Below are 55,084 nucleotides of genomic sequence, written 5' to 3' on the forward strand. Positions count from 1 at the left end.
ACGGCATTGAACCTTACGACGAAATTGGCGGACTCGATGCGGCATTAATCGGCCCGCTGGTGGCTTTACTCGACGCACTCGGCGATGCCCATCAGGCGCTGTCCCAACCCGCGGCTCCCCACGAGTGGGGCGAACGTCTGCAACGCCTGATACAACTGTTTTTCCTGCCCAGCAGTGAGCACGACGATTACCTGCTGGGTCAGCTTGAGCAACTAAGGGAAACCTGGCTGGTAACCTGCGAGTCAGTAGGCCTACAGGATGAGTTACCGCTCACCGTAGTCCGTGAAGCATGGCTCGCCGGCCTGGACCAAGGTCGTCTATCCCAGCGATTCCTCGCCGGGGCTGTCAATTTTTGCACCTTGATGCCTATGCGCGCGATTCCGTTCAAGCTGGTTTGCCTGCTTGGTATGAACGACGGCGACTACCCGCGAGCCCAACCACCCTTGGATTTCGACCTGATGGGCAGCGACTATCGCCCAGGCGACCGTTCGCGCCGCGAAGACGACCGTTACCTACTACTTGAAGCGCTGCTATCGGCCCGAGACCAGCTTTACATCAGTTGGGTCGGCCGAAGCATCCGCGATAACAGCGAGCGTCCTGCGTCTGTTTTGATCGGCCAACTGCGCGACCATATCGCCAGCGGCTGGCATAACGCAGAAGCAGAAAAGCCACTGCTGGACGCGATGACTCAGGAACACCCACTCCAACCCTTCAGCGCCCGCTACTTCCACGAAGGCGATCCGCTGTTCAGCTACGCCCGCGAATGGCAGTTGCTGCACGAAGCGCAGGTAGCCGCACCTGAGCAAGATGATCTGGCACAACACCATCAGGAAGAACCCCTGAGCCTCGGCCAGTTGCAAGATTTCCTACGCAACCCGGTCAAACACTTCTTCAGTCAGCGTCTGAAAGTGTTCTTCGAGGCCGCCGAAGTGCCGCTGGCCGATGAGGAACCCTTCGTTCTCGATGCGCTGCAACGTTACAGCCTGAGCGATAGCCTGTTGAATGCGGCGCTGTCCCAACCCGATCACCTGGACCAAGCCCTCAACGCCCAGGCCCTGCGTTTGCAAGGAAGTGGCTTACTGCCCATGGTCGGTTTTGGCGAGTGCCTGCGCAACGAATTGATCGAGCCTCTGCCGGGTTTGCTGCAACGCTACCAACAATTACTGGCGCTCTGGCCCACTCCACACATCGGTGCCGAACCGATCAGTTTTGAGCATCAAGGCATTGCATTGGAAGGCTGGATCAGCGGCCTGCACCGACGCAGTGATGGCGGATTGCTTAGCGTCACCACCATCCCCAATAGCATTGGATCGATCAAGGCACGCAAGTGGCATCGACTGATCCGCCCTTGGGTCAACCATGTGGTGGCGTGCGCCTGTGGCCTACCGTTGAGCACGGGTCTGGTGGCCAGTGACGATACGTTGCTACTGGCCCCGCTGGATAAGTCCGCCGCCCAGGAACTCCTCTGCAACCTACTGCTGGCCTGGCACAGTGGAATGAGAAAACCGCTGCCGGTAGCCGTAAAAACGGCCTTCGCCTGGCTTAGCCAAACCGACCCGGCCAAAGCGCAGGCGGCAGCGAGCAAAGCCTATGAAGGTGACGGCCTGACCACCGACGGCGAACGCCGCGAAACTCCGGCGCTTACCCGGCAGTTCCCCGATTACGCAGCCTTGATTGCCAGCGAAGAATTCGAAGGCTGGTGCGAAACCTTGTATCGACCGCTGATCAATGCCCCATGGCGATCACTCACAGGCGAAGAGGCCGGCGCATGAGCAGCAAACCCTTGGCCCTGGCCTTCCCGCTGAGCGGCAGCCAACTGATCGAAGCCAGCGCCGGTACCGGCAAGACCTTCACTATTTCTGCCTTGTATCTGCGTCTGGTGCTGGGTCATGGTGGTGATGAAGCCGGATTCGGTCGCGAGTTGCTGCCACCGCAAATCCTCGTCGTCACCTTTACCGATGCCGCCACCAAAGAACTGCGCGAGCGTATCCGCATTCGTCTGGCCGAAGCCGCTCGTTTCTTCCGCGATGAGATCGAACAACCCGACGCGCTGATCGCTGACCTGCGCGCGCAATACCTCCCGGAGCAATGGCCCGCCTGCGCCAACCGCCTGGACATCGCCGCGCAATGGATGGATGAAGCAGCGGTTTCCACGATTCACAGCTGGTGCCAGCGCATGCTGCGCGAGCACGCGTTTGACAGCGGTAGCTTGTTCACCCAAACCCTTGAAACCGACCACAGCGACCTGCTCGGCGAAGTGCTGCGCGACTACTGGCGGCTGTTTTGCTACCCAATGCGTGACGACGCGCTCAACTGGGTGCGCAACAACTGGGGCGGTCCTGCCGCATTGATGCCTCGGGTGCGCGCGCTGTTCGGCAGCGATAGGCCCACCGATGAAACCCGCGAACCCGCGGAGCTGATCAATGCCTGCTTGCGGGAGCGCCGAGAAGCCCTGATAGAACTCAAGGCGCCCTGGCAGCAATGGGCCGCAGAGCTGCGTGACATCTGCCTGCAAGCCGTGGCCGCGAAATCCGTTGACGGGCGCAAGATGCAAGCGCGTTACTTCGAGCCCTGGTTCGAAAAAATCAGCGCCTGGGCCGCTGATGAAACCTTGGAACAACTGGACATCGGCACCGGCTTCACCCGCCTCACCCCCGACGGCATGGCCGAAGCATGGAAGGGCGACCCGCCGCAGCACCCCGGCATCGACGCCATGGCCGGCCTCAAAGCCGCTCTCGACGCCTTACCAACCCCTGACGCCGCCGTGTTGCAACACGCTGCCGGTTGGGTGGGTAAACGCTTCGAAGAAGAAAAGCGCCGTCGCGCAGAAATGGGCTTCGACGACATGCTGATCCGCCTCAATTCCGCTCTGCAGGCAGAGGGTGGCGAACGCTTGGCCAGCGTGATCCGCGAGCAATTCCCGGTGGCGCTGATCGACGAGTTCCAAGACACCGACCCGGTGCAGTACAGCATCTTCGACAGCATTTACCGCATCGAAGAGAACCACCTCGACAGTGGCCTCTTCCTGATCGGCGACCCGAAGCAAGCGATCTACGCGTTCCGTGGCGCCGACATCTACACCTACCTGCGCGCCCGCCAATCCACCACCGGCCGCCACCACACCTTGGGTACCAACTTCCGTTCCAGCCATGCGATGGTCGAGGCGGTGAACCATGTGTTCCAGCGCGCAGAAACGGGCCGGGGCGCGTTCCTGTTCCGCGAGCCGAATGGCGATAACCCGGTGCCGTTCCAGCCGGTGTTATCCCAAGGCCGCAAGGAAAAACTGCAGGTCGACGGCCAAACGCTACCGGCCATGCACCTTTGGCACCTGCCCACCGACCAGCCGGTGTCCAACGCGGTGTACCGCCAACAACTGGCCGCCGCCTGTGCTACGCAGATTGTCGAGTTGCTCAACGGCGGCCAGCAAGGCACGGCCGGTTTTCTACGGCCGGATGACAGCTTCAAAGGCGTACTGCCGTCAGACATCGCCATCCTCGTGCGCGACGGCAAGGAAGCCCAAGCGGTGCGCGCCGAGTTGGCCGCCCGTGGTGTGCGCAGCGTATACCTGTCCGACAAGGATTCGGTGTTCGCCGCCCAGGAAGCTCACGACTTGCTGGCCTGGCTCAAGGCCTGTGCCGAGCCGGACGTCGAGCGGCCGCTACGGGCTGCCCTGGCTTGCGTCACCTTGAACCTATCACTGCCCGAACTGGAGCGTCTGAACCAGGACGAACTGGCGTGGGAACGCCGCGTGATGCAGTTCCGTGGCTACCGCGTGATCTGGCGCACCCAAGGCGTGCTGCCGATGCTGCGTCGTCTGCTGCACGACTTCAAACTGCCGCAAACCCTGATTGCCCGCAGCGACGGCGAACGTGTGCTGACCAACCTGTTGCACCTCAGCGAGTTGTTGCAACAAGCCGCGTCGGAACTTGACGGTGAACAGGCGTTGATCCGCCACCTGGCCGAACACCTCGCGTTGTCCGGTCAAGCCGGGGAAGAGCAAATCCTGCGCCTGGAAAGTGATGAGCAACTGGTCAAGGTCGTGACCATTCACAAATCCAAGGGCCTGGAATACGACCTGGTCTTCCTGCCCTTCATCTGTTCGGCCAAGCCGGTCGACGGCAGTCGCCTGCCGCTGCATTACCACGATGAACACGGCAAGTCCCAAGTCAGCCTGCGTCCTACGCCTGAGTTAATCGCCCAGGCCGATGACGAGCGCCTGGCCGAAGACCTGCGCTTGCTCTACGTGGCCCTGACCCGCGCCAAACATGCCTGCTGGCTTGGCGTTGCCGACCTCAAGCGCGGCAACAGCAGCAGCTCGGTATTGCACCTGTCGGCGCTGGGCTACTTGCTCGGCGCTGGAGCTTCGTTGGGCGAGTCTGCGGGACTGGCGCGCTGGCTGCTGGATCTGCAGGAAGGCTGCCCGGCCATCCACTATGTCCACGTGCCCGATGCCCAAGAGATCATGTTTCACCCGCCGCGCAACCAAGCGACTTTGCTCCCACCGTTGCTGCCTAAGCGCAAAGCTGCCGAAAACTGGTGGATCGCGTCCTACAGCGCCTTGCGAATGGGTGAAAGCATGAGCGTCGCCAACCTCGAAGCGCCAGAAAGCCCACAAGCGCAAAAGCTGTTTGATGACGAACGCCTCGATCCCGACGCACCGCGTGAAGTAGCGGCTTCCGGCGGCGATATTCACCGTTTCCCACGCGGTCCTAACCCAGGCACCTTCCTTCACGGCCTCCTGGAGTGGGCCGGCGAAGAAGGTTTCAACGCGACGTCGCAAGCCATCGAGAACGCTGTAGGTGCGCGCTGCAATCGCCGCAACTGGGAAGGCTGGATCATCACCCTCAGCGATTGGCTGGGCCACTTACTGCACACGCCGTTGCCTGTGGATAACGACCACGTCACCTTGAGCAGCCTGCAGCAGTATCAGATCGAAATGGAGTTCTGGTTCGCCAGCCACAAAGTCGACGTGCTTGCCCTCGACAAGCTGGTCTGCCAGTACACCCATAACGGTGTCTCCCGTGTCGCTGCCGAGCCGGTGCTGCTCAACGGCATGTTCAAAGGTTTTATCGACCTGACCTTCGAACACGATGGCCGCTACTACGTGGCTGACTACAAATCCAACTGGCTCGGCCCTGACGACTTGTCCTACACCCAAGCGGCCATGGAGCAGTCGATCCTTGAGCATCGATATGACCTGCAATACGTCCTTTACCTGCTGGCGCTGCATCGACAGCTCAAGGCGCGTCTGCCGGACTACGACTATGACCGCCACGTCGGTGGCGCGCTGTATGTGTTCTTGCGGGGCACCCAAGCCGTCAGCCGAGGAGCGTTTTTCACCCGGCCGCCGCGTGAGCTGATCGAAGGCCTGGACCTGCTGTTCCAGGGCAAGCCCATCCCGCCCAAGGTTGAGCCCGCCTGGGAACAAGGAGTGTTGTTATGAGCCTGTTGCCATCACCGCTTGAGGCGCTGGAACCCCTGAGCCGCGCCGCCGACCTGGTGCAGTTGCTGGAGCGTTGGGTTGACCGCGGTTGGCTGCGCGCATTGGACAAAGCCTTCGTCGGTTTCCTGCACGAGCTCGACCCACACGCCGACCCTTTGGTGTTACTGGCCGCGGCGCTGACCAGCCATCAACTGGGCCACGGCCATGTGTGCCTGGATCTGTTCGAAACCCTCAAAGCGCCAGACTTTGCATTGTCCTTGCCGCCCGAAGGCGACCTGCAAACCGGCGCCATGCTGCTGCCGTCGCAGTTGCTCGACGGCCTCGACGGCGCCCACTGGTGTCACGCATTGGCCGCCAGCCCGTTGGTCGCCCTGGCGGTGGACGGCAGCGAGTCGGCACACAGTCGTCCCCTGGTACTGTCGGGCACACGCCTGTACCTGCGCCGCTACTGGACCTACGAACGGCGCATCGACACCGCATTGCGCTTGCGTCTCGCCACCCAGGAAACCGTCGCCGCGGATTTGCCCCAGCGCTTGAATGGCTTGTTTGACCAGCCGGCGCCCGACGGCGTGATCGACTGGCAAAAACTCGCCTGCGCATTGGCCACCCGCGGTGCCTTCAGCATCGTCACCGGCGGCCCCGGCACCGGCAAGACCACCACCGTGGTGCGCCTGCTCGCGCTGTTGCAGGCGCCGGCCGTAGAGTCCGGTAGCCCGTTGCGCATCCGGCTGGCCGCGCCTACCGGTAAAGCCGCCGCGCGCTTGACCGAATCCATCAGCCAGCAAGTGCTGTCGCTGACAGTGCCGCAAAGCGTGAAGGAAAAGATTCCGACCCAGGTCACCACGGTTCACCGTTTGCTGGGTAGCCGTCCCGGCACTCGGCACTTTCGCCATCACCTTGGTAACCCGTTGCCCCTGGATGTGCTGGTGGTGGACGAAGCCTCGATGATCGACCTGGAAATGATGGCCAATCTGCTGGACGCGTTACCGCCCCATGCCCGCTTGGTGTTGCTAGGCGACAAGGACCAACTCGCCTCGGTAGAGGCCGGCGCCGTACTGGGTGATTTGTGCCGCGACGCCGAAGCCGGCTGGTACAGCCCTCAGACTCGTCAATGGCTGCAAGCCGTCAGCGGTGAAGACCTCGACGCCAGCGGCCTGCTGGAGGACCTCGACGGCAGCCATCCTCTGGCCCAGCAAGTGGTGATGCTGCGTTACTCGCGACGTTTCGGCGAAGGCAGCGGCATCGGCCAATTGGCGCGCTGGGTCAACCAGCAAAACGCCGAAGAGGCCCGCAAGTTACTGGCCGCGCGTAGCCATAACGACCTGTTCTGCGTCGGCCTTAAAGGTGAGCATGACCACGCCCTGGAACGGCTGGTGCTGGATGGGCAGGGCGATGGCGCCCAGGGTTATCGCTATTACCTCAACTTACTGCACTGCGCGCGTCCGGCCCTCAAAACCCCGCGCGACGATCTCGCCTGGACCCAGTGGGCGCAACAACTGCTGCAAGCCTTTGATGCGTTCCAACTGCTCTGCGCCGTGCGCAAGGGCCCTTGGGGTGTGGAAGGGCTGAACGTGCGCATCACTGCAGCCTTGCGCAAAGTGCGGCTGATCGAGGGTGACGAGCAATGGTATGAAGGTCGCCCGGTGCTGATGACACGCAACGATTACGGCCTGGGCTTGATGAACGGCGACATCGGTATCGCCCTGAAGCTGCCCGAAAGTGACGGCGGCCCTCAGGTGCTGCGCGTCGCTTTCCCACGTAACGACGGTCAAGGCGGCGTGCGATTTGTATTGCCCAGCCGTCTGAATGATGTGGAAACCGTATACGCCATGACCGTGCACAAATCCCAAGGCTCGGAATTCACCCACACCGCGCTGATCCTGCCGGACGCCTTGAACCCGGTGCTGACCAAGGAACTGATCTACACCGGCATCACCCGCGCCAAACGCTGGTTCAGCCTGATCGAGCCCCGTGGCGGTGTGTTTGAGGAGGCCGTGCGGCGCAAGGTCAAACGCTTGAGTGGGCTGATGCTGGAGTTGGGTCCGGAGTCAGAAATATCTGACGCTGTGCTATCGTTGCGGCATCACCCCGATAACACCTGAGAGTATCGCTGCATGAACGTGGCCGTCTCGCCCACTGAGCGTAGTTTGAGCTGGAGACGCCTACTGCTGATGGCGGTTCTATGCCTGCTGGCACCTCGCGTATTTGCCGAAGCCCCGGGCCCGGCTGATCAGCGCGCCCAGGCGGTCACCCAAGTGGTACTCGGTATTCTCAGTTATGCCCGCTGGCCCGTGGAGCCTGAGCAACTGCGCCTGTGCATCCTCGGCCCGACTCAATACACCGACGATCTGATCAAGGGCACCACCCAAGCCACCGGTCGTCCGGTTGTGGTGCGACGCCTGCTGGTCGACCACCCCGATGTCGTCAACGCCTGCGATGCCGTGTACATCGGCAAACTCAGCACTGACGAACGCAGCCGCCTGTTTGACTCGTTGATCGGCCATCCGGTGCTCAGCATCAGCGAAGGCGGTGACCAGTGCACCGTGGGCAGCCTGTTCTGCCTGCGCGTGGGCGATGAGCAAGTGTCGTTTGAGGTCAACCTCGACTCGGTGGCGCGCAGCGGCGTGCGTATTCACCCCAGCGTGCTGCAACTGTCCCGTCGTCGGGCGCCGGCCTCATGACAGCCGTGACTGTGCGACCCACTCTGCGCTCCGTTATCGGCCGCGGGCATATAATCCTGGCGCTGGTAGCGGTGACCCTGGCCAGCGTGTCCCTGACCCTGCTCGGTGTCTTGGCGCTGCGGGTCTACGCCGAACACAACCTGCACCTGATCGCGCGTTCCATCAATTACACCGTCGAAGCGGCGGTGGTGTTCAACGACCGCGCTGCGGCCACCGAAGCCCTTAGCCTGATTGCTTCAACTGAAGAAGTGGCCCAGGCCGATGTGTTCGACGCCAGCGGCAGGCTGTTGGCGCATTGGGAACGCCCGGAAACCGGCATGCTCTCGCGGGTTGAACTGGCACTGGCGCATACCCTGCTTGAACAGCCCATCAATCAGCCGATCCTGCACCAGGGGCGGACCATCGGCAGCATCCACCTGACCGGCCACGGCGGCAGCCTGCTGCGCTTTCTACTCAGTGGTCTGGCGGGGATCCTGATCTGTACCGCTCTCAGCGCTTGGGTCGCCCTGCACCTCGCGCGCCGTTTGCTGAAGGGCATCACCGGGCCGCTGCAAAGCCTCGCCGCCGTGGCCCACGCCGCGCGCTGCGAACGCGACTTCGACCGTCGCGTGCCGCCGGCGCGCATCGCCGAACTCGATAGCCTGGGCAGCGACTTCAATGCTTTGCTTGGCGAGATGGAAGCCTGGCAAAGCCACCTGCAAAGCGAAAACGAAACCCTCGCACACAAGGCCAACCATGACAGCCTTACCGGCTTGCCCAACCGTGCGTTCTTCGAAGGCCGGTTGATCCGTGCCCTGCGCAGCGCTGCCAAGGCCAAGGAACAATTGGCGGTGCTTTACCTCGACAGCGACCGCTTCAAAGAGATCAATGACAGCTTTGGACACGCGGCAGGGGATGCCGTGCTCGTGGCCGTCGCCGAGCGCGTACGTGCGCAACTGCGAGAAGACGACCTGGTAGCACGCCTGGGCGGCGATGAGTTCGCCATCCTGCTGGCGCCGCTGCACAAGGTCGAAGACGCCCAGCGCATCGCCGACAAGATCATCGCCAGCATGGACACACCGATTGCCGTGCCTGGCGACACCCAGGTGTTTACCTCCCTCAGTATTGGTATCGCCATCTACCCCGAACACGGTGTCACCCCCGGCACCTTGCTCAATGCCGCCGATGCGGCGATGTACCAGGCCAAACGGTTTTCCCAGGGCGGCCAGCAAACGGCAGAGTCGGAGCACTCTACCGCCAATGTTCAACACAGGAGTTGATCCCTTGTTTTCTAGCGCGCGCGTTTTACTTATCTCGTTGCTGGTGGCCTTCCTCGCCCTCGGCGGGTGCCAGACAGCCCCACCCAAAGGCCTGAGCCCGGCGCAGGTCGCAGTCCTCAAACAACAGGGTTTCGAACTCACCGACGAAGGCTGGGCATTCGGCCTGTCGGGCAAAGTCCTGTTTGGCAGCGACGTAGAAACCCTCAACCAACCCAGCACCGATATCGTGCAGCGCATCGGTAAGGCCTTGCTGGGCGTGGGCATCGAACGCGTGCGCGTTGACGGCCACACCGACACCTCGGGCAAGGAAACCTACAACCAGCAACTGTCCCTGCGCCGCGCGAAAAGCGTGGCGACGGTGCTGCAAGGCGTGGGCATGAAAGAAGAAAACATCCAACTGCGCGGGCTGGGCAGTGCTGAGCCCGTCGCGTCTAACGCGACAGCGGCGGGGCGCACCGAGAATCGACGGGTGTCGATTGTAGTCATCGCCGACTGACTGGACTCAGCGCGACAGCACTTTGCGATGCAATCAAATGTGTAAGAGGGCTTACCCCCGATGAGGGAGTATCAGTTGATGCATTTTTGACTGATCCACTGCTATAGGGGCATAGGCCTCTACCTAACTCCCAAAGGCTGGCACCTAACTCTGTGGTGAGCGGGCTTGCCCCGCGCTGGGCTGCGAAGCGGCCCCAAAACCAGCCGCTGAGTTCTAACAGGAAACTCCCCGCGTGATAGATGAGTAGATACCCATGTCTTGATGGCGGCCTGATAGCCGACCCAGGATGCTGGCCGAGTACATACCCGTTGCTGCGGTAACGGCGACTCAGGGTTCCGCCCTTAGGGCGGCTCACTTTTGAAAAGCGCAAAAGTAAGCAAACCGCTTCTTAAACAAAATCGTCGGCGCTAGCCCTTTAATCCGCGAACGTGATCTCCCGCGTCTCCCCCATCAACAACCCCTGGTTCTGCTCCGTCACTTCCCTGATGTAATCCCACAACAACGTAATCCGCTTCAGCTTCCTCAAATCTTCCCGGCAATACATCCAGAACTGCCGCGTAATCGCAATCTGCTCCCCCAGCACGGGCAACAACCGTGGATCTTGCGCTGCCAGAAAGCACGGCAAGATCGCCATCGACCGGCCCTGCTGCGCGGCCACGTACTGCGCAATCACGCTGGTGCTGCGCAGGCTGGCGCTGGCGCCGGGCACTACGTTGGCCAGGTAAAGCAGCTCGGAGCTGAACGCCAGGTCGTCCACGTAGCTGATAAACGGATGCTCGGCCAAATCCGCGGGTTTGCGGATGGGCGGGCGTTGGTCGAGGTATTCCTGGGTCGCATACAGCTGCAGCTTGTAGTCGCACAGTTTGCAGCACACGTAGGGCCCGTGTTCCGGGCGTTCCAGGGCGATGACGATGTCGGCTTCGCGTTTGGACAGGCTGATGAAGTGGGGCAGGGGCAGGATGTCTACCGAGATCGCGGGATACGTGTCGACAAAGTGGCTCAACTGCGGGGTCACGAAAAAGCTGCCAAAGCCTTCGGTGCAGCCCATCCGTACATGGCCGGACAGTGCAACGCCGGAGCCCGAGACTTGCTCGCAGGCCATGTGCAGGGTGCTTTCGATGGACTCGGCGTAACCCAGCAGACGCTGACCTTCGGGTGTCAGGACGAAGCCGTTGGTCCGGGATTTTTCGAACAGCAACGTGCCGAGGGACACTTCCAGTGAACTGATGCGCCGCGACACGGTGGTGTAGTCCACCGCCAGGCGTTTGGCGGCGACGCTGGCCTTGCGCGTGCGGGCCACTTCGAGGAAAAACTTCAGGTCGTCCCAGTTCAGGGAACCCAGTGATGTGATGTTTTTTTGCATATTGGACCGGCTTTTATGTGCGTTCTTATTAGAGATTTGCACATCTATACTCCAAAAACAGTCCGAACGCCTCATTCTTCAAGGCGATTCAACGCCTTGGTTCTCTAGCATAAATATAAGATTTGGAGACCACATGAACGCATCTGCCGATATTTCCGTGCAACAGGTCAAGTTGCTGATCAACGGCGAGTGGGTCGAGTCCAAGACCACCGAGTGGCAAGACATCGTCAACCCGGCTACCCAGCAAGTGCTGGCCAAAGTCCCGTTCGCCACGGCCGATGAAGTCAACGCCGCCATCGACGCAGCCCATCGCGCCTTCCAGACCTGGAAGCTGACGCCGATCGGCGCGCGCATGCGCATCATGCTCAAGCTACAAGCCTTGATCCGCGAGCATTCCAAACGCATCGCCGTAGTCCTCAGCGCCGAGCAGGGTAAGACCATTGCCGATGCCGAGGGCGACATTTTCCGTGGCCTGGAAGTGGTGGAGCACGCCTGTTCCATCGGCACCCTGCAAATGGGCGAGTTCGCCGAGAACGTCGCCGGGGGTGTCGACACCTACACCCTGCGTCAGCCCATCGGCGTGTGTGCCGGCATTACCCCGTTCAACTTCCCGGCAATGATTCCGCTGTGGATGTTCCCGATGGCCATCGCCTGCGGTAATACCTTCGTCCTCAAACCGTCCGAACAAGACCCGCTGTCGACCCTACTGCTGGTGGAGCTGGCGCTGGAAGCCGGTGTGCCGCCTGGCGTGCTGAACGTGGTGCACGGCGGAAAGGCTGTGGTGGATGCGCTGTGCACCCATAAAGACATCAAGGCCGTGTCCTTCGTCGGTTCGACGGCCGTCGGTACCCACGTCTACGACCTGGCGGGCAAGCACGGCAAGCGCGTGCAATCGATGATGGGCGCCAAGAACCACGCCGTGGTGCTGCCGGATGCCAACCGCGAACACACCCTCAATGCTCTGGTCGGTGCCGGTTTCGGCGCGGCGGGCCAGCGTTGCATGGCCACCTCGGTGGTGGTGCTGGTGGGGGCGTCCAAACAGTGGCTGCCGGATCTCAAGGCGCTGGCGCAAAAACTCAAGGTCAACGCCGGTAGTGAAGCGGGCACGGATGTCGGCCCGGTGATTTCCAAGCGCGCCAAGGCCCGTATCCTGGAGTTGATCGAAAGCGGCGTGAAAGAAGGCGCCAAGCTGGAGCTGGATGGCCGCGACATTCAGGTGCCGGGCTTCGAGCAAGGCAACTTCGTCGGTCCGACCCTGTTCTCGGGCGTGACTACCGACATGCAGATCTACACCCAGGAAATTTTCGGCCCGGTGCTGGTGGTGTTGGAAGTCGACACCCTCGATGAAGCCATCGCGCTGGTCAACGCCAACCCGTTTGGCAACGGCACCGGGCTGTTCACCCAAAGCGGTGCGGCGGCGCGTAAGTTCCAGAGTGAAATCGATGTAGGCCAAGTCGGCATCAACATCCCGATTCCGGTGCCGGTGCCGTTCTTCAGCTTCACCGGTTCCCGTGGCTCCAAGCTCGGCGACCTCGGCCCGTACGGCAAGCAAGTGGTGCAGTTCTACACCCAGACCAAAACCGTCACCAGCCGCTGGTTCGATGACGACACGGTCAACGATGGCGTCAATACCACCATCAACCTGCGCTGATTCGGGAGACGACCATGAAGATCGCATTTATCGGCCTGGGCAATATGGGCGCGCCAATGGCCCGTAACCTGCTTTTGGCTGGGAATAAGCTGAATGTATTCGACGTTAATCCAGGCGTGTTCAAGGAGTTCGCAGAACTGGGCGCCACCGTCACAGGCTCACCGCGTGAAGCTGCACAAGGCGCCGAGCTGGTGATTACCATGCTGCCCGCCGCTGCCCATGTACGTAGCGTCTGGCTGAATGAAGACGGCGTGCTGGCCGGCATCGGCAAAGGCGTGCCCGCCGTGGATTGCAGCACCATCGACCCGCAAACCATCCGCGATGTTGCCGCTGCTGCGGCCAAGCAAGGCGTGGTGATAGCTGATGCTCCAGTCTCTGGCGGCACCGGCGGCGCTGGCGCAGGGACGTTGACCTTCATGGTCGGCGCCACCCCGGAACTGTTCGCCACCCTGCAACCGGTGCTGGCGCAGATGGGCCGCAACATCGTGCATTGCGGTGACGTGGGCACGGGGCAAATCGCCAAGATCTGCAACAACCTGCTGCTGGGCATCAGCATGGTTGGCGTCAGCGAGGCTATGGCATTGGGTGATGCACTGGGCATCGACACCCAAGTGCTGGCCGGGATCATCAACAGCTCCACCGGGCGCTGCTGGAGTTCGGACACCTACAACCCATGGCCGGGCGTGATCGAAACGGCGCCGTCATCCCGAGGTTACACAGGCGGGTTTGGTGCCGACCTGATGCTCAAGGATTTGGGCCTGGCTACCGAAGCGGCTCGACAGACGAAACAACCCGTGATTTTGGGTGCAGTGGCTCAGCAGTTGTATCAATCGATGAGTCAGCGTGGGGAAGGGGGGCAGGACTTCTCGGCGATTATCAACAGCTATCGCAAGCCCAAATAACCCACCAGTGGGACGGCAATTGTAGTGAGCGTGCTTGCCCCGCGCCGGGCTGCGAAGCGGGCCCAATGAAAACGCCGCATTCTTTCAGAAAGAATGCGGCGTTTGTTGTCAGGGCCGCTTCGCAGCCCAGCGCGGGGCAAGCCCGCTCACCACAATAAGTGGCTCAGCTCGGTATTTGGGCCTGGCTACTGAAGCGGCTCGCCAGGCGAAACAACCCGTAATTTTGGGTGCAGTGGCTCAGCAGTTGTATCAATCGATGAGTCAGCGTGGGGAAGGGGGGCAGGACTTCTCGGCGATTATCAACAGCTATCGCAAGCCCAAATAACCCACCAGTGGGACGGCAATTGTAGTGAGCGGGCTTGCCCCGCGCCGGGCTGCGAAGCGGGCCCAATGAAAACGCCGCATTCTTTCAGAAAGAATGCGGCGTTTGTCGTCAGGGCCGCTTTGCAGCCCGGCGCGGGGCAAGCCCGCTCACCACAATAAGTGGCTCAGCTCGGTAAACCGGAGCACCACAGTAAGTGGGTCAGCTCGGTAAACCGGAGTACCTAAATAAGTGGCTCAGCTCAGTAAACCGGTGCACCACAAAAACCTCAGGCGAATACAAAATACTTGCGCACCGTCTCGACCACTTCCCATGTCCCCTTCATCCCCGGCTCTACCACAAAGATATCCCCAGCCCGCAGGTGAATCGGCTCCATCCCTTCAGGGGTGATGATGCAGTAGCCTTCCTGGAAGTGGCAGTACTCCCACTTCACATAATCCACGTACCACTTGCCCGGGGTGCAGATCCAGGTGCCCATGATCTTGCTGCCGTCTTCGCTGGTGTAGGCGTTGAGGTTGACGGTGTGCGGATCGCCTTCGAGTTTTTCCCATTTGCAGGCATCCAGGACCGGCAGGGGATGGGTGTCGCGCAGTACGGTAATGGGCGTGGACATGATGGCTCCGAGGCAGGTAATGGGAAGATGCACCCTAAGGCCTTGTGCGTTGCGCCAGTGGTCTGAACTCGACATCGGGATGCCCAGAAGCGCAGGTGAATGCGACTCCTCAGGTCATGCGCAGTCAATGTGGGAGGGGGCTTGCCCCCGATGGCGCCGGGTCAGCTTGCACCTGTGTCAACTGACCCACCGCCATCGAGGGCCAGCCCCCTCCCACATTAATCCTTGGTGGCAGCTCCACCGTGGCCAGGCGACACTTCTGAGCGTAAATAAGTAATTTCCTCGCAGTAAGTGCGAAAGATTTCCCGCTTGGCGCAGGAATTCGCAAGAAAATTCAGCCCTGGCCCTCGTATCATTCACCCCAGTAACCGCCGAGAGCCTTTAAATGAACCCAATAAAAACGTGGTGGGATATCAGCCCGCCCTTGAGTACGGCGACCCCGACCTGGCCGGGTGATACGCCGTTCCAGGAAGAGCGCGTGTGGCAGTTCGGCCCGGAGTGCCCGGTGAATGTAGGGCGCATTACCTTGTCGCCGCACACCGGCGCCCACGTGGATGCGCCGCTGCACTACAGCGCAGACGGTGCACCCATCGGTGAAGTGTCGTTGGACGTGTACATGGGCCCGTGTCGGGTGCTGCATTGCCTCGGCAGCGGCGCGCTGGTGCAACCGCATCAATTAGAAGGACGTGTGGATAACTTGCCGGAGCGTGTGTTGCTGCGTACTTATCCACACGCGCCGATGACCGAATGGGATTCGAATTTCACCGCCATCGCGCCGCAAACCATTGAGCTGCTCGCCAGCCTCGGCGTGCGCCTGATCGGTATCGATACGCCCTCGCTGGATCCGCAACAGTCCAAGACCATGGATTCCCACAACGCCGTGGCCCGGCATGGGATGGCGATTCTCGAAGGCATCGTGCTCGACGAGGTAGCGGAAGGCGACTACGAACTGATCGCGCTGCCGCTGCGCTTTGCCAACCTGGACGCCAGCCCGGTCCGCGCCATTCTCCGTCCGCTCAAGGAGCCCACGCGATGAGCCAATGTCCCTTCTCTGCTGATTACCAACCGCCGGAAGAATGGCATAACGCCGAGCTGAATTTTTCCGAGTCCATGAGCTACGGCGACTACCTGGACCTGGGCAAAGTCCTCAGCGCCCAGCACCCGCTGTCGCCGGACCACAACGAAATGCTCTTCATCATCCAGCACCAGACCTCTGAGCTGTGGATGAAACTGATGCTCCACGAACTCAAGGCCGCCCGTGAGCATGTGCGACTGGGCGAGTTGCCGCCAGCGTTCAAGATGCTGGCGCGGGTGTCGCGGATCTTTGACCAACTGGTGCACGCCTGGGCCGTGCTGGCGACCATGACGCCTTCGGAATACAAAGCGATTCGTCCGTTCCTGGGGCAATCGTCCGGGTTCCAGTCGTTCCAGTACCGCGAGATCGAATTTATCCTCGGCAATAAAAGCGCGGCGCTGTTGCGGCCTCACGCCCATCGGCCGGAGTTGTTGAACGAGTTGAAAGTGGCGATTGCCACGCCGTCGCTGTATGACGAAGCGATCAACTTGATGACCAAGGCGGGCCTTGCGATTGATCCCCAACGCGCCGAGCGCGACCCGACTGCGGCCACCGTTCACGATGAGTCGGTGGAGGCGGCGTGGCGCGAGGTGTATCGCGATCCGAGCCGTTATTGGGATTTGTATCAGTTGGCTGAGAAGTTTATCGATCTGGAAGATTCGTTCCGCCAGTGGCGCTTTCGGCATGTGACCACCGTTGAGCGCATCATCGGTTTCCAACCCGGTACTGGCGGCACCGAAGGCGTGGGGTATCTGCGCAAGATGCTCGACACCGTGCTGTTCCCCGAGTTGTGGCGAGTGCGCTCCACGCTGTAAACAAAAAGCCCCGGATTACCGGGGCTTTTCATTTGCAATGCAATCAAATGTGGGAGGGGGCTTGCCCCCGATGGCGGTGGGTCATTGGGCACATAAGTGACTGACACACTGCTATCGGGGGCAAGCCCCCTCCCACATGGGTATTACTGCGTGGCGGCTACCGCCTTCGCCTTACTCACTCGCAACCGGTAAGCCACATAGATAATCCCCACCCAAATCGGCATCGCATACACCGACTCGCGAATACCCGGGATCGCCAGCATCACGCTGATGATCATCAGCATGAACGCCAGGCACAGGTAGTTGCTGAACGGGAACCAGAAGGTCTTGAACGATGGCGTCACGCCTTGCTCGCCCATGGCCTTGCGGAACTTGATGTGGGTGATGCTGATCAGCGCCCAGTTGATCATCAGCGACGCAACCACCAGCGCAAACAGCAACTCCAGCGCACTCTGCGGCGCCACGTAGTTGACCACCACGCACAGCATCGTCACCAACGCCGAGATCGCCAGGGCCCGCAGTGGTACGCCTTGCTTGTTGAGCTTCATCAGCGCTTTTGGCGCATCGCCTTGCTCGGCCAGGCCGAACAGCATGCGGCTGTTGCAGTACACGCCGCTGTTGTACACCGACAGCGCCGCGGTCAGCACCACGAAGTTGAGGATGTGCGCGGCGGTGTCGTTACCGATCAGCGAGAAGATTTGCACAAACGGGCTGCCGCTGTAGGGGTCGCCCGACGCGCCGAGGGTTTGCAGCAGTTGGTCCCATGGGTACAGCGACAGCAGCACGGTCAGGGCACCGACGTAGAAGATCAGGATCCGGTAGACCACCTGGTTGATCGCTTTGGGGATCACTTTGCGCGGTTCGGTGGCTTCGGCGGCGGTAATACCCACCAGCTCCAGGCCACCGAACGAGAACATGATGAACGCCATCGACATCAACAGCCCCATGCCGCCATTCGGGAAGAACCCGCCGTGGCTCCACAGGTTACTGATGGACGCTTGCGGGCCGCCGGTGCCGCTGAACAGCAGGTAGCAGCCGAGCACGATCATGCCGACAATCGCCACCACCTTGATGATTGCGAACCAGAACTCGGTTTCACCGAAGAACTTCACGTTCAGGGTGTTGATCAGGTTCACCGCAACAAAGAACACCAGTGCGCTGACCCAGGTCGGGATTTCCGGCCACCAGAACTGGATGTACTTGCCCACGGCCGTCAGTTCGGCCATGCCCACCAGTACGTACAGCACCCAGTAGTTCCAACCGGCCAGGAAGCCCGCGTAGCCGCCCCAGTATTTGTGGGCGAAGTGGCTGAACGAGCCGGCCACCGGCTCTTCGACGATCATCTCACCGAGCTGGCGCATGATCAGGAACGCAATGAAACCCGCAATCGCGTAGCCCAGGATCATCGACGGGCCCGCCGACTTGAGCACCCCGGCCGAGCCGAGGAACAACCCCGTGCCAATCGCCCCTCCCAAGGCGATCAGCTGAATATGCCGGTTCTTCAGGCCACGCTTGAGGCCCACCGGGTTAACCATGTCATCCGCCATTAACGTTCCCTTCTACTTGTTTTTCTTGGGGTTGATTGCACGCCGCACCAGCCCCTCAGAAGTGCTGAGGAGTCAGATATTACTCTGCGTAAACTTTTCGTAATACAGCTGAACGCCATCAAGTGCCTGATCCGCCAGCCATTGTTGGATGGATTCGACCATTGGAGGGGGGCCGCAGACATACATATCCGCCGATCCGTCCCGCAATTCGGCCAAGTCGAAATGTTGGGTGAGGTAGCCGCGCTTTCCGGGCCAGTCATCTGCGGGGTCGCTGAGGACTTCGGTGTAGCGAAAACCCGGCAGTTTCGCCGCGTAGGCCGCGATGCGTGTTGCTTCGCATAAGTCCTCGGCACCGCGCACGCCATAGTAGAGATGCACCGGCTGGTCGCAGCCAGTGGCGGCCAGTTGATCGAGCATGCCCAGTAGTGCCGACAACCCGGTGCCGCCGGCGACCAGCACCAGCGGTTGGGTGACGTGCCGAAGGTAGAACGCACCCAGCGGTGCCTCCATCAGCAGTTCATCGCCGACTTGGCAGCGCTCACGCAGGTAGTTGCTCATCACCCCATCGGGCAGCAAGCGGATCAGAAACTGCACCTGATTGCCCGCAAGGTTGGCGAAAGAGTAGGAACGCCAACTGTCCGTGCCTGGCACCGAGAGGCGTGCATATTGGCCGGGTAGAAAATCCAGTGGCGCGTCCAATTGCACGTTGAGGATCGCCGTACTGGCCGACACCAATTGCACCTCGCTGACCGTTCCGCGCACCTGCACCGGGTTCGGTGCATTGCACAAGCTCGAATCAAAGTCGAAGTAGAAGGTGGCGTCGGACTTCACCCGCGTCTGGCAACTGAGCATCTTGCGTTGTTGCAGGTCGAGGCTTGAGAGGGCTTCGTCGTCCACGTAGTCCTGGGTGTAGTCGCCCGATTCGCAACGACCCTGGCAGGTGCCGCATACACCTTCGCGGCAATCCAGGGGGATCTTGATGCCATTGCGCAGGGCCGCATCCAATAGGATTTCATGGGCGCCCACTGGGAAAAACAGGGTCTTGCCGTCGGCAAAACTGAAGGCCACTTTGTGATTCATGTGTTGTTCTCTGCATATTTATGACGTACGTACGGCGTGTTGGGGTGAGCGGGCTTGCCCCGCACTGGGCTGCGAAGCAGCCACATGAGAGTCGCCGCATTTTTCCCGCCAAACCGCAGTGCTTGCACCATGGGCCGCTGCACGCCCCAGTGCGGGGCAATCCCGCTCACCACAAAAAGCCCGCTCACCACCACAACAAGGGTGCTTTAGAGGTGATAGAAATCCAGCACCGAGTTGATGGTGTCGTTGAGCAGCAGCGCATGCTTGCGAGTGATCAGCCAACTGTCTCCCTCAGGTTTGAGGCGGTAAGTGGCCTGTCCGTAAAACTGCTCCGAAGTCGCCAGCCGATAGAACAGCGTGTGCCAGTTCAGCTTCACTTCCAGCGAGCCATCCGCCTGTTCTGCGATGCGCACGTTATTGATCAGGTGCAAGGTGCGCGGCATTGGCGTGGCCGAGGCTGCCTTGCCGGTGCGCAGGCGAAAGACTCGGTCTTCCAGGCCTGAGCGGTTGGCGTAGTAGATCAACGACATCTCGCGTTTGGGATCGCGGGTGTACACATGCTCCGAGTCCCATTGCGGCAGATGGAACTCGCTCTGCGGGTCGAACAGCTGCACATAGGCGTCCCAGTCTTGGGCGTCGCAGAGTTCGGATTTTCGGTAGAAAAACTGCTCGATCCTGTATTGCAGTTGGGCATTCATCATTGCACCTCCCGCAGTGTCAGCGCTTGTCGATCAAGGCCGTTGAGCAGGAACTGCTGCCAGTTGCGGTGCTGGTTGACGTACAGCCCTTCGTGGGTGAATTCAGTGCCGGTCATGGCCGGTTGGATGCCGATGGCTTCACTGTTCGGTGTCGGGCCGGTCTCCCAGCGATGGCTGCCACGGGAGATATCGCTCCAGCGCTCCAGGCGGCCTTGGAAACCACGCTGGGCTTCACGAAATTCCACCAGGTCGTCCGGCGTGCCCATGCCCGATACGTTGAAGAAATCCTCGAATTGGCGAATGCGGTTTTCGCGGTCAGCGTCGGACTCGTTTTTCACCCCCAGGCATTGGCTGATGATCTCGGTCTTGTTCCACGCCACCGGGCGGATGATGCGCAGTTGCGAGCTGATCTGATCGAGGAAGAACAGGCTCGGATAGATGTTCAGATTGCGCAGGCGGTGCATCATCCATTCGGCTTTTTGCTGGCCGTGTTCTTCCACCAGGCGCGGCATGATGGTGGCGTAGCCGGAACGCACGGTCGGGTTGGGCATGTCGCTGAACAACAGGCTGTGGCCGTTGTTGAAGGCGAACCAACCGTCATCGGTATTCGCGTCGCCTGCACCGAGTTTGCTGTAGTCCAGTGTGGTGCCGGAACCGGTGCCGTTCTCGGTATTCACCTGTTGGCGATGCTGCACCGTGGCCACGTAGTTGTAGTGCACGGTGCTCACGTGATAACCGTCCAGACCGTTTTCGTTTTGCAGCTTCCAGTTGCCGTCGTAGGTGTAGGCGGATTTACCCGGCAGCACTTCCAGCTCACCGGTGGCGGATTGCGCGACCATCATGTCGAAGAACACTTTGGCATCGCCGAGGAAGTCTTCCAGGCTGTCCGTGCCGTTCACGTCCAGACTGATAAACACAAAACCTTTGTAGCTTTCGATTCGCGCTTTTTTAAGGCCGCGGGTGGCTTTGTCGAAACCTTCCGGGTATTCCCCCGGCGCCTTGACCTTCACCAACCGGCCATCGCTCTTGTAACACCAGGCGTGAAACGGGCAGGTAAAGGTGGACTGGTTGCCCTTGCCGACGCGGGTGAGGGTGGTGCCGCGATGCTGGCAGGCGTTGATCAGCGCATTGAGGTGGCCTTCGCCATCGCGGGTGATAATCATCGGCTGGCGCCCGGCGCGCATGGTCACGAAGTCATGGTTATGGGCCAGTTCGCTTTCGTGGCAGGCGTAGATCCAGTTCTTTTCGAAGATCAGTTCCATCTCCAGGTCGAACAGTTGCGGCTCGGTGAACATGTCCCGGGCGATGCGGAACACTTCGTCTGCCGGACGAAAATCCAGGCAGCTTTCGATAAAGCTTTTCCACTGCTCGACGCTTCTTGCACCACTCATGGGAGGCACCTTTTTGATAGGGCTAATCGGTGGTTTATTAGAGGCAGCGGGGCAGGGCGTGGGCTATCCGCTTAATGGGGGAAGATGGGCCGCAAAGTTGGGCGCGGAGTACCCAATACGGTGCGCCGAGGTAACGTCATGCGCTACTGTCATAGGGCGCGAGGGGCATGAAAACCGGTGACTTATCCACATAGTCGGCCCTTGCTATCCACCCAGTGGCGCTACCACCGGCGTGGCGCAGAACTTGCTGTCCAACAACGATAACGACGCGCCGTCAGAGCGCGCAAATGCCTAACCGCCGTGGGTGCACCCTGATGAGCAGCCAGACACGCGATATCCATATCCAACGCTTCGACCTCGAAGGCGCCCGCAGCTGGATGTCCGGCATCTGCGGGCCGCACCGCCTGGCGACGACGACCCCGGAGCGCCTGCGTTTTCACCACAGCGCCAATGTGTTTAAGTCCCGCGCGACCACCTTGGGCGTGATCGAATACGGCACCGACGTGACCATCGATATCGAGGATGCCGAGCACTTCAGTAGCTACAGCCTCAGCCTGCCGTTGGTGGGTGAGCAGGAGTTGAGCAAGAACGGTGAGCGCCTGAGTTCCAACCGCGACCAAGGCGTGATCATCTCGCCCAACGAGCACCAGGTGCTGGCGATTTCCGGGGACTGTCGCAAGCTGCAAGTGGTGATTACGCGGGCAGCGATGAGTGAGTCACTGGAAGGTTTGTTGCAACGGCCCATCGACGCACCGCTGCGCTTTGAGTCGGTGATGGATGCGGTGGATGGCGCCCCGGCCTCGTGGTGGCGCATGGCGCGTTACTTCATTGCCGAACTGGAGCGCAGCAGCGAGTTGTATGAACAGGCCGCGTTTACCCGGGATCTGGAAAGCTCGCTGATCAAGGGGTTGATCCTGGCCCAGCCCAATAATTACTCCGAAGAACTGCGCGACGTACTGGGCGTGAAACTGCCGCATTACTTGATCCGCGCGCGCCAATACATTCACGACAACGCCCGCGAAGCGCTGCACCTGGAAGACCTGGAAGCCGCAGCAGGCGTGTCGCGCTTCAAGCTGTTCGACGCTTTCCGCAAGTACTTTGCCCTGTCGCCGATGGCCTACCTGAAGAAGTACCGACTGGGCGCGGTGCGCCAGGAAATCCTTGAGCACGGTTCAATTCGTACCATCTCCGAGATTGCCTTGGGCTGGGGCTTTACTCACTTGGGACGGTTTTCGGCGGAGTATCGCAAGCTGTTTGATGAGTCGCCCAGCCAGACGCTGCAGCGCAATCGCCTGCGCAGTACTTGAGCCTGATGAAGAGCAAAATGTGGGAGGGGGCTTGCCCCCGATAACGGTGGATCAGTCAGCCCATTCGTTAACTGGCCCAGCGCAATCGGGGGCAAGCCCCCTCCCACAGGGAGATCGCAGTGTTTAGAGCGTTTCAGATCAGTTCTTCCACCAACTGCAGGCAATGACTAAGCCCCGGCGACTGATCATTCACCCTTCGGCTGAGAATAATCGGCGAGGTCGCGGTGGTTTCCACAATCGGCGTGTAACCGATATCCGCCCGATGCAGCACCTGCACCGACGCAGGCACCAGCGTCACGCCCATGCCAGCGCCGACCAGGCCAATCGCGGTCTGCAGCTCGTTAGTCCACTGCGCCACCTTGAGGCTTAAACCGTGGGTATCGAACAGCGCGATCACATGGTCGGCATAACTGGGGCGTGGGTTGCCGGGGTACAGCACAAACGGCTCGGCGGCCAATTGGGCGAGGGTGGCCGGCGCCGCCAGCAGCGGGTGGCCGGCAGGCAGTACCGCCACCAGTCGATCCTCCACCAGTACACGCTGGTCAATGGCTGGGTCGTCGATGCGGATACGCCCGAAGCCGACATCAATGCGCCCGGCCTTGAGCGCTTCAACCTGCTGCAAGGTGGTCATTTCGGACAAACCCAATTCCAGCTCCAGCGCGTCATGGCTGCGCAGTCGCCGGATCAGCTCGGGCAGTACGCCATACAAAGTCGACGGCGCAAAGCCGATGCCCAGCCAGGTCTTTTCGCCCTGGCCGATGCGCCGGGTGCTGTCGCAGACCTTGTTCAACTGTTCGAGCAGCACATTGGCGTGTTCATAGAAAAACCGCCCGGCTTCGGTCAGTCGCAGCGGGCGGCCGCGTTCCAGCAGAATCACCCCCAGCTCATCCTCCAGTTGCTGGATCTGCCGGCTCAACGGTGGTTGGGCGATGTGCAGGCGTTCGGCGGCCCGGGTGAAGTTGAGGGTTTCGCCCAGCACCTGGAAGTAGCGCAGATGACGCAGTTCCATGACGGCTCCTTTCATACCTTGAGAGTATTGTTCGAGACTAATTCTATATTGGCTCCACGCAAAGAGCGGGAACAGAATCAGCGCAGACCTATAAAGAACCCAGCGGGTATTGCCATGCCGATTTGCGCCATTGAGTCGATCGAGACCATTATCGTCGACCTCCCCACCATTCGCCCGCACAAGCTGGCAATGCACACGATGCAGAACCAGACCCTGGTGATCATCCGCGTGCGTTGCGCCGACGGCATTGAAGGCATCGGTGAGTCCACCACCATCGGCGGTCTGAGCTACGGCAACGAGAGTCCCGACAGCATCAAAATCAATATCGACCGCCACTTCGCGCCGCTGCTGATCGGCCAGGACGCCAGCAACATCAACGCCGCCATGTTGCGCCTGGAGCGCAGTATTCGCGGCAATACCTTTGCCAAGTCCGGTATTGAAAGCGCGTTGCTCGATGCATTGGGCAAGCGCCTGAACCTGCCGGTGAGCGAGCTGCTCGGCGGCCGTGTACGTGACGCGTTGCCGGTGGCCTGGACCTTGGCCAGCGGCAACACCGAACAAGACATCGCCGAAGCCGAAAAGATGCTCGACCTGCGTCGCCACCGCATCTTCAAACTCAAGATCGGCGCCGGTGAAGTCGGTCGCGACCTCGCTCATGTGATCGCGATCAAAAAGGCCTTGGGCGAGCGCGCCAGTGTGCGTGTCGACGTCAATCAGGCCTGGGATGAGGCCGTCGCCCTGCGCGCGTGCAAGGTGCTTGGCGACAACGGCATCGACCTGATCGAACAACCGATCTCGCGCAATAACCGTGGCGGCATGGCCCGGCTGAACCTGTCGAGCCCAGCGCCGATCATGGCGGATGAATCCATCGAATGTGTCGAGGATGCCTTCAACCTCGCCCGTGAAGGTGCGGCGTCAGTGTTCGCCCTGAAGATCGCCAAGAACGGCGGCCCGCGTGCGGTGTTGCGCACGGCCGCGATTGCTGAAGCGGCGGGTATCGGCCTGTACGGCGGCACCATGCTCGAAGGCGGCATCGGCACCCTGGCCTCGGCCCATGCGTTCCTGACCTTGAACAAGCTGGCGTGGGACACCGAACTGTTCGGTCCGCTGCTGCTCACCGAAGACATCCTCACCGAACCGCCGGTGTACCGAGATTTTCAGTTGCATGTCTCCACTGCGCCGGGCCTGGGCCTGGCCATCGATGAAGAGCGTCTGGCGTTCTTCCGTCGTGACAAACACTAAGAGGCGCTTGCCATGTTGTTCCACGTAAAAATGACCGTGAATCTGCCCGTCGACATGAATCCGGAGCGCGCCGCCCGCCTCAAGGCCGACGAAAAAGCCCTGGCTCGACGTTTACAAGAGCAAGGCAAATGGCGCCACCTGTGGCGCATCGCCGGGCTTTACGCCAACTACAGCGTGTTCGATGTCGACAGCGTGCAAGAGCTGCACGACCTGCTGATGCAACTGCCGCTTTATCCCTACATGGCCATCGAAGTGAACGCCCTGTGCCGGCACCCTTCGTCGATCCATGAGGACGACCGTTAAGCCTGTTCTACACCTAACAATTACAAGATGAGGATCGCACCATGTCCATCCGACTGTCCCAGACTGCCCACGCCCAACAGTTTCTCGAAGAAGCCAGCGGCAACCTTAATGACGGCGGTAACCCGCGCACCAAAGCGCTGATCTACCGGATTTTGCGCGACACCGTGAACATCATCGAAGACCTGGACGTGACGCCGGAAGAGTTCTGGAAGGCGGTCAACTACCTCAACGAACTGGGCAAGAACCAGGAAGCCGGACTGCTTGCCGCCGGGTTGGGCCTGGAGCACTACCTGGACATGTTGATGGACGCCGCCGATGAAGAAGCCGGCAAATCCGGCGGCACGCCACGTACCATCGAAGGCCCGCTGTACGTGGCCGGTGCGCCGCTGTCCCAGTACGAAGCGCGGTTGGATGATGGGACGGATGCCGCAGTGCCGCTGTTCATGCGCGGACAAGTGCGCGACACCAACGGTAAACCGTTGGCTGGGGCGATTGTGGATGTGTGGCAGGCCAACACGGGCGGCACTTATTCCTGGTTCGATAACACCCAGTCGGAATTTAACCTGCGCCGACGCATAGAGACCGACGCCCAGGGTAACTACCGTTTTCGCAGCATCGTGCCGTCGGGCTACGGCTGCCCGCCGACTGGACCGACCCAGCAACTGCTCGATCAATTGGGGCGCCACGGGCAGCGGCCGGCACATATCCACTTCTTCATCTCGGCGCCGGGGCATCGACACTTGACGACACAGATCAACCTGTCGGATGACCCGTACCTGCACGATGACTTTGCCTACGCGACGCGGGATGAATTAATTGCCGAGATTCGCTTCAGCGACGATCAGCAACTGGCGCGGGAGTTTGGGGTAGAAGGGCGGTTTGCACAGATTGATTTTGATTTTGAGTTGCAGACGGCTGATGCGCCGGTAGAACAGAAACGCATGCAGCGAGTCCGCGCCCTCGAAGACTAAATGCGGTCAAAAATAGGGGAGGGGGCTTGCTCCCGATAGCGGCGGATCAGTCAACATTTAAGTGACTGACACACCGCCATCGGGGGCAAGCCCCCTCCCACATTTGATCTGAGGCGTGGCTGACTATTTGCGTACGACGAGATCAAGCACCTCATCCTTATCCTTGATCTTCTGCAGCACGATTTCCGAGCGGATATCCATCACCCCCGCCGTGCGGTTCAGGTGGTTCACGATAAAGTCCGAAAAGTGCTTGAGGTTGCGCGCCTGCACCCGCAGCACATAGTTGCTGGCGCCGGTGATCACATAGGCGCTGGCCACTTCCGGCCAGCCTTGCACCTTCTTGATAAATGTCTCATGCCAATCCTCCACATCCTGGCGCAACGACAGGTGGACGATGGCTTCTAGCTCGATCCCCAATTGCTCGGCATTCAACACTGCGCGGTAGCCGCTGATGACTCCTTCACTCTCCAGCAGACGCAAACGGCGCAGGCAGGCGGAGGGCGACAGTGCGACTTTTTCCGCCAGTTCCTGGTTGCTGATACGGCCATCCTGTTGCAGGAAATGCAGGAGGCGCAGGTCGGTGGCGTCAAGAATCATGGTTTGAATAAATCCGCGTGTTTAGGGGTTAAATTCGAATTTCCTACTGCTTAATTAGCCTGTTACCCACCACTTTGCACGAAAATTCTCTAAAGCTTCGTTCATTATTTGGTTCATTCCCACCTATAAAAACCAGGACTCTCCATGACCACCCGAAGCCATTGCCAAGCCCTCGACGCCCAGGACCCGCTGGCGCCGTTGCGCAATCAATTTTCCTTGCCGGAGGGTGTGATCTACCTCGACGGTAACTCCCTTGGCGCGCGTCCGGTGGCATCGCTGGCGCGGGCGCAACAGGTGATTGCCGAGGAGTGGGGCAATGGCTTGATCCGCAGTTGGAACAGCGCCGGTTGGGCAGACTTGTCCCAGCGCCTGGGCAATCGCCTTGCGCCGCTGATCGGTGCGCGGGACGGCGAAGTGGTGATCACCGATACCACCTCCATTAACCTGTTCAAAGTGCTCAGCGCTGCACTGACGGTGCAGCGCCAACGCGCAGCAGAGCGCAAGGTAATCGTCAGCGAAGCAAGCAACTTTCCCACCGACCTGTACATCGCCGAAGGCTTGGCTGAATTGCTGCAACAGGGTTACTCCCTGCGTCTGGTGAACAGCCCGGACGAACTGCCCCAGGCCATCGACGCCGACGTGGCGGTGGTGCTGCTCACCCACGTCAACTACAAGACCGGCTACATGTACGACATGCAGGCGCTTACTGCCTTGAGCCATGAATGTGGCGCGCTGAGTATCTGGGATTTGGCGCACTCGGCGGGCGCGGTGCCCATCGATCTGCATAACGCCGGGGCCGATTACGCGATTGGCTGCACTTATAAATACCTCAACGGCGGCCCAGGCTCCCAGGCGTTTGTGTGGGTCAATCCGGCGTTGGTCGACCTCGTACGCCAGCCGCTTTCGGGCTGGTTCGGGCATACCCGGCAGTTCGCCATGGAAGCCAACTATGCGCCGAGCGCCGGTATTGCCCGCTACTTGTGCGGCACCCAACCGATCACCTCGCTGGCGATGGTGGAATGTGGGCTGGCGATTTTTGAGCAGACTGATATGGCCAGCCTGCGCACTAAATCCCTGGCGTTGACGGATCTGTTTATCGAGTTGGTTGAAGCCCGTTGCGCGGCTCATGGCCTGGTGTTGATCACCCCGCGTGAGCATGCCCGGCGCGGTAGCCATGTGAGTTTTGAGCACCCCGAAGGTTATGCAGTGATTCAGGCTCTGATTGCCCGTGGCGTGATCGGCGATTACCGCGAGCCGCGGATTATGCGGTTTGGGTTTACGCCGCTGTACACGAGCTTTACTGAGGTCTGGGACGCTGTGGAAATCCTCGGTGAGATTCTCGACGAGAACACCTGGGACCAGCCGCAATTCAAAGTCCGCCACAGCGTCACCTGAATAAACGCAGACAACATTATGGGAGAGGGCTTGCATCAGATACACAATGGATAAACACCAAAGACCTCATGTGGGAGGGGGCTTGCTCCCGATGGCAGTGTGTCAGTCGCCGGATTGGCAAGCTGATACACCTCCATCGGGAGCAAGCCCCCTCCCACAGGGATCTGCGGCAACAGACAAATAGTGCGACCACAATAATAAAGGGGCACCCCACGTGACTACGCCAGACACCGGCTTTGCCGAGATCACCCAACGCGAACTGGGCCTTCGGCGCCAGCTCACTTCCGGCCAGATGAGCATGATCGCCATCGGTGGCGCCATCGGCACCGGGTTGTTCATGGGCAGCGCCTATGCCATCGGTTATGCCGGGCCGAGCGTGCTGGTGAGCTACGCCATTGGTGCACTGATCACCTTGCTGTTGATGGGCTGCCTGGCGGAGATGACCGTTGCGCATTCCACCTCGGGTTCCTTCGGCGCCTATGCCGAGTTCTACATCAGCCCGCTGGCTGGGTTTCTGGTGCGTTATGCCTATTGGGCGGCGATTGTGCTGGCGGTGGGCGCCGAGGTCACGGCGGTGGCGATGTACATGAAGTACTGGTTCGCCAACGTGCCGGAGTGGGTGTGGATTGTGTCGTTTTCCAGTGTGCTGATCCTGCTTAATGCGATCAGCGTGAAGACGTTTGGCAACTTTGAATACTGGTTCTCCACCATCAAGATCAGCGCCATCGTCGGCTTCATCATCCTGGCCGTGTATGTGGTGTTCGGCTCCGGAAACCCGGAGTATGGCGTGCAGAATTACACCGCACACGGCGGTTTTTTCCCCCATGGCTTGAGCGGCATGTGGATTGCCGTGATTGTGTCGATCTTCAGTTACCTGAGCGTCGAGATGATCGCTGTGGCTGCCGGTGAAGCCGCCGACCCGGAGCAGGCGGTGAAGAAGGCCTTTCGCGCGACCATCGTGCGCCTGGTGGTGTTTTACCTGCTGACCCTGGCGCTGATGCTGGCCATCGTGCCGTGGAATCAGGCCGGGCAGACCCAAAGCCCGTTCGTTACAGTGATGCAGACTATCGGCATTCCGGGAGCCACCGGAGTGATGAATTTCGTGATCCTGATCGCCGCGTTGTCAGCGATGAACAGCCAGCTCTACATCACTACACGCATGATGTTCAGCCTGTCCCGCGCGGGCTTCGCACCCAAGTCCATGGGCGCGTTGAGCAAAAGCGGCATTCCGCTGAATGCACTGCTGCTGTCCAGTTCGGGCATTGCCCTGGCGACCTTGTTGAATGTGGTGTACCCGGAAAGCTCGTTCACCCTGATGATGGCGATCTCGATGTTTGGCGCGATCTTCACCTGGTTCATGATCTTCCTCACGCACCTGTTTTTCCGTCGCTATCGCAAGCGTCACGGCGGGGCAAAGTTGTCATTCCAACTGCGCCTTTTTCCCTACAGCACATTGCTGGGTCTGGTGCTCATGGGCGCGGTGATGATCACCACGTATTTCACCGAGGCGTTCAAGATGACGTTGGTGTTTGGCGTGCCGTTCCTGTTGATTCTGTCGGCGGTGTATTACGGGTTCTTCCGCAAGGGCAGGGCCAAGGCGTTGAACAAGGCTTTGGCGTAACCCGGCAGTTGCTCGAACGAACGTGCGCAAAGCAACAGCTGTCGGCGGGCCCAGTCTTCTCCCAGAGGCTGGGCCTTGAAGTGGCGCGCCAAGGGCCAGCGATCCAACGCGGCCCGGGGCACGATGCCCAGGCCAGCACCTCGTGCGACCATCCGAATCACCCCATCAAAGCCCTCGGCGCGGATGCGCGTCTGTAAGCGGAACCCTGCGTGCAGCGCTTGTTCTTCCAGGTACACCGACAGTGCGCTGTGGGCCGCGAGGCCGACGTAATCGTGTTGCAGGCTGTCGATAAAACTCACCGGGCTCGCTGCCAGGGGATGATCCAGGGGCATGATCAGCACCAGCGGGTCATCGCGAAAGGGCAGGGTCTGCAAACCGTGGGTGTCTACTGCATCGGAGATGATCCCCAGGTCGGCCGTGCCCTGACGCAGGGCCTGGATGATGCGCAGGCTGGGCAACTCCTGCAGGTCGATATCGAGGTTGGGGTGTTCGCGTAGAAAGTCCGCGAGCAGTTCCGGCAGGTATTCGCTTAGCGCAGTGGTGTTGCACAGCAGGCGCACTTGGCCTTTGATGCCGTTGGCGTATTCGGCGAGGTCCTGTTGCAGATGGTCGGCCTGTTGCAGCAGCAGGCGAGCGTGGCGCGCGAGGGCTTTACCTGCAGGTGTCGGCGTAACACCCCGACGGCCCCGCTCAAGCAATTCGATGCCCAGCGATGCTTCCATAGCGCGGATGCGTGCGCTCGCGGCTGCCAGGGATAAATGGCTGCGGCTGGCGCCGGCGGTGATGTTGCCGGTGTCCAGGGTATGCAGGTAGAGGCGCAGATCGATCAGGTCAACGTGCATGGGGGGGGTTCTCGGATGGCTCTACTGGCCGCATCGGGGGCAAGCTCCCTCCCACATTTGGATGGGTGAACACAGTCTAAGTGGGAGGGGACTTGCCCCCGATGCGGCCCCAAGGCTCTTGCTAAACAAGAGGCTGCCTCAGTATATGGCGAATTTCAGAACGCATCGAAAAGTCGCACACTCTGCCCATGATTACCTTCCTTGCGTTCTACCAAAACCTCGGTCCCGCCGTTACTTTGCTGGTGATTGGCACGTTCCTGCTGGCGGGCACCGTCAAAGGAGTAATCGGCCTCGGCTTACCGACAGTCGCCATGGGCATGCTCGGCTTGGCTATGTTGCCGGCGCAGGCTGCGGCGTTGCTGATCATTCCTTCAACGGTCACCAACCTTTGGCAACTGGCATTCGGCGGGCACCTGAGTGGCTTGCTCAAACGCCTTTGGCCGATGCTCGTGCTGATTTTCCTCGGCACCGGGCTGAGTACGGTGTGGCTTGGCATGGAAGGTGGGCACTGGGTGGTGCGCGCGCTGGGCGCGGCGTTGCTGGTGTATGCGTTGAGCGGGTTGTTTTTGCCCTCCTTCAAGGTCAAGCCGCAGACCGAACGCTGGTTGGGCCCGTTGTGTGGGCTGATCACCGGTTTGATCACCTCGGCCACTGGCGTGTTCGTGATTCCTGCGGTGCCGTATTTGCAAGCCTTGGGCCTGAGTCGCGATCAGTTGGTACAGGCCCTCGGCCTGTCGTTCACCGTGTCGACGCTGGCGCTGGCGGCGGGATTGGCTTGGCGTGGCACCTTGGGTGGCGGTGAAGTGAGTGCCTCGCTGCTCGCGCTGGTGCCGGCGCTGCTGGGCATGTGGCTGGGCCAAGCGCTGCGCCAGCGCATCAGTGCGGTGTTATTCAAGCGGGTATTTTTCATCGGCATGGCCCTGTTGGGCGGTCATCTGCTGATCAGTGGTTAACAATCTCATGGGTATTCGTGCTTTTTGATCAAAGGTATTTTGCCGGGTGACGGCTTATTCCGAAGGGTCAGGGCCGATAGTCTGCGTTCAGACATTTTCAACCTTCTGGATCCCCTCCCATGAAAAAAGTACTCCTGCTCAACGGCGGCAAAAAGTTCGCCCACTCCGATGGCCGCTACAACACCACCTTGCATGAAACCGCCCTGGCTGTGCTGGATCGAGGCGGTATCGACGTTAAAGTCACCCATATCGACGAAGGCTACGACGTGGCCGAAGAGGTGGCCAAGTTCCTCTGGGCCGACGTGATCATCTACCAGATGCCCGGTTGGTGGATGGGGGCGCCGTGGATCGTCAAGAAGTACATCGACGAAGTCTTCACCGAAGGCCATGGCAGCCTGTACGCCAGCGACGGTCGCACCCGTTCCGATGCCTCGCAGAAATACGGCAGTGGCGGCCTGATCCAGGGCAAGCAGTACATGCTGTCCCTGACCTGGAACGCACCGCAGCAAGCCTTCGACGACCCGAGCGATTTCTTCGAAGCCAAGGGCGTGGACGCGGTGTACTTCCCATTCCACAAGGCCCACGAATTCCTCGGCATGACCGGCCTGCCCACGTTCCTGTGCGTGGACGTGATGAAACGCCCAGCCATCGAGGCAGACGTGGCGCGCTATGAGCAGCATCTGGCGCAGGTGTTCAAGCTCTCGGTGTAATAAGCTGCACTGAACCGATAACGAGGACCGTCCGTGAAAGCCCGATCCGATGAGCTACAGATCTTCGTCAGCGTCATCGAGTGCGGCTCGATTTCCGCGGCGGCGGAGCAGGTCGGGCAGACGCCGTCGGCGGTCAGCCGTACCTTGTCGCGCCTGGAAGCCAAGCTCGACACCACGCTGATCAACCGCACCACGCGGCGCATGGACCTGACCGAAGAGGGCAAGTATTTCTTCGAACAGGCCAAGCTGATCCTGGCGCAGATGGATGAGCTGGAAGAGCGCCTGTCGTCACGTCAGAAGAACCCGGCCGGGCGGCTGCGTATCAACGCGGCCGTGCCGTTTATGCTGCATGGGATCGTGCCGTACATTGCCGAGTTTCGCAGCTTGTACCCGCAGATCCAGTTGGAGTTGAACAGCGATGACTTGATCATCGACCTGCTGGAACAGAGCACCGACATCGCCATTCGCATCGGCGCCCTGGCCGACTCGACCTTGCATGCGCGCTCCCTCGGTTGTACGCCGCTGCATATCCTGGCCAGCCCTGAATACCTTAAGCAACACGGCGCGCCCACCACGGTGGCCGAGTTGGCTGACCACACGTTGCTCGGCTTCAGTCAGACCGAAACCCTCAACCACTGGCCGCTGCGCCATGTGGAGGGTGACCGCTGGCTGATTCAGCCGAGCATCGCTGCCTCCAGCGGCGAAACCCTGCGCCAGTTGGCGCTGGAAGGGCAGGGTATTTGTTGCCTGTCGAACTTCATGACCAGCGCCGACATCGATGCCGGCCGCCTGGTGCCGGTGCTGGAAGCCTTCAACAGCGGTTATCGCCAGCCGATCCATGCGGTCTTCTACCGTAACTCGCAGTTGGCGTTGCGCATCCAGTGCTTCCTGGACTTTATCCAGGCCAAACTGGCGCGGTATGCCTGCTGATTCGTGACTGCCACGCAAGATTGAATTGGGCGTCAGGGGCTTATTTGGTAAGGGTGGAGCCGGGATACTGGGCCTATCACTTACCCAGTCAGGAGAAACCTCCATGAACGTATTCGTTACCGGCGCCGCAGGTTTTATCGGCGGTTCGATTGCCACCGGCCTGGTCAAGGCCGGCCATCACGTCACCGGCCTGGTACGCAGCGCTGAGCAAGCGGCTGAGCTGACGGCCCTGGGCATCGCTCCGGTGATCGGCAGCCTCGATGACGCTGCCGTGCTTACCGAGCAAGCGCACAAGGCCGATGCGGTGATCAACGCCGCCAGCAGCGACCATCGTGCTGCGGTAGAAACGCTGTTGACCGCCTTGCAGGGATCAAACAAGCCGTTCCTGCACACCAGCGGTTCGAGCATCGTGGGCGATGCATCGGGCGGTAAGGCCAGCGACGTGATCTATTTCGAAGACAACCTGCCGGAGCCGACCGTCGACAAGGCCGCGCGTGTGGCCATCGACAACCTGATCCTGGCTGCTGCCCAGGACGGCGTGAATTCGGCGGTGATCTGCAACACCCTGATCTACGGCCACAGCCTGGGCGTACAGCGTGATAGCGTGCAATTGCCGCGCTTGCTCAAGCAGGCACGCAAGAGTGGGGTGGTGCGCCATGTGGGCACAGGGCAGAACATCTGGTCCAACGTGCACATCGAAGACGTGGTTGCGTTGTACCTGCTGGCGCTGACGAAGAACGTACCGGGCACGTTCTACTTTGTGGAAAGCAGCGAAGCGGCGTTTGTCGACATGACCACGGCCATCGCTGACGCGCTGAAGCTGGGCAAGCCGCAGGACTGGCCATTGGCCGAGGCTGAAGCCGAGTGGGGTTATGAAATGGCCAACTACGGCCTGGGTTCGAACAGCCGGGTGCGCGGCAAGCATGCCCGCGAACTGCTGGGCTGGGCACCGAAGCGCACGTCGGTGGTTGAGTGGATTCGTCACGAAATGGTGTGATGTTCGCTTGAGACCGAGTCGGCCATCGGGAGCAAGCCACCTCCCACATTAGAATGCGTTCCAAAACTGGAACACGGCCAAGTGTGGGAGGGGGCTTGCCCCCGATGGCGACCACTCGGTCTTCCAGACTAGCCCCACCCCGCTCATTTCCGTACCATTCCCCGCCTTATCCCCCGCAACTCCCTGGTACCTCATGAACCTCACCCGTCTGCGCGCCGATGCCCTGGCCGGCCTCACCACGTCTTTCGCGCTGCTGCCCGAATGCATCGCCTTTGCTCTGGTGGCTCACCTTAATCCGCTGATGGGCCTATACGGCGCCTTTATCATCTGCACCCTGACGGCCTTGTTCGGCGGTCGGCCCGGTATGGTCTCCGGCGCGGCGGGCTCGATGGCGGTGGTGATCGTCGCGTTGGTGGTGCAGCACGGCGTGGAATATTTGCTGGCAACGGTGCTGCTGGGCGGGTTGATCATGGTCGCCTTCGGCCTGCTGCGCCTGGGCAAGCTGGTGCGCATGGTGCCGCATTCGGTGATGCTCGGGTTCGTCAACGGCCTGGCGATCATCATTGCCCTGGCGCAGTTGGAGCATTTCAAGAGTGGTGAAACCTGGCTCAGCGGCACGCCGTTGTATGTGATGACCGGGCTGGTGGCGGCGACCATGGCCATTGTCTACCTGCTGCCGCGCCTCACCCGCGCGGTACCGCCGGCCTTGGTGGCGATCCTCGGCGTGGGCCTGGCGGTGTACCTGCTCGGTCTGCCAACCCGCACCCTCGGCGACATGGCCCACATCGCCGGTGGCCTGCCGACCTTCGCGTTGCCGCAGATCCCCTGGACCCTGGAAACCCTCGGCATCATCGCGCCCTACGCTTTCCTGATGGCCATGGTCGGCCTGCTGGAAACCCTGCTGACCCTGAACCTTACCGACGAAATCACCGAAACCCGCGGCTATCCTGATCGCGAAAGCGTGGCGTTGGGTGCGGCGAATATGGTCTCGGGCCTCTTCGGCGGCATGGGCGGTTGCGCGATGATCGGGCAAACCGTGATCAACCTCAGCTCCGGCGGACGTGGGCGCTTCTCCGGGGTGTTTGCCGGGGTGATGATTCTGTTGTTCATTCTTTTTCTGTCACCGCTGATTGAGCGGATCCCGCTGGCGGCGCTGGTGGGGGTGATGTTCGTGGTGTCCCAGCAGACCTTCGCCTGGGCGTCGCTGCGGGTGATCAACAAAGTGCCGCTCAATGATGTGCTGGTGATTATTGCGGTGACGGTGATCACGGTCTTTACCGACCTGGCCACCGCCGTACTGTGCGGTATCGTGATCGCCGCGCTCAACTTCGCCTGGCAACAGGCCCGTGAGTTGTACGCGGATGAGCACCTGGAAGCCGACGGTAGCAAGCTCTATCGCCTGCACGGCACGTTGTTCTTTGCCTCGACCACGCCGTTTTTAAACCAGTTCGACCCGTCCAATGACCCGGATCAGGTGACGCTGGATTGTCGTCACCTGAGCTTTGTCGACTACTCAGCGATTGCCGCGCTGATGACCTTGCGCGAGCGTTATACCAAGGCCGGCAAGCATCTGCGGGTGTTGCATTTGTCTGAGCGCTGCAAGAAGTTGCTCAAGCGTGCGCGGGTGCATCACGACTAATTGAGCCTCTTTGGCGAGGGAGCTCATTACCAAGATTTGCGACCGCTGCGCCGCCCAACGGGAGCAAGCGCCCTCGCCACCACATCACGGCCCGACCAGGTCTTCCAATTCCTGGGCGCGGGTCTGGGTCATGTCCAGCACGCAGCCGGAACCGTTGACTTGGTCGATGGTGCCGCCGGTGGCGGAGCCGGCGAAGGCGCAATTGGCGTCACGGTATTTGATCCACAGGCGCTGCAGGTCCTGCAGTTGCTGCTGGCGCGTGCCTTCCAGGGCGGCGATGGCGGTCTTGTAGGCTTTGTTCAGGCGCGTGTCCTGCACCTTGGCTTCCTTGACGTTGCAGCTGACCATATCGGCAGTGGTGTTGGCGCCGTCCATGCATTTTTTCAGCGCCGGGTTGTCGGCAGCGGCGGCAGTGCCGCATACGGCGAGAAGCAGGACGCCGGCGGCGAATGTGGTGCGAATCATGCTCGATTTTCCTGGCAACAGTGGGTGTGCATTCTATGACTCAGCCCGCTGGGCTGAGTTTCCGGTCTTCTCTGATCTTCATGTAAGAACAGCCCCCCAATTTTCATACGCAGGTGTAGGGCATGTCCCAACGCGACAGCGCTTGTCTGTGGGCGAAACTTACTTTCATAAAATTTGAAAATGCTCCTCGGTAATGATTTATGAGTTTCACAACCAATTCGACGTGACCCTTTCCGAGGAGTACCGCATGGCCGCATCACCGGGCTTCGGGCTGTTGGCATACGCTGCCATCGCCATCATTGCTTTGATCGTGCTGATTGCACGTTACCGACTCAACCCGTTTATCGTCATCACCCTGGTATCCATCGGCCTGGCGCTGATGGCCGGGATGCCGGCGGACACCATCATGGGCTCCTACGAGGCGGGTGTTGGCAAGACCCTTGGGCACATCGCGCTCGTTGTGGCGCTGGGCACCATGCTCGGCAAGATGATGGCCGAGTCCGGTGGCGCCGAGCAGGTGGCGCGCACGCTGATCAATCGTTTTGGCGAGCGCAACGCCCATTGGGCGATGGTGTGCATTGCCTTTCTGGTGGGGTTGCCGCTGTTTTTCGAGGTGGGTTTTGTGTTGCTGGTGCCCATCGCCTTTACCGTCGCCCGACGCGTAGGCGTGTCGATTTTGATGGTCGGCTTGCCGATGGTCGCCGGTTTGTCGGTGGTACACGCTCTGGTGCCGCCGCATCCGGCGGCGATGATGGCCGTGCTGGCGTATAACGCGTCGGTGGGGCAGACGGTGCTGTATGCGATTCTGATCGGTATCCCCACGGCGATCATTGCAGGGCCCGTCTACGCCAAGTTCATCGTGCCGCACATCCACCTGCCGGCAGAAAACCCGCTGGAACGCCAATTTATCGAGCGTGAACCGCGCACCCGTTTGCCGAGTTTTGCCCTGACCATGGGCACCATCCTGTTGCCGGTGGTGCTGATGATGATCGGCGGATGGGCCAACGTAATCTCTACGCCGGGGACCGGTTTCAACCAGTTCCTCTTGTTTATCGGCAACTCGGTCATCGCGTTGCTGGTGGCGACCTTGGTGAGCTTCTGGACCTTGGGGCTGGCCCAAGGCTTCAACCGCGAATCGATCCTCAAGTTCACCAACGAATGCCTGGCGCCGACGGCCAGCATCACCTTGCTGGTCGGGGCGGGCGGCGGTTTGAATCGCATCCTGGTGGACGCTGGGGTGACCAATGAAATTCTCGGCCTTGCCAATGCGTTCCAACTGTCGCCCCTGGTGATGGGCTGGCTGTTCGCGGCGTTGATGCGCATTGCGACCGGCTCGGCCACGGTGGCCATGACGACGGCGTCCGGCGTGGTCGCGCCCGTCGCCATGGGGTTGGGTTATCCACACCCTGAATTACTGGTGCTGGCCACCGGTGCGGGCTCGGTGATCTTTTCCCATGTGAATGACGGCGGCTTCTGGCTGATCAAGGAATACTTCAATATGACGGTAATCCAGACCTTCAAGACCTGGACCGTATTGGAGACTCTGATCTCTGTGGTTGCCTTCGGTCTGACTTACGGTCTGTCCTGTATTTTGTAACCCGGAGCCCCCATGGACATCCTCTACCAGATCCGCGCCCGCCAGGCTTCTTTCAGCGCCGGCGAAGGGCGTATCGCCAAGCTGATGCTCGATGATGTGGGTTTTGCGGCGTCGGCCAGCCTGGATGAGTTGTCCCAACGGGCTGAAGTCAGTACGGCGACCTTGTCGCGGTTTGCACGCAGCGTCGGTTGCCGCGATCTACGCGATTTGCGCCTGCAACTGGCCCAAGCCAGCGGCGTCGGCAGCCGTTTCCTGGACCCGGCGGGGTTGCCCGAACAGTCGGCGTTTCACCGGCAGATTCTCGGTGATATCGAGGCGACGTTGCGTCAGCACTTGTCGGGGTTCAACCAGGCGAGTTTCGCCGATGCGGTCAGCCTGCTGAGCAAGGCCCGGATGATCCACGCGTTCGGCATGGGCGGCCCGTCGAGTCTGTGCAGCGACGAGTTACAGGTGCGTCTTGTCCGCCTGGGCTACCCGATTGCCGCTTGCCATGACCCGGTGATGATGCGCGTTACGGCCGCCACCTTGGGGCCGGAACATGCGCTGATCGTCTGTTCGCTGACCGGTATTACGCCGGAACTGCTGGACGTGGTGGACCTGGCGCGCAACTACGACGCCCGCATCATCGCTATCACCTTGGCCGATTCCCCCCTGGCGCGATTGGCGGATGTCCTGTTGCCGCTGCAACCAGCCGAAACCAGCTTTATCTACAAACCCACCGCAGCGCGCTACGGCCTGCTGCTGGCCATCGACCTGCTCGCTACCGAGTTGGCGCTGGCCTTGCCGGACGACAACCAGGAACGCCTGCGCCGGATCAAACTGGCCCTGGACGATTATCGCGGCGGCCCCGATAGCTTGCCGCTTGGAGACTGATATGAAGTACGACACGCTGATTCGCCACGCGCTGATCATCGATGGCAGCAACACACCCGGTTATGTCGCGGATGTGGGGCTGCGCGATGGGCGTATCGAGACAATCGGTGATCTGTCTGCTGCGACGGCCGAGCATGAAATCGACGCCACCGACCGCGTGTTGGCGCCGGGGTTTATCGATGTCCATACCCACGACGACACGGTGGTGATCCGTCATCCGCAGATGCTGCCCAAGCTCAGTCAGGGCGTGACCACGGTGATTGTCGGCAACTGTGGCATCAGCGCTTCGCCGGTGAGTTTGCGCAACGACCCGCCGGACCCGATGAACCTGCTGGGCAGCGCTGCGGCGTTTGTATATCCCCGTTTCAGCGACTATCGCAGCGCCGTTGAAAGCGCCCATCCAGCGCTCAACGTCGCGGCATTGATCGGCCACACGGCGCTGCGCAGCAACCACATGGACGATCTGCATCGCACCGCCACACCGGATGAAATCACCGCCATGCGCGTGCAGTTACAAGAGAGTCTTGAAGCCGGCGCCCTCGGCTTATCCACAGGCCTGGCCTACGCCAGCGCGTTCAATGCCGAGACCGATGAAGTGCTGCAACTGAGTGAAGAACTCACGGCCTACGGCGCCGTGTACACCACCCATCTACGCAGCGAATTCGAGCCAGTGCTGGAGGCGATGGACGAAGCTTTTCTGATCGGCCGGCACGCCAAGGTGCCGGTGATTATTTCCCACCTCAAATGCGCCGGGGCGGGTAACTGGGGGCGCAGTCCGCAGCTGCTGGCCGCTCTGGAGCAGGCGGCGAAAACCCATCCGGTGGGATGTGACTGTTATCCCTACGCAGCCAGTTCTTCGACTCTGGATTTGAAGCAAGTGACCGATGCGTTTCGCATCACCATTACGTGGTCCACGCCCCATCCGGACATGGGCGGGCGAGATTTGCAGGACATTGCTGGCGAATGGGACGTCTCCTTGATGGACGCCGCCCGCCGTCTGCAGCCTGCGGGTGCGGTGTACTACGGGATGGATGAAGCGGATGTACGACGCATCCTCGCGCATCCATTGTCGATGGTGGGGTCGGATGGCTTGCCTGAAGATCCGTTTCCGCATCCACGCTTGTGGGGTGCGTTCCCACGTGTGTTGGGGCATTTCAGCCGGGATATCGGGTTGTTCCCGTTGCATACCGCCGTGCACAAAATGACCGGCTTGTCGGCGGCGCGTTTCGGCCTGGTCGAGCGGGGTGAAATTCGTGAAGGGCACTGGGCGGACCTGGTGTTGTTCGACCCGTTGCGGGTGCGGGATGTGGCGGATTTCAAAAATCCAGAGCAGGCGGCAGAGGGCATTGATGGTGTGTGGGTCAATGGCGTGTTGACCTACAGCGATGGACAGGCCAATGGTCAGCGCCCAGGACGATTCCTGGCTCGCCAGGGAGATTTGCGTCGGGGGTTCAGCGCTCTATAGTGGGCGATCTCAAAAACGGAGCGGTTGCCATGCACTTAGGAAAAGTCACCCCTATCCTGCGGATTTTCGACGAGACCAAGGCGTTGGAATTCTATGTGGAGTTCCTTGGGTTCAAGGTTGATTGGCAGCATCGTTTCGAGGCGAATTACCCGCTGTACCTGCAAGTATCATTGGGCGAGTGCGTGCTGCATCTGTCCGAGCATCATGGCGACGCTTCGCCGGGCGCGGCGGTGCGGATTCAGGCGCAAGGGGTAGATGCCTACCAGCAGCAATTGCAGGCTAAGGATTACCGTTATGCCAAGCCCAGCGTTGAAGAAACGCCTTGGGGATCGCGGGAGATGAGCATCAAGGATCCATTTGGGAATCGTGTGGTGTTTGTTGAGGAAGGCGAGGGCTGAGAGGCCAATCGCAGGCAATAAAAAAACCGCCTTAGTAGGGCGGTTTTTTATTGCAGCCCCAGCTTTTGGCTGGGGCTGCATCTGTGGCGGGTCAGGTATCGCAGCGATTCTTAAACCCGGAAATGGCTGACCATCTGCTGCAACTGGCTGCCCAAACGTGCCAGTTCCACACTCGATTTGGCCGTCTCGTCACTGGCGGTGGCGGTCTGTTCCGACACGTCACGTACATTGACGATGCTGCGGCTGATCTCTTCGGCCACGGCGCTTTGTTGCTCGGCGGCGGCGGCGATCTGCTGGTTCATCGACTGGATGTTCGACACCGTACGGGTGATGTTTTCCAGGGATACACCGGCCTTGCGCGTCAGCTCCACGCTGCTGTCGGTGAGGCTGCGGCTGTTGTTCATCACATTGGCCACTTGCTGGGTGCCGTTCTGCAAACCGGCGACCAGACCTTCGATTTCTTCGGTGGATTTTTGCGTGCGTTGGGCCAGGCCGCGCACTTCGTCGGCGACCACGGCAAACCCGCGACCGGCTTCACCGGCGCGTGCTGCTTCGATGGCGGCGTTGAGGGCCAGCAGGTTGGTTTGTTCGGCCACGGCTTTGATCACGTCCATCACGCTGCCGATCTTGTTGCTCTCTTGTTGCAGATGGCTCATGGCGTCGGTGGAACGCGCCACTTCGGCGGCCAGGCGTTCGATCTGGGCAATGGCTTCGGCCACCACTTTGTCGCCTGCACGGGCTTGGCCGTCGGCATCGGCAGCGGCCAGGGAAGCCTGTTCGGCATTGCGCGCGACTTCCTGCACGGTAGCGGTCATTTCATGCATCGCGGTGGCGACTTGATCGGTCTCGATCTTCTGGCTGTTCACGCCGGCACTGGTCTGCTCGGTCACGGCCGATAGTTCTTCGGCGGCGCTGGCGATCTGGGTCACGCCGTCACGAATACCGCTGATCAATTCACGCAAGGTGGTGCCCATGCGCTGGATGCCTTGTTGCAGCACGCCCAGCTCATCGCGGCGGGTGACCTGGATGTTGTGGCTCAAATCGCCGGAGGCAATGCGTTCAACCACGGCCAGGGTTTCCTGGATCGGGCGAGTGATCTGGCGGGTGATGACCAGCGCGGCAATGATGCCAACCAGCAGGGCCAGCAAGGTGCTGATCAATTGCAGGCTACGGGCCTGGGCGCTTTCGGCGTCGCGGCGATCCAACTGGATCTCGTAGAGCTTGTCGCTGATGTTGACGATATCAGTGCCTTGGGTGGTCATTTCTGCGCGAGCAGCAACGATATTGGCGTTGGCCACCTTGTAGTTCTGGACAGCCGTGCGGTAGGCGCCAAGAGCGGTTTCCAGCGCGGTCAGCGCGCTTTGCTGGCCGGCGCCAAAGGCGGCACTGAGGTCTTTCAAGCTGGCAATGGCTTTGTCGATCTGTGCGGCAGCGCGGGCTTCGGTATCCGGGCTGACGTTGCCGGTGTAGCCGCGCACTTCGTAGCGGGCCAGTTGGAATTGCATCTTGGCGTCGGCCACGGCCTGGAACTGAGCAAAGTGCTCCGCGCTGTCAGGCATCTGCTTCACGCTGGCTTCCAGCGCGTCGATCTGGGCGTTGGCGCTGTCGGCCTTGTCGCCCATCACTTGGCGAGAGGCATTGCCGTTACGGTAAGCCTCGCGCATTTTGTTCAGGGATTGCTGGTAGGCAGTAATGACCGATTTCTGCTCATTGAGCAGCTTGAGGTTTTCCGGGCTCTTGAAGCTGTCCAGCAGTTTCTGTTGCTGGGCAACGAAGGCATCGAGGCTGGTCTGCACGTTCTGCGCCACGGCTTCGTCACCGTTGGCCAGCATGTATTGAAGGCGCACGATGCGCAGTTTGGTCAGCGACGCGTTGAGCTGGGTGATGTCGCTCATCCAGTTGCTGCGGTCGATCAGGCCGCCCAGGCTGGTCCAGCCAGTGAGTGCCAGGATCGAGGTGAGGACAAGCACCAGGCCGAAGCCCAGGCCCAGTTTGAGGTTGACGCTGATGTTACCGAACCAGCTGTTCATCGAATGCTCCGCAAGAGTGATGTCTGTTTGCTGGACGGTGTTGTTATTTGAGCCAGCCAAGGTGTAGCGCTGTATCGGCGGCGGGATGTGAATCTGAAGGGCGTTTTATTTCAAGTGGCGACGAAGGGTCGTCAGCGGTGTGCAGAACCACTGAGGGCTCATCAAGGGGCGGTCTTGTGTGCTAGTCTGCGGGCCCTTTTAGTTTTGGGCAGCGCGGGAAATCGCGTTGTCCTGCAGCGGAGCCTCTTCATGTCCGAAGTTAATCTGTCCACCGACGAAACCCGCGTCAGCTACGGTATCGGCCGTCAGTTGGGCGACCAACTGCGCGACAACCCGCCACCGGGTGTGAGCCTGGACGCAATCCTGGCTGGCCTGACCGACGCGTTCGCAGGTTCGCCAAGCCGCGTTGACCAAGAGCAAATGGCTGCCAGCTTCAAGGTGATCCGTGAAGTCATGCAAGCCGAAGCAGCCGCCAAGGCTGAAGCCGCTGCTGGCGCTGGTCTGGCCTTCCTGGCCGAAAACGCCAAGCGTGATGGCATCACCACCCTGGCTTCCGGCCTGCAATTTGAAGTGCTGACTGCCGGTGAAGGCGCCAAGCCGACCCGTGAAGACCAAGTCCGTACCCACTACCACGGCACCTTGATCGACGGCACTGTGTTCGACAGCTCCTACGAGCGTGGCCAGCCAGCAGAATTCCCGGTTGGTGGCGTGATTGCCGGTTGGACCGAAGCCCTGCAACTGATGAATGCTGGCAGCAAATGGCGCCTGTACGTGCCGAGCGAACTGGCTTACGGCGCTCAAGGCGTTGGCAGCATTCCGCCGCACAGCGTTCTGGTATTCGACGTCGAGCTGCTCGACGTTCTGTAAGACCTGCTGATTACCTGTGGGAACGAGCCTGCTCGCTCCCACAGTGTTTTAGGGGGTTGCTCATGGATGAAACTTGCCATTGAGCTCCGTCGCCGGGCGCAACGCTCGGGCATAGCAAAACAGAAACAGATTACGCACCACCTCTTTCAGCACACCGGGTTCACTTGAACTCAGGCCATTGACGTCCAGGTCGCCCTGGTCCTGCAATTCATTCAGCGCTTCTTCTTCCAGTACCGCACAGACTTCGCCGGTTTCCCGATGCAGTATCCGCAGGTAAGGGTGTGGGCGGTCCAGCCAGGCATCTATCAAATAAGTCATGGTGCATCTCCTTGATCGGTTTCAATGAGAATAATTCTTATTCGTAGAATAGCAAGCGTCTATTGGCGGTTTCTTGGTTTTTCTGTGTGGATATTGAGGCAGGTCAGGGGGAGGGCAAAACGCCATCCCGCGGCTGGCGCGGGATGGATACAGCAGATTCAGACTTTGCGCACGAACTCGGATTTAAGCTTCATCGGGCCGATGCCGTCGATCTTGCAATCGATATCGTGGTCGCCATCGCACAGGCGGATGTTCTTGACCTTGGTGCCGACCTTGACGACCAGAGACGTGCCTTTGACCTTGAGGTCCTTGATCACTGTGATGGTGTCGCCGTCCTGCAGGACGTTGCCTACAGAGTCTTTCTTCACGGTTTCATCGCCGGCCACTTCGGCCTCGCCATTGGCGGACCACTCATGGGCGCATTCCGGGCAGATCAGCTGGGCGCCGTCTTCGTAGGTGTATTCGGAATTGCATTTCGGGCAGGGTGGCAACGTGCTCACTAAAGCTCCTTAAAGGTCAGGATGGCTAAAAGTCGCACATTATATAGGGTTTTGTGGTGTTGCAGGCTCTATGAAATCCAAATGTGAGAGGGGGCTTGCTCCCGATAGCGGTGGATCAGCCAGTCATATATCGACTGAACACCGTCATCGGGGGCAAGCCCCCTCTCACATTGGTCTGTGTCTGCAGGTATGGCTTAGTGCGTACGTGCGACTGCAAACTCACTCAGCTCAACCAGGGCGTCCCGGTATTCGCTGGCAGGCAGGGCTTCCAGGCACTTGATCGCACGGGCCACGTAGTCACGCGCCAGTTGTGCGGTGTAGTCCAGGGAGCCCGAAGCTTCCACGGCTGCGCGGATGCTTTTGAGGTCTTCTATGCCGCCTTTCTGAATCGCCTTGCGCACCAAAGCTGCCTGTTCTGGCGTGCCTTCGCGCATGGTGTAGATCAGCGGCAAGGTCGGCTTGCCCTCGGCCAGATCGTCGCCGACGTTCTTGCCCAGGGTTTCAGCATCGCCACGGTAGTCGAGCAGGTCGTCTACCAGTTGGAACGCCACGCCCAGATGGTCGCCAAAGGTGCGCAGGGCTTCGGCCTGTTCGGCGGTCGCGCCACACAATGCCGCGGCGCTGTGGGTGGAGGCTTCAAAGAGCATCGCGGTCTTGCCGCGAATCACTTCCATGTAGGTTTCTTCGGTGGTGCTGGCGTCGCGGACCTTCGACAGCTGCAACACTTCGCCTTCAGCGATGATGCGCGTGGCCTGGGACAGGATCTTCATCACCGGCATCGAGCCCAGTTCGACCATCATTTCGAACGAGCGTGAATACAGGAAGTCGCCGACAAGCACACTTGGTGCGTTACCCCACATCGCATTGGCGGTCTCGCGGCCACGGCGCATGCCGGACATGTCGACCACGTCGTCATGCAATAGGGTGGCGGTGTGCAGGAACTCGATGGTGGCGGCCAGCAGGCGCAGGTCATCGCCTTCGCGGCCCAGGGCCTTGCCGCACAGCAACACTAATAAAGGACGCAGGCGCTTACCGCCCGCCGACGTAATATAGTCGCCAATTTTGGAGACCAGCGGCACTTTAGACGTCAGCTGCTGCTTGATGATGCCGTCGACGGCGCTAAAATCGTCCGCGACCGCGCGGTAGAAAGCTTGGGGTTGCATCAGCGACAGTCGCTCCAGAAGGGTTGCGCGGCATGCTAGGACCCTGACCCCGTAGTGTCAAGGCGCGATGGACGGCCACTTGCAACACCCATTTACCTTGCGTACAATCGCGCACCCTGAACTTCCTGGGCAGCACCTGCCTTACGCAATTGCATTCGGGACGTCCATCCCATGCAGCCATGCCAGCCAATACCTCTTCTTATAAAGCGCTGGGTGAGCAGGATTATCGGAGAAATACCATGTCGTACGCAGTAATTGTTACTGGTGGCAAGCAATACAAGGTCGCCCCAGGTGAATACCTGAAGATCGAAAAACTGGAAATCGCTACCGGCGAATCCGTTACTTTTGATCGCGTTCTGTTGGTCGCCAATGGCGATGACGTGAACATCGGCGCTCCAGTTGTTGCTGGCGCTACCGTTGTGGCTGAAGTGATCTCCCAAGGTCGTCACGATAAAGTCCGCATCATCAAGTTCCGTCGTCGTAAGCACCACATGAAGCGTATGGGCCACCGCCAGTGGTACACCGAGATCAAAATCACCGGTATTCAGGCTTAATTTCAGCCTAATTCCTCACTAGGAGAATTGACTCATGGCACACAAAAAAGCTGGTGGTAGTACCCGTAACGGTCGCGACTCAGAAGCCAAACGCCTTGGCGTTAAGATGTATGGCGGCCAGAAAATCATTCCGGGCAACATCATCGTGCGTCAGCGCGGCACCCAATTCCACGCCGGTTACGGTGTAGGCATGGGCAAAGATCACACCCTCTTCGCGAAAATCGAAGGCGTGATCAAGTTTGAAGTAAAAGGCGCGTTCAACCGCCGTTACGTGAGCGTTGTCGCAGCTTAATTGCGAAATCGCTGGAAAAGCCCTGTCTCGCGACGGGGCTTTTTCGTTTGTGGGGTGAGTCTCTTGCAAAGCTGTTTGTGATGGGCTCCGGCGCTGGATTTGCGGTCGCTGATTGAGGTCGCTGCGCTCATTTTTGCAAGAGTCTTATGTCTTGGTTTCTTAAGCTCGTCCATGCGGCGAGAGGCGTTTTGTTATGAAGTTCGTTGATGAAGTATCCATCCGAGTAAAAGCAGGCGACGGCGGTAACGGTTGCATGAGTTTCCGTCGCGAAAAATTCATCGAAAACGGTGGCCCCAACGGCGGTGACGGCGGTGACGGCGGTTCCATCTACATGATGGCCGACGAAAACCTCAACACCCTGGTCGACTACCGTTACACCCGGCACTTTGATGCCGAGCGTGGCTCCAACGGCGGCAGTACCGACTGCACCGGTAAAAAAGGCGAAGACCTGGTACTGCGCGTACCGGTTGGCACCACGATCATCGATTCCGCGACCCAGGAAGTGATCGGCGACCTGACCAAGGCCGGCCAGAAACTGATGGTTGTGCAGGGTGGCTGGCACGGTCTGGGCAACACCCGATTCAAGTCCAGTACCAACCGTGCACCGCGCCAGACCACGCCGGGCAAGCCTGGCGAGCAGCGTGACCTCAAGCTGGAAATGAAAGTACTGGCAGACGTGGGTCTGCTGGGCTTGCCGAACGCAGGCAAAAGTACCTTCATCCGCTCGGTATCGGCCGCCAAGCCGAAAGTCGCTGACTACCCGTTCACTACCCTGGTGCCAAACCTGGGTGTGGTCAGCGTTGACCGCTGGAAAAGCTTCGTGATCGCCGACATTCCAGGCCTGATCGAAGGGGCTTCCGACGGCGCAGGCCTGGGGATTCGCTTCCTCAAGCATTTGTCCCGCACCCGTTTGCTGCTGCACCTCGTCGACATGGCGCCATTGGATGACACCAGTGCACCAGACGCCGCCGAAGTGATCGTCAGCGAGCTGACCAAGTTCAGCCCGGCCCTGGCCGAGCGTGATCGTTGGTTGGTGCTGAACAAGTGCGACCAGATCCTCGAGGAAGAGCACGAGGAGCGCGTCAAGGAAATCGTTGATCGCCTGGAATGGACGGGTCCGGTCTACGTGATCTCGGCCATCGCCAAAGAAGGCACCGAGCGCCTGACCCGCGACATCATGCGCTACCTCGAAGACCGTGCTGACCGCCTGGCGGCCGACCCGGTGTTCAAGGCCGAACTCGCCGAACTCGACCAGCAGATCGAAGACGAAGCCCGTGCCCAGCTGCAAGCTCTGGACGACCAGCGTGCCCTGCGCCGCAGCGGCGTGAAGTCGGTCCACGACATCGGCGACGACGATTGGGACGAAGAAGACGTGGATGATGAAGACGGTCCAGAAATCATTTACGTGCGCGACTGATTCGTTGCAGTAAACTTAAGCGCCGCTCACATGAGCGGCGTTTTGGTATCTGGGTATTACGTAGCCACGAATAACGTTATGGGCAGCGCTGGGTCGCGCGGCCCTCTATCTAAGGTTGAAGATGATGCGGAGCAAAGTGACAGGTGCGCAGCGTTGGGTCGTAAAGATCGGAAGTGCGCTACTGACGGCGGATGGCAAAGGCCTGGATCGCGCAGCAATGAGCGTCTGGGTGGAGCAGATGGTGGCCTTGCATGAGGCTGGTGTCGAGTTGGTGCTGGTGTCGTCAGGGGCGGTTGCCGCCGGGATGAGCCGTCTCGGCTGGACCGCGCGACCCAGCGCGATGCACGAACTGCAAGCCGCTGCAGCCATCGGCCAGATGGGCCTGGTGCAAGCCTGGGAGTCCAGCTTCGCCGAGCACGGCCGCCACACGGCGCAGATCCTGCTGACTCACGACGACCTGTCCGACCGCAAGCGCTACCTCAACGCCCGCAGTACTTTGCGCGCCCTGGTGGAGCTCAAGGTGATCCCGGTGATCAACGAGAACGACACCGTGGTCACCGACGAAATCCGTTTCGGCGACAACGACACCCTGGCCGCACTGGTAGCCAACCTGGTGGAAGCCGACTTGCTGGTGATCCTCACTGATCGCGACGGCATGTTCGACGCCGATCCGCGCAACAACCCCGATGCGCAGCTTATTTATGAAGCCCGCGCCGATGACCCGGCGCTGGACGCCGTGGCCGGCAGTGTCGGCGGTGCCCTGGGCCGTGGCGGCATGCAGACCAAGCTGCGGGCTGCGCGTCTGGCTGCACGCTCCGGTGCCCACACCATTATCGTCGGTGGGCGCCTGGAGCGCGTGTTGGACCGCCTCAAGGCTGGCGAACGCATCGGCACGTTGCTGTCGCCGGAACGCGGCATGCTGGCGGCGCGCAAGCAGTGGCTGGCTGGGCATCTGCAAACCCGTGGCACTCTGGTGCTGGACGCCGGCGCGGTATCGGCACTGTCCCAGGGCAACAAGAGCCTGCTGCCGGTGGGCGTCAAGCTGGTACAGGGCAGCTTTCGCCGCGGCGAAATGGTGGTGTGCGTAGCGCCCGACGGTCGTGAGATCGCCCGTGGCCTGGCCAATTACAGCGCCCTGGAAGCACAGAAAATTATTGGACAATCGTCTGACGCGATTGTCGGACTATTAGGTTACATGGCCGAACCTGAACTGGTTCACCGCGACAACCTGATCCTGGTCTAACCAAAGGAATATACGATGCGTTTAGTGAAGTTTGCGTTGGGCCTGCTGTTGCTGACGCCGTTGCTGGCCAGCGCCGAAGAGGTTGGCCAGGTGTCGACGGTGTTTAAATTCGTCGGCCCCAACGATCGAATTGTCGTCGAAGCGTTTGACGACCCCAAGGTCGACGGCGTGACCTGCTACTTGTCCCGCGCCAAGACCGGTGGCGTTAAAGGCGGCCTGGGCCTGGCCGAAGATCGCGCTGAAGCATCGATTGCCTGCCGTCAGGTCGGCCCGATCCGCTTCAAGGGCGAACTAAAGGACGGCGACGAAGTGTTCAAGGAACGCACCTCGCTGGTGTTCAAAACCATGCAAGTGGTGCGTTTCCTCGACAAAAAGCGCAACACCTTGGTGTACCTGGTCTACAGCGACCGCCTGATCGAAGGCAGCCCGCAGAACGCCGTGACCGCAATTCCGATTTTGCCGTGGCCGACCGCTCAGTAATCCGCAGGCGGGTTTTGTAATCGGCGTCTATGATTGCAGGCTTGCGGGTTGTAACCTCAAGGCGCCGCTTTGCTAAGAACATGGGATATCTGGAGTTCGTCATGAGTGCTTTCCACGACCTGAAACTCAAAGCTTTGGACGGACAAGAGTTGCCACTGGCGCCCTTCAAGGGGCAAGTAGTGCTGGTGGTCAATGTAGCCTCCAAATGTGGCCTGACCCCGCAATATGCGGCGTTGGAGAACCTCTATCAGCAGTACAAGGACCAAGGGTTTACTGTGCTGGGCCTGCCGTGCAACCAGTTTGCCGGCCAGGAACCGGGCACCGAGGAAGAAATCCGCGAGTTCTGCAGCCTGAACTACGGCGTGACCTTTCCCTTGGGCAGCAAGCTCGATGTCAATGGCCCTGAGCGTCACCAGCTCTACCGGTTGCTGGCGGGTGAGGGGGCCGAATTTCCCGGCGATATCACCTGGAATTTTGAGAAGTTCCTGCTGGGTAAAGATGGTAGGGTCCTCGCTCGATTCTCACCGCGTACCCCGCCGGAAGACCCTTCGATCGTCCAGGCCATCGAAAAAGCCTTGAGCTAAATCACTTCTCTTGTGGTGAGCGGACCTTTCCCGCCTTGGGCTGCGTAGCAGCCCAAATACCCCACCGCTTTTACCCCTTAATCACCAAAATCAATAGTGCTACCGGGCGCGTTCCACTCCTCATATTATCCGCATCATAAACCCAGTCTCCCGTGGAGTGCTCCATGCCCGTCCAAGCCTTGTTCAAACCCTTCCAGCTCGGTGCACTGCAACTGTCGACCCGCGTGGTCATGGCGCCGATGACCCGCTCGTTTTCTCCGGGTGGTGTACCTAATTCCAACGTCATCGAATACTACCGTCGCCGTGCGGCCGCTGGCGTGGGCTTGATCATCACTGAAGGCACCGTGGTCGGTCACCAGGCCTCTAATGGCTACCCGAATGTCCCGCATTTCTACGGTGAAGCGGCCCTGGCCGGGTGGAAGAAAGTGGTCGATGCCGTGCACGCCGAAGGCGGCAAGATTGTCCCTCAGTTGTGGCATGTCGGCAGCGTGCGCCGTATCGGCACTGAGCCTGATGCCAGCGTGCCGGCCTATGGTCCGATGGAGAAACTCAAGGACGGCAACGTGGTGGTCCACGGCATGACCGCCCAGGACATCAAGGACGTGATCAACGCTTTCGCCCAAGCCGCCAAAGACGCCCAAAGCATCGGCATGGACGGCGTTGAAATCCATGGCGCCCACGGTTATCTGGTCGATCAGTTCTTCTGGGAAGGCAGCAACCAGCGTACCGACGAGTACGGCGGTAGCCTGGCCAACCGCTCGCGTTTTGCCATCGAGCTGATCCAGGCTACGCGCGCCGCTGTCGGCCCGAACTTCCCGATCATCTTCCGTTTCTCCCAGTGGAAGCAGCAGGACTACACCGCGCGTCTGGTACAAACCCCTGAGGCGTTGGGTGAATTCCTCAAGCCGCTGTCCGACGCCGGCGTGGATATTTTCCACTGCTCAACCCGACGTTTCTGGGAACCGGAATTTGAAGGTTCCGACCTCAATCTGGCCGGCTGGGCGCGCCAACTCACCGGCAAACCAACTATTACCGTGGGCAGCGTCGGCCTGGATGGCGAGTTCCTGCAGTTTATGGTCAACACCGACAAAGTCGCGCAGCCGGCTAGCCTGGAAAAACTGCTTGAGCGCCTGAACAACGACGAGTTTGATCTGGTTGCCGTAGGTCGTGCGTTGTTGGTTGACCCGGATTGGGCCGTGAAGGTGCGTGAAGGACGTGAGGGTGACATCCTGCCATTCAGTCGTGAGGCGTTGACGACTCTGGTGTAAGTGGCGTCAGGGCGGGCTCCAGGTGCCCGTCCTCGCACACACCGCGCAACTGGCGTTCGAACTGCTCGATAATCGCTGGCCAACCCTGGCGACTGGCATGTTGACGAGCATTCAGGCGGGCCCTGCGCAACGTTTCGCGTTCTTCCAGCAGCCAGATGGCTGCATCGCAAAACGCCTCTTCATCCCCCGGCATCGCCAGTGCGCCGCTATAGCCGTGCCGCAGGTGCTGGCTTGCGGCTGCCTGGTCGTACGCCACCACACCAAGGCCTGAGGCCATGGCTTCCAGCACTACATTGCCGAAGGTCTCCGTCAGGCTGGGAAAAAGAAACAGGTCTCCCGACGCGTAATGCCGTGCCAACTCTTCACCGCGTTGGGTGCCGCAGAATACTGCTTCGGGCAGGTCGCGCTCCAGCAGCGCACGTTGCGGGCCGTCCCCGACGACAATCAGCTTCATTGGGCGGGATGGGTAGGTTTTCTGTAGCGCATCAAAGCAGCGCTTGAGCAGCCCGAGGTTTTTCTCCTGGGCCAGGCGGCCAACGTGCAGCACAGCGATATCGTCGTTCTCTAAACCCCAGCTTTCACGCAGTGCATTGTCACGCTTGGTCGGGTGGAATAACTGGCTGTCGACACCCCGCGACAACATTCCCAAACGCTCGAAATGCCGACGCTCCAACTCCAGGCGTTGGCTGGCGCTGGGCACCAGGGTCAACGTCGAACGGTTGTGAAACCAGCGCAGGTAATGCGTGACCATTCGGCTGAGCAGGCTCAAGCCGTACTGGTTCGAATACTGTTGGAAATTGGTGTGAAAGCCGCTGACCACACTGATGCCCAGGCGCCGTGCTGCACGCAGTGCCGACAAGCCCAGCGGGCCTTCAGTGGCGATGTAGAGCACGTCCGGGCGTTGGCGTGTCCAGCGGCGCAGCAACTTGTGCATCGACGACTGACCCCACTGCAGGCCCGGATAACCCGGCAGTGGCCAGCCGCGGCACAGCAGGAGTTCGTCGTCGCTGAGCCGGCTCTGATCGACGCCTTGGCGTGGGCGTACCAGTTCGACTTGATGGCCGCGCGCGCGCAAACCCTCGCACAGGCGACCAAGGGTATTGGCCACCCCGTTGATCTCTGGCGGGAAGGTTTCGGTGATGAGGGTGATATGAAGCGAGGCTGTCGTCATGACCCACAGTGTCCGTGTGGGCCATGTCGCCATTGTGTCATCCAGATGATGGATTTATGACTTGGTGACCTTGGGGTTCGCCATCGCCTCGGCGCCTTGCTCGCGCACCCAGAACAAGGTGGCGCCAGCCACCGCCGCGGGCATCATCAGCAGGTTGACCACCGGCACCAGCAATACCAGATAGACGATGCCGCCAAAGCTCATGCTCTGCCAGCGTTTCTGGCGCAGCCAGGCGAGCATTTCGTTCCAGCCCAGTTTGTGGTTGTCGGCCGGGTAGTCGATGTATTGGATTGCCATCATCCACACGCCAAACAGCAGCCACAGCGGCGCGGCGATCAGGTTGACCACGGGAATAAACGAAAGGATAAACAGGCCGATCGCCCGTGGCAGGAAGTAGCCGAGCTTGCGCATTTCTCGGGCCAGGGTGCGGGGGACCATGGCGATCAACTCGCCCCAACTGAAGGCCGGGAAGTCATCGGTACCGCGCACCACCACTTCTACCTTCTCTGAGAGAAAGCCATTGAACGGCGCCGCGATGATATTGGCGAGCATGGTGAAGGTGAAAAACACCATCAGCACCACCAACACTACAAAGAGCGGCCATAGCAGGTAATTCAAAAAGCTCAGCCAACTCGGCAGCGTCGGCATTAAGTGCTCGACCCACAAGCTGAACTGGTGGCCGGCGAAGTAAATCAATCCGACGAACAGCACCAGGTTGATCATCAGCGGCAGCAGCACAAACAGGCGTAGGCCAGGGCTCAACACCAGTTTGAGGCCTTCACGCAGGTATTGCGGGCCGGAAAGAACAGGGGCAGGCATGGAGAACTCCGAGCAGGATGACGAACGCGCCGACCTTACCGACTTTGTATCCGAGGCGAAAGCGGCGACATCAACAGTAACAAACGCCTCGATTAGCTGGGCTGACAGCATAGAGACCGCCTATGAGCTGGATTGTTAAACCGTATTTCCTTAATCTTGCCCCCCTCTATACGCTGCACCCATTATTTTCAGGATCTGCGAGTTAAAGCCTTCCCCAAGTGCTTCGCAGTCCTTTTTTATTCCAGCCGCCTTGTAGTCCGGGCGGTCGATAGGAGTGAGTCATGTCTGATACCCGTCATTCGCGAGTGATTATTCTCGGTTCCGGCCCTGCCGGTTACAGCGCTGCTGTCTATGCTGCCCGGGCCAACCTCAAGCCGCTGCTGATCACCGGCATGCAGGCGGGCGGTCAGTTGACCACCACCACGGAAGTCGACAACTGGCCTGGCGACGTCCACGGCCTGACTGGCCCGGTGCTGATGGAGCGTATGAAAGAACACGCCGAGCGCTTTGAAACCGAGATCGTTTTTGATCACATCAACCAAGTCGACTTCTCGAAAAAGCCTTACAGCCTGACCGGCGACAGCGGCGTCTACACCTGTGACGCGCTGATCATCGCCACTGGCGCCAGCGCCCGTTACCTGGGCCTGCCATCGGAAGAAGCGTTCATGGGCAAGGGCGTTTCAGCCTGCGCGACCTGCGACGGTTTCTTCTACCGCAACAAGCCGGTCGCTGTAGTCGGCGGCGGTAACACTGCCGTTGAAGAGGCGCTGTACCTGGCCAATATCGCCAGCACCGTGACCCTGGTTCACCGCCGCGAGACTTTCCGCGCCGAGAAGATCCTGATCGACAAGCTGCACGCCCGTGTCGCTGAAGGCAAGATCATCCTCAAGCTCAACGCTACCCTGGACGAAGTCCTGGGCGACAACATGGGCGTGACCGGTGCGCGCCTGAAAAACAACGACGGCAGCTTCGACGAGCTGAAAGTCGACGGCGTGTTCATCGCCATCGGCCACACTCCGAACACCTCGTTGTTCGAAGGCGTGCTGGAAGCCAAAGACGGTTATCTGGTGGTGCAGGGCGGCCGTGAAGGCAATGCGACTGCCACCAATATCGAAGGCATCTTTGCTGCCGGTGATGTGGCTGACCACGTGTACCGCCAGGCCATCACTTCGGCTGGCGCCGGTTGCATGGCGGCACTGGATGCCGAGCGTTACCTGGACGGTTTGAAGGACGCTTCGTTCTAAATCGTTGGAATAAAAAAACCGGCTGCGAGGCCGGTTTTTTTATGAGTGCAATTTAAATGTGGGAGGGGCAAGTCCCCTCCCATATTTTGATCCGCGTCTGACTCAGGATTTGCGGGTCAGGGGCTGCGCGGTGAATTTCACACCGGCCAACCCATGGGCAATCAACGCCCGAATATTGCCGTGGTCGCTGCCCTCAGGCGTCGCCACCACCGAGCGGTAATGCTCACCAAACGCCAGCAGCGCTTCTTGGTCGCTCAAGCCTTCCAGCACCGCCAAGCCCAAGGTCTTGCACGACCCTTCATTCTGCCCGGCCGCGTTTTCCACGGTGCCGTTGGTGAAGGCCTGCGGTTGGTAATCGTAACCTGCCGCGACAAATGCCAGGGTGTCGGCAAAGATGTGTTCGCCACTGTTGAGGCTGGCGCGCAGGGTGTTCAAATCAGTCATGGGTTTTTCCTTTGGCGAACGCTGCCTGTTGGTCAGCGCT

The 55,084-nt window shown here is 60.3% G+C and carries 53 protein-coding genes and 2 pseudogenes (2 of these 55 only partly in view); 36 read left to right on the top strand and 19 right to left on the bottom strand.

Annotated features, from left to right (window positions below; all coding sequences use genetic code 11):
* The 6 genes in view from recC to ACKZ62_RS04075 are tightly spaced (at most 12 nt apart) and all read left to right on the top strand, a layout consistent with a single transcriptional unit that may run on beyond the window.
* Positions 1-1,772 carry the 3' portion of an exodeoxyribonuclease V subunit gamma gene (gene recC / locus ACKZ62_RS04050; protein ID WP_447096354.1) on the top strand. 1,681 nt of this gene lie to the left of the window's left edge, so 1,772 of the gene's 3,453 nt are visible here — the last part of the coding sequence; its start codon lies beyond the left edge, outside the window; it ends in the stop codon at positions 1,770-1,772.
* Complete coding sequence (recB, locus tag ACKZ62_RS04055; RefSeq protein WP_447096355.1) at positions 1,769-5,443, top strand: exodeoxyribonuclease V subunit beta; 3,675 nt, start codon at positions 1,769-1,771, stop codon at positions 5,441-5,443. The genes recC and recB overlap by 4 nt, the downstream gene beginning before the upstream one ends.
* Positions 5,440-7,545 carry an exodeoxyribonuclease V subunit alpha gene (gene recD, locus ACKZ62_RS04060; RefSeq protein ID WP_447096356.1) on the top strand — a complete coding sequence of 702 codons (2,106 nt, stop codon included), beginning with the start codon at positions 5,440-5,442 and terminating at the stop codon, positions 7,543-7,545. The genes recB and recD overlap by 4 nt, the downstream gene beginning before the upstream one ends.
* A 12-nt stretch (positions 7,546-7,557) precedes the next feature.
* The gene (locus ACKZ62_RS04065; RefSeq protein WP_032885562.1) at positions 7,558-8,124 is read left to right on the top strand and encodes a regulatory sequestration protein YfiR; all 567 of its coding nucleotides are present in this window, start codon (positions 7,558-7,560) and stop codon (positions 8,122-8,124) included.
* Positions 8,121-9,383 (top strand): diguanylate cyclase DgcN/YfiN, encoded by a 1,263-nt coding sequence (locus tag ACKZ62_RS04070; protein WP_447096357.1) that lies wholly within the window; start codon positions 8,121-8,123, stop codon positions 9,381-9,383. The genes ACKZ62_RS04065 and ACKZ62_RS04070 overlap by 4 nt, the downstream gene beginning before the upstream one ends.
* Positions 9,384-9,387: 4 nt before the next feature.
* Positions 9,388-9,879, top strand: coding sequence for an outer membrane lipoprotein YfiB (locus tag ACKZ62_RS04075; protein ID WP_032885564.1), 492 nt, complete (start codon positions 9,388-9,390; stop codon positions 9,877-9,879).
* A 415-nt stretch (positions 9,880-10,294) separates the two neighbouring features.
* Here ACKZ62_RS04075 and ACKZ62_RS04080 read toward each other — a convergent pair whose 3' ends face one another.
* Positions 10,295-11,242: a LysR family transcriptional regulator gene (locus tag ACKZ62_RS04080; protein ID WP_447096358.1), complete on the bottom strand. Its 948-nt coding sequence runs from the start codon at positions 11,240-11,242 to the stop codon at positions 10,295-10,297.
* A 133-nt stretch (positions 11,243-11,375) separates the two neighbouring features.
* On the opposite strand from ACKZ62_RS04080, the gene ACKZ62_RS04085 reads away from it, so the two are divergent.
* The 3 genes and pseudogenes from ACKZ62_RS04085 to ACKZ62_RS04095 all read left to right on the top strand — a co-directional run.
* Positions 11,376-12,893 carry a CoA-acylating methylmalonate-semialdehyde dehydrogenase gene (locus ACKZ62_RS04085; protein ID WP_032885566.1) on the top strand — a complete coding sequence of 506 codons (1,518 nt, stop codon included), beginning with the start codon at positions 11,376-11,378 and terminating at the stop codon, positions 12,891-12,893.
* A gap of 14 nt (positions 12,894-12,907) precedes the next feature.
* Complete coding sequence (gene mmsB / locus ACKZ62_RS04090) at positions 12,908-13,795, top strand: 3-hydroxyisobutyrate dehydrogenase (RefSeq protein ID WP_447096359.1); 888 nt, start codon at positions 12,908-12,910, stop codon at positions 13,793-13,795.
* A 175-nt stretch (positions 13,796-13,970) separates the two neighbouring features.
* Positions 13,971-14,120, top strand: a pseudogene (locus ACKZ62_RS04095) (NAD-binding protein); the annotation flags it as partial.
* Positions 14,121-14,385: 265 nt separating this feature from the next.
* Here ACKZ62_RS04095 and ACKZ62_RS04100 read toward each other — a convergent pair.
* Positions 14,386-14,730 (bottom strand): cupin domain-containing protein, encoded by a 345-nt coding sequence (locus tag ACKZ62_RS04100; RefSeq protein ID WP_032885568.1) that lies wholly within the window; start codon positions 14,728-14,730, stop codon positions 14,386-14,388.
* Between the two features lie 385 nt (positions 14,731-15,115).
* Between ACKZ62_RS04100 and kynB the strand changes: the two genes are divergently transcribed.
* A complete protein-coding gene (gene kynB, locus ACKZ62_RS04105; protein WP_032885569.1) occupies positions 15,116-15,766 on the top strand; it encodes an arylformamidase in 651 nt (216 codons plus the stop codon).
* Positions 15,763-16,620: a tryptophan 2,3-dioxygenase gene (kynA, locus tag ACKZ62_RS04110; protein WP_032885570.1), complete on the top strand. Its 858-nt coding sequence runs from the start codon at positions 15,763-15,765 to the stop codon at positions 16,618-16,620. The genes kynB and kynA overlap by 4 nt, the downstream gene beginning before the upstream one ends.
* Before the next feature lie 143 nt (positions 16,621-16,763).
* On the opposite strand, the gene ACKZ62_RS04115 is transcribed toward kynA, so the two are convergent.
* The 4 genes from ACKZ62_RS04115 to antA all read right to left on the bottom strand — a co-directional run bounded on the left by ACKZ62_RS04115 (position 16,764) and on the right by antA (position 21,336).
* Entirely contained in the window at positions 16,764-18,167 is a 1,404-nt protein-coding gene (locus tag ACKZ62_RS04115) for an amino acid permease (protein WP_099602219.1), read from the bottom strand.
* A gap of 72 nt (positions 18,168-18,239) precedes the next feature.
* Complete coding sequence (gene antC, locus ACKZ62_RS04120) at positions 18,240-19,247, bottom strand: anthranilate 1,2-dioxygenase electron transfer component AntC (protein WP_032885572.1); 1,008 nt, start codon at positions 19,245-19,247, stop codon at positions 18,240-18,242.
* Positions 19,248-19,453: 206 nt separating this feature from the next.
* Entirely contained in the window at positions 19,454-19,945 is a 492-nt protein-coding gene (gene antB / locus ACKZ62_RS04125; protein ID WP_032885573.1) for an anthranilate 1,2-dioxygenase small subunit, read from the bottom strand.
* Positions 19,945-21,336, bottom strand: coding sequence for an anthranilate 1,2-dioxygenase large subunit (gene antA / locus ACKZ62_RS04130; protein ID WP_447096360.1), 1,392 nt, complete (start codon positions 21,334-21,336; stop codon positions 19,945-19,947). Before antA ends, antB begins: the two co-directional genes overlap by 1 nt.
* Before the next feature lie 314 nt (positions 21,337-21,650).
* Between antA and ACKZ62_RS04135 the strand changes: the two genes are divergently transcribed.
* Complete coding sequence (locus ACKZ62_RS04135; RefSeq protein WP_032885652.1) at positions 21,651-22,643, top strand: AraC family transcriptional regulator; 993 nt, start codon at positions 21,651-21,653, stop codon at positions 22,641-22,643.
* A 133-nt stretch (positions 22,644-22,776) separates the two neighbouring features.
* On the opposite strand, the gene ACKZ62_RS04140 is transcribed toward ACKZ62_RS04135, so the two are convergent.
* A complete protein-coding gene (locus tag ACKZ62_RS04140) occupies positions 22,777-23,652 on the bottom strand; it encodes a LysR family transcriptional regulator (protein ID WP_095186358.1) in 876 nt (291 codons plus the stop codon).
* Positions 23,653-23,766: 114 nt separating this feature from the next.
* Here ACKZ62_RS04140 and ACKZ62_RS04145 point away from each other — a divergent pair, with 114 nt between their 5' ends.
* Genes ACKZ62_RS04145 through catA form a run of 3 tightly spaced genes read left to right on the top strand, consistent with a single transcriptional unit; the run spans position 23,767 to position 26,168 of the window.
* The gene (locus ACKZ62_RS04145) at positions 23,767-24,894 is read left to right on the top strand and encodes a muconate cycloisomerase family protein (RefSeq protein WP_032885576.1); all 1,128 of its coding nucleotides are present in this window, start codon (positions 23,767-23,769) and stop codon (positions 24,892-24,894) included.
* 12 nt (positions 24,895-24,906) lie between these two features.
* Positions 24,907-25,197 carry a muconolactone Delta-isomerase gene (catC, locus tag ACKZ62_RS04150; protein ID WP_032885577.1) on the top strand — a complete coding sequence of 97 codons (291 nt, stop codon included), beginning with the start codon at positions 24,907-24,909 and terminating at the stop codon, positions 25,195-25,197.
* Between the two features lie 41 nt (positions 25,198-25,238).
* Positions 25,239-26,168: a catechol 1,2-dioxygenase gene (gene catA, locus ACKZ62_RS04155; protein WP_122680716.1), complete on the top strand. Its 930-nt coding sequence runs from the start codon at positions 25,239-25,241 to the stop codon at positions 26,166-26,168.
* 123 nt (positions 26,169-26,291) lie between these two features.
* Here the strand turns inward: catA and ACKZ62_RS04160 are convergent, their stop codons facing one another.
* Positions 26,292-26,765, bottom strand: coding sequence for an Lrp/AsnC family transcriptional regulator (locus ACKZ62_RS04160; protein WP_447096361.1), 474 nt, complete (start codon positions 26,763-26,765; stop codon positions 26,292-26,294).
* A gap of 144 nt (positions 26,766-26,909) precedes the next feature.
* On the opposite strand from ACKZ62_RS04160, the gene kynU reads away from it, so the two are divergent.
* Together kynU and ACKZ62_RS04170 are read left to right on the top strand one after the other, a co-directional pair.
* Positions 26,910-28,160, top strand: a complete 1,251-nt coding sequence (gene kynU / locus ACKZ62_RS04165) for a kynureninase (protein WP_122753939.1) — start codon at positions 26,910-26,912, stop codon at positions 28,158-28,160.
* A gap of 214 nt (positions 28,161-28,374) precedes the next feature.
* Positions 28,375-29,781 (top strand): amino acid permease, encoded by a 1,407-nt coding sequence (locus tag ACKZ62_RS04170; protein ID WP_032885581.1) that lies wholly within the window; start codon positions 28,375-28,377, stop codon positions 29,779-29,781.
* On the opposite strand, the gene ACKZ62_RS04175 is transcribed toward ACKZ62_RS04170, so the two are convergent.
* Positions 29,727-30,623, bottom strand: coding sequence for a LysR family transcriptional regulator (locus ACKZ62_RS04175; RefSeq protein WP_099602214.1), 897 nt, complete (start codon positions 30,621-30,623; stop codon positions 29,727-29,729). The two genes, ACKZ62_RS04170 and ACKZ62_RS04175, sit on opposite strands and share 55 nt — an antisense overlap.
* A 188-nt stretch (positions 30,624-30,811) precedes the next feature.
* Between ACKZ62_RS04175 and ACKZ62_RS04180 the strand changes: the two genes are divergently transcribed.
* From ACKZ62_RS04180 to ACKZ62_RS04200, 5 genes are all read left to right on the top strand, one after another.
* Positions 30,812-31,576: a sulfite exporter TauE/SafE family protein gene (locus ACKZ62_RS04180; RefSeq protein WP_095186363.1), complete on the top strand. Its 765-nt coding sequence runs from the start codon at positions 30,812-30,814 to the stop codon at positions 31,574-31,576.
* A 119-nt stretch (positions 31,577-31,695) separates the two neighbouring features.
* On the top strand, positions 31,696-32,286 hold the full coding sequence (locus ACKZ62_RS04185; protein WP_032885584.1) for an NADPH:quinone oxidoreductase MdaB: 591 nt from the start codon (positions 31,696-31,698) through the stop codon (positions 32,284-32,286).
* Between the two features lie 33 nt (positions 32,287-32,319).
* The gene (locus ACKZ62_RS04190) at positions 32,320-33,216 is read left to right on the top strand and encodes a LysR substrate-binding domain-containing protein (protein ID WP_339484211.1); all 897 of its coding nucleotides are present in this window, start codon (positions 32,320-32,322) and stop codon (positions 33,214-33,216) included.
* A 103-nt stretch (positions 33,217-33,319) separates the two neighbouring features.
* Complete coding sequence (locus tag ACKZ62_RS04195; protein WP_032885586.1) at positions 33,320-34,213, top strand: NAD-dependent epimerase/dehydratase family protein; 894 nt, start codon at positions 33,320-33,322, stop codon at positions 34,211-34,213.
* Between the two features lie 193 nt (positions 34,214-34,406).
* Complete coding sequence (locus ACKZ62_RS04200; RefSeq protein ID WP_032885587.1) at positions 34,407-35,852, top strand: SulP family inorganic anion transporter; 1,446 nt, start codon at positions 34,407-34,409, stop codon at positions 35,850-35,852.
* An 84-nt stretch (positions 35,853-35,936) separates the two neighbouring features.
* On the opposite strand, the gene ACKZ62_RS04205 is transcribed toward ACKZ62_RS04200, so the two are convergent.
* Positions 35,937-36,317, bottom strand: coding sequence for a lysozyme inhibitor LprI family protein (locus ACKZ62_RS04205; protein ID WP_260368088.1), 381 nt, complete (start codon positions 36,315-36,317; stop codon positions 35,937-35,939).
* A 193-nt stretch (positions 36,318-36,510) separates the two neighbouring features.
* Between ACKZ62_RS04205 and ACKZ62_RS04210 the strand changes: the two genes are divergently transcribed.
* Genes ACKZ62_RS04210 through ACKZ62_RS04225 form a run of 4 tightly spaced genes read left to right on the top strand, consistent with a single transcriptional unit; the run spans position 36,511 to position 40,650 of the window.
* Positions 36,511-37,914, top strand: coding sequence for a GntT/GntP/DsdX family permease (locus ACKZ62_RS04210; RefSeq protein WP_032885589.1), 1,404 nt, complete (start codon positions 36,511-36,513; stop codon positions 37,912-37,914).
* Between the two features lie 12 nt (positions 37,915-37,926).
* Entirely contained in the window at positions 37,927-38,787 is an 861-nt protein-coding gene (locus tag ACKZ62_RS04215; RefSeq protein WP_032885590.1) for a MurR/RpiR family transcriptional regulator, read from the top strand.
* 1 nt (position 38,788) lies between these two features.
* The gene (locus tag ACKZ62_RS04220; RefSeq protein WP_122763896.1) at positions 38,789-40,252 is read left to right on the top strand and encodes an N-acyl-D-amino-acid deacylase family protein; all 1,464 of its coding nucleotides are present in this window, start codon (positions 38,789-38,791) and stop codon (positions 40,250-40,252) included.
* A 29-nt stretch (positions 40,253-40,281) separates the two neighbouring features.
* Positions 40,282-40,650, top strand: a complete 369-nt coding sequence (locus tag ACKZ62_RS04225) for a glyoxalase superfamily protein (protein WP_032885592.1) — start codon at positions 40,282-40,284, stop codon at positions 40,648-40,650.
* A gap of 110 nt (positions 40,651-40,760) precedes the next feature.
* Here the strand turns inward: ACKZ62_RS04225 and ACKZ62_RS04230 are convergent, their stop codons facing one another.
* A complete protein-coding gene (locus ACKZ62_RS04230; RefSeq protein WP_371260691.1) occupies positions 40,761-41,624 on the bottom strand; it encodes a methyl-accepting chemotaxis protein in 864 nt (287 codons plus the stop codon).
* A pseudogene (locus ACKZ62_RS04235) lies at positions 41,616-42,680 on the bottom strand (methyl-accepting chemotaxis protein); the annotation flags it as partial. The gene ACKZ62_RS04230 and the pseudogene ACKZ62_RS04235, both read right to left, overlap by 9 nt.
* A gap of 249 nt (positions 42,681-42,929) precedes the next feature.
* Here ACKZ62_RS04235 and ACKZ62_RS04240 point away from each other — a divergent pair.
* Positions 42,930-43,547: a BamJ family beta-barrel-assembly machinery protein gene (locus ACKZ62_RS04240; RefSeq protein ID WP_032885594.1), complete on the top strand. Its 618-nt coding sequence runs from the start codon at positions 42,930-42,932 to the stop codon at positions 43,545-43,547.
* 60 nt (positions 43,548-43,607) lie between these two features.
* Here the strand turns inward: ACKZ62_RS04240 and ACKZ62_RS04245 are convergent, their stop codons facing one another.
* The 3 genes from ACKZ62_RS04245 to ACKZ62_RS04255 form a co-directional block, all read right to left on the bottom strand.
* Positions 43,608-43,865 carry a PA4570 family protein gene (locus tag ACKZ62_RS04245; protein ID WP_003194088.1) on the bottom strand — a complete coding sequence of 86 codons (258 nt, stop codon included), beginning with the start codon at positions 43,863-43,865 and terminating at the stop codon, positions 43,608-43,610.
* Positions 43,866-44,023: 158 nt separating this feature from the next.
* A complete protein-coding gene (locus tag ACKZ62_RS04250; protein WP_003230858.1) occupies positions 44,024-44,365 on the bottom strand; it encodes a zinc ribbon domain-containing protein YjdM in 342 nt (113 codons plus the stop codon).
* A 194-nt stretch (positions 44,366-44,559) separates the two neighbouring features.
* On the bottom strand, positions 44,560-45,528 hold the full coding sequence (locus tag ACKZ62_RS04255) for a polyprenyl synthetase family protein (RefSeq protein WP_447096362.1): 969 nt from the start codon (positions 45,526-45,528) through the stop codon (positions 44,560-44,562).
* A gap of 239 nt (positions 45,529-45,767) precedes the next feature.
* Between ACKZ62_RS04255 and rplU the strand changes: the two genes are divergently transcribed.
* From rplU to ACKZ62_RS04290, 7 genes are all read left to right on the top strand, one after another.
* Complete coding sequence (gene rplU / locus ACKZ62_RS04260; RefSeq protein ID WP_003176051.1) at positions 45,768-46,082, top strand: 50S ribosomal protein L21; 315 nt, start codon at positions 45,768-45,770, stop codon at positions 46,080-46,082.
* Between the two features lie 34 nt (positions 46,083-46,116).
* Positions 46,117-46,374 carry a 50S ribosomal protein L27 gene (gene rpmA, locus ACKZ62_RS04265; RefSeq protein WP_003176049.1) on the top strand — a complete coding sequence of 86 codons (258 nt, stop codon included), beginning with the start codon at positions 46,117-46,119 and terminating at the stop codon, positions 46,372-46,374.
* Positions 46,375-46,567: 193 nt separating this feature from the next.
* The gene (cgtA, locus tag ACKZ62_RS04270; RefSeq protein ID WP_015885843.1) at positions 46,568-47,791 is read left to right on the top strand and encodes an Obg family GTPase CgtA; all 1,224 of its coding nucleotides are present in this window, start codon (positions 46,568-46,570) and stop codon (positions 47,789-47,791) included.
* 124 nt (positions 47,792-47,915) lie between these two features.
* Positions 47,916-49,034, top strand: coding sequence for a glutamate 5-kinase (proB, locus tag ACKZ62_RS04275; RefSeq protein WP_057013120.1), 1,119 nt, complete (start codon positions 47,916-47,918; stop codon positions 49,032-49,034).
* 15 nt (positions 49,035-49,049) lie between these two features.
* Positions 49,050-49,514, top strand: coding sequence for a CreA family protein (locus tag ACKZ62_RS04280; RefSeq protein WP_032885596.1), 465 nt, complete (start codon positions 49,050-49,052; stop codon positions 49,512-49,514).
* Positions 49,515-49,615: 101 nt separating this feature from the next.
* Positions 49,616-50,098, top strand: coding sequence for a glutathione peroxidase (locus ACKZ62_RS04285; RefSeq protein WP_099602207.1), 483 nt, complete (start codon positions 49,616-49,618; stop codon positions 50,096-50,098).
* A gap of 164 nt (positions 50,099-50,262) precedes the next feature.
* Entirely contained in the window at positions 50,263-51,366 is a 1,104-nt protein-coding gene (locus ACKZ62_RS04290) for an NADH:flavin oxidoreductase (RefSeq protein WP_032885598.1), read from the top strand.
* On the opposite strand, the gene ACKZ62_RS04295 is transcribed toward ACKZ62_RS04290, so the two are convergent.
* Positions 51,335-52,537 carry a glycosyltransferase family 4 protein gene (locus ACKZ62_RS04295; protein WP_442117712.1) on the bottom strand — a complete coding sequence of 401 codons (1,203 nt, stop codon included), beginning with the start codon at positions 52,535-52,537 and terminating at the stop codon, positions 51,335-51,337. The two genes, ACKZ62_RS04290 and ACKZ62_RS04295, sit on opposite strands and share 32 nt — an antisense overlap.
* Positions 52,538-52,591: 54 nt before the next feature.
* Entirely contained in the window at positions 52,592-53,356 is a 765-nt protein-coding gene (cysZ, locus tag ACKZ62_RS04300) for a sulfate transporter CysZ (protein ID WP_032885600.1), read from the bottom strand.
* On the opposite strand from cysZ, the gene ACKZ62_RS04305 reads away from it, so the two are divergent.
* Together ACKZ62_RS04305 and trxB are read left to right on the top strand one after the other, a co-directional pair.
* Complete coding sequence (locus ACKZ62_RS04305) at positions 53,355-53,495, top strand: hypothetical protein (RefSeq protein ID WP_163033189.1); 141 nt, start codon at positions 53,355-53,357, stop codon at positions 53,493-53,495. The genes cysZ and ACKZ62_RS04305 overlap by 2 nt on opposite strands.
* Positions 53,496-53,637: 142 nt before the next feature.
* Positions 53,638-54,600, top strand: coding sequence for a thioredoxin-disulfide reductase (gene trxB, locus ACKZ62_RS04310; RefSeq protein ID WP_010206474.1), 963 nt, complete (start codon positions 53,638-53,640; stop codon positions 54,598-54,600).
* Between the two features lie 102 nt (positions 54,601-54,702).
* On the opposite strand, the gene ACKZ62_RS04315 is transcribed toward trxB, so the two are convergent.
* Both ACKZ62_RS04315 and ACKZ62_RS04320 read right to left on the bottom strand, forming a co-directional pair.
* Complete coding sequence (locus tag ACKZ62_RS04315) at positions 54,703-55,044, bottom strand: HopJ type III effector protein (RefSeq protein WP_181640474.1); 342 nt, start codon at positions 55,042-55,044, stop codon at positions 54,703-54,705.
* On the bottom strand, positions 55,037-55,084 hold the 3' portion of the coding sequence (locus ACKZ62_RS04320) for a DUF1244 domain-containing protein (protein WP_010206472.1). The gene runs 249 nt beyond the window's last position; 48 of the gene's 297 nt are visible here — the last part of the coding sequence; its start codon lies off the right edge, out of view; the stop codon is at positions 55,037-55,039. Before ACKZ62_RS04320 ends, ACKZ62_RS04315 begins: the two co-directional genes overlap by 8 nt.

Source organism: Pseudomonas sivasensis, assembly GCF_052938085.1.

What these genes read in the sequence shown, in the direction of transcription:
- ACKZ62_RS04080 (WP_447096358.1), bottom strand. Translation starts at nt 11,242, where the DNA reads ATGCAAAAAAACATCACATCACTGGGTTCCCTGAACTGGGACGACCTG.
- antB (WP_032885573.1), bottom strand. Translation starts at nt 19,945, where the DNA reads ATGAATGCCCAACTGCAATACAGGATCGAGCAGTTTTTCTACCGAAAA.
- rpmA (WP_003176049.1), top strand. Translation starts at nt 46,117, where the DNA reads ATGGCACACAAAAAAGCTGGTGGTAGTACCCGTAACGGTCGCGACTCA.
- ACKZ62_RS04295 (WP_442117712.1), bottom strand. Translation starts at nt 52,537, where the DNA reads ATGACGACAGCCTCGCTTCATATCACCCTCATCACCGAAACCTTCCCG.
- ACKZ62_RS04180 (WP_095186363.1), top strand. Translation starts at nt 30,812, where the DNA reads ATGATTACCTTCCTTGCGTTCTACCAAAACCTCGGTCCCGCCGTTACT.
- ACKZ62_RS04175 (WP_099602214.1), bottom strand. Translation starts at nt 30,623, where the DNA reads ATGCACGTTGACCTGATCGATCTGCGCCTCTACCTGCATACCCTGGAC.
- ACKZ62_RS04285 (WP_099602207.1), top strand. Translation starts at nt 49,616, where the DNA reads ATGAGTGCTTTCCACGACCTGAAACTCAAAGCTTTGGACGGACAAGAG.
- ACKZ62_RS04085 (WP_032885566.1), top strand. Translation starts at nt 11,376, where the DNA reads ATGAACGCATCTGCCGATATTTCCGTGCAACAGGTCAAGTTGCTGATC.
- ACKZ62_RS04135 (WP_032885652.1), top strand. Translation starts at nt 21,651, where the DNA reads ATGAGCAGCCAGACACGCGATATCCATATCCAACGCTTCGACCTCGAA.
- ACKZ62_RS04230 (WP_371260691.1), bottom strand. Translation starts at nt 41,624, where the DNA reads ATGGGCACCACCTTGCGTGAATTGATCAGCGGTATTCGTGACGGCGTG.
- ACKZ62_RS04315 (WP_181640474.1), bottom strand. Translation starts at nt 55,044, where the DNA reads ATGACTGATTTGAACACCCTGCGCGCCAGCCTCAACAGTGGCGAACAC.
- ACKZ62_RS04245 (WP_003194088.1), bottom strand. Translation starts at nt 43,865, where the DNA reads ATGACTTATTTGATAGATGCCTGGCTGGACCGCCCACACCCTTACCTG.
- catC (WP_032885577.1), top strand. Translation starts at nt 24,907, where the DNA reads ATGTTGTTCCACGTAAAAATGACCGTGAATCTGCCCGTCGACATGAAT.
- ACKZ62_RS04240 (WP_032885594.1), top strand. Translation starts at nt 42,930, where the DNA reads ATGTCCGAAGTTAATCTGTCCACCGACGAAACCCGCGTCAGCTACGGT.
- recD (WP_447096356.1), top strand. Translation starts at nt 5,440, where the DNA reads ATGAGCCTGTTGCCATCACCGCTTGAGGCGCTGGAACCCCTGAGCCGC.
- cgtA (WP_015885843.1), top strand. Translation starts at nt 46,568, where the DNA reads ATGAAGTTCGTTGATGAAGTATCCATCCGAGTAAAAGCAGGCGACGGC.
- ACKZ62_RS04115 (WP_099602219.1), bottom strand. Translation starts at nt 18,167, where the DNA reads ATGGCGGATGACATGGTTAACCCGGTGGGCCTCAAGCGTGGCCTGAAG.
- ACKZ62_RS04255 (WP_447096362.1), bottom strand. Translation starts at nt 45,528, where the DNA reads ATGCAACCCCAAGCTTTCTACCGCGCGGTCGCGGACGATTTTAGCGCC.
- ACKZ62_RS04065 (WP_032885562.1), top strand. Translation starts at nt 7,558, where the DNA reads ATGAACGTGGCCGTCTCGCCCACTGAGCGTAGTTTGAGCTGGAGACGC.
- cysZ (WP_032885600.1), bottom strand. Translation starts at nt 53,356, where the DNA reads ATGCCTGCCCCTGTTCTTTCCGGCCCGCAATACCTGCGTGAAGGCCTC.
- ACKZ62_RS04205 (WP_260368088.1), bottom strand. Translation starts at nt 36,317, where the DNA reads ATGATTCGCACCACATTCGCCGCCGGCGTCCTGCTTCTCGCCGTATGC.
- catA (WP_122680716.1), top strand. Translation starts at nt 25,239, where the DNA reads ATGTCCATCCGACTGTCCCAGACTGCCCACGCCCAACAGTTTCTCGAA.
- ACKZ62_RS04305 (WP_163033189.1), top strand. Translation starts at nt 53,355, where the DNA reads ATGGAGAACTCCGAGCAGGATGACGAACGCGCCGACCTTACCGACTTT.
- proB (WP_057013120.1), top strand. Translation starts at nt 47,916, where the DNA reads ATGCGGAGCAAAGTGACAGGTGCGCAGCGTTGGGTCGTAAAGATCGGA.
- ACKZ62_RS04200 (WP_032885587.1), top strand. Translation starts at nt 34,407, where the DNA reads ATGAACCTCACCCGTCTGCGCGCCGATGCCCTGGCCGGCCTCACCACG.
- ACKZ62_RS04195 (WP_032885586.1), top strand. Translation starts at nt 33,320, where the DNA reads ATGAACGTATTCGTTACCGGCGCCGCAGGTTTTATCGGCGGTTCGATT.
- kynU (WP_122753939.1), top strand. Translation starts at nt 26,910, where the DNA reads ATGACCACCCGAAGCCATTGCCAAGCCCTCGACGCCCAGGACCCGCTG.
- ACKZ62_RS04100 (WP_032885568.1), bottom strand. Translation starts at nt 14,730, where the DNA reads ATGTCCACGCCCATTACCGTACTGCGCGACACCCATCCCCTGCCGGTC.
- antC (WP_032885572.1), bottom strand. Translation starts at nt 19,247, where the DNA reads ATGAATCACAAAGTGGCCTTCAGTTTTGCCGACGGCAAGACCCTGTTT.
- kynB (WP_032885569.1), top strand. Translation starts at nt 15,116, where the DNA reads ATGAACCCAATAAAAACGTGGTGGGATATCAGCCCGCCCTTGAGTACG.
- ACKZ62_RS04225 (WP_032885592.1), top strand. Translation starts at nt 40,282, where the DNA reads ATGCACTTAGGAAAAGTCACCCCTATCCTGCGGATTTTCGACGAGACC.
- ACKZ62_RS04070 (WP_447096357.1), top strand. Translation starts at nt 8,121, where the DNA reads ATGACAGCCGTGACTGTGCGACCCACTCTGCGCTCCGTTATCGGCCGC.
- recB (WP_447096355.1), top strand. Translation starts at nt 1,769, where the DNA reads ATGAGCAGCAAACCCTTGGCCCTGGCCTTCCCGCTGAGCGGCAGCCAA.
- ACKZ62_RS04290 (WP_032885598.1), top strand. Translation starts at nt 50,263, where the DNA reads ATGCCCGTCCAAGCCTTGTTCAAACCCTTCCAGCTCGGTGCACTGCAA.
- antA (WP_447096360.1), bottom strand. Translation starts at nt 21,336, where the DNA reads ATGAGTGGTGCAAGAAGCGTCGAGCAGTGGAAAAGCTTTATCGAAAGC.
- ACKZ62_RS04160 (WP_447096361.1), bottom strand. Translation starts at nt 26,765, where the DNA reads ATGATTCTTGACGCCACCGACCTGCGCCTCCTGCATTTCCTGCAACAG.
- mmsB (WP_447096359.1), top strand. Translation starts at nt 12,908, where the DNA reads ATGAAGATCGCATTTATCGGCCTGGGCAATATGGGCGCGCCAATGGCC.
- ACKZ62_RS04140 (WP_095186358.1), bottom strand. Translation starts at nt 23,652, where the DNA reads ATGGAACTGCGTCATCTGCGCTACTTCCAGGTGCTGGGCGAAACCCTC.
- ACKZ62_RS04210 (WP_032885589.1), top strand. Translation starts at nt 36,511, where the DNA reads ATGATTTATGAGTTTCACAACCAATTCGACGTGACCCTTTCCGAGGAG.
- kynA (WP_032885570.1), top strand. Translation starts at nt 15,763, where the DNA reads ATGAGCCAATGTCCCTTCTCTGCTGATTACCAACCGCCGGAAGAATGG.
- ACKZ62_RS04215 (WP_032885590.1), top strand. Translation starts at nt 37,927, where the DNA reads ATGGACATCCTCTACCAGATCCGCGCCCGCCAGGCTTCTTTCAGCGCC.
- trxB (WP_010206474.1), top strand. Translation starts at nt 53,638, where the DNA reads ATGTCTGATACCCGTCATTCGCGAGTGATTATTCTCGGTTCCGGCCCT.
- rplU (WP_003176051.1), top strand. Translation starts at nt 45,768, where the DNA reads ATGTCGTACGCAGTAATTGTTACTGGTGGCAAGCAATACAAGGTCGCC.
- ACKZ62_RS04220 (WP_122763896.1), top strand. Translation starts at nt 38,789, where the DNA reads ATGAAGTACGACACGCTGATTCGCCACGCGCTGATCATCGATGGCAGC.
- ACKZ62_RS04145 (WP_032885576.1), top strand. Translation starts at nt 23,767, where the DNA reads ATGCCGATTTGCGCCATTGAGTCGATCGAGACCATTATCGTCGACCTC.
- ACKZ62_RS04185 (WP_032885584.1), top strand. Translation starts at nt 31,696, where the DNA reads ATGAAAAAAGTACTCCTGCTCAACGGCGGCAAAAAGTTCGCCCACTCC.
- ACKZ62_RS04280 (WP_032885596.1), top strand. Translation starts at nt 49,050, where the DNA reads ATGCGTTTAGTGAAGTTTGCGTTGGGCCTGCTGTTGCTGACGCCGTTG.